This window comes from Blautia segnis (assembly GCF_014287535.1).
Lineage (GTDB): Bacteria > Bacillota > Clostridia > Lachnospirales > Lachnospiraceae > Blautia_A > Blautia_A acetigignens.
This window is the reverse complement of the sequence record NZ_JACOOT010000030.1, coordinates 1-41,276: the sequence shown is the minus strand read 5'-3', so window position 1 is coordinate 41,276 and position 41,276 is coordinate 1. Positions and strand designations below refer to the sequence as shown.

The 41,276-nt window shown below is 41.8% G+C and carries 40 protein-coding genes, 1 tRNA gene and 1 pseudogene; 8 read left to right on the top strand and 34 right to left on the bottom strand.

The window, feature by feature from the left end:
- Positions 1-57 precede the first annotated feature (57 nt).
- The 11 genes from H8S54_RS12860 to H8S54_RS12810 all read right to left on the bottom strand — a co-directional run bounded on the left by H8S54_RS12860 (position 58) and on the right by H8S54_RS12810 (position 10,088).
- A complete protein-coding gene (locus H8S54_RS12860) occupies positions 58-471 on the bottom strand; it encodes a hypothetical protein (RefSeq protein ID WP_243176814.1) in 414 nt (137 codons plus the stop codon).
- 449 nt (positions 472-920) lie between these two features.
- Complete coding sequence (locus tag H8S54_RS12855) at positions 921-2,045, bottom strand: DUF6602 domain-containing protein (RefSeq protein ID WP_117509444.1); 1,125 nt, start codon at positions 2,043-2,045, stop codon at positions 921-923.
- A 97-nt stretch (positions 2,046-2,142) separates the two neighbouring features.
- The gene (locus H8S54_RS12850) at positions 2,143-3,489 is read right to left on the bottom strand and encodes a reverse transcriptase domain-containing protein (RefSeq protein ID WP_186901619.1); all 1,347 of its coding nucleotides are present in this window, start codon (positions 3,487-3,489) and stop codon (positions 2,143-2,145) included.
- A 436-nt stretch (positions 3,490-3,925) separates the two neighbouring features.
- Positions 3,926-5,062 carry a class D beta-lactamase gene (locus H8S54_RS12845; protein WP_186901618.1) on the bottom strand — a complete coding sequence of 379 codons (1,137 nt, stop codon included), beginning with the start codon at positions 5,060-5,062 and terminating at the stop codon, positions 3,926-3,928.
- Between the two features lie 188 nt (positions 5,063-5,250).
- Positions 5,251-6,543, bottom strand: a complete 1,293-nt coding sequence (locus tag H8S54_RS12840; protein ID WP_186901620.1) for a plasmid recombination protein — start codon at positions 6,541-6,543, stop codon at positions 5,251-5,253.
- A 170-nt stretch (positions 6,544-6,713) separates the two neighbouring features.
- Positions 6,714-6,917, bottom strand: a complete 204-nt coding sequence (locus tag H8S54_RS12835; RefSeq protein WP_330600185.1) for a hypothetical protein — start codon at positions 6,915-6,917, stop codon at positions 6,714-6,716.
- 105 nt (positions 6,918-7,022) lie between these two features.
- On the bottom strand, positions 7,023-7,256 hold the full coding sequence (locus tag H8S54_RS12830) for a complexin-2 (RefSeq protein WP_186901616.1): 234 nt from the start codon (positions 7,254-7,256) through the stop codon (positions 7,023-7,025).
- A 100-nt stretch (positions 7,257-7,356) separates the two neighbouring features.
- The gene (locus H8S54_RS12825) at positions 7,357-8,484 is read right to left on the bottom strand and encodes an AAA family ATPase (protein WP_186901615.1); all 1,128 of its coding nucleotides are present in this window, start codon (positions 8,482-8,484) and stop codon (positions 7,357-7,359) included.
- Positions 8,481-8,804 (bottom strand): plasmid mobilization protein, encoded by a 324-nt coding sequence (locus H8S54_RS12820; protein WP_117509450.1) that lies wholly within the window; start codon positions 8,802-8,804, stop codon positions 8,481-8,483. Before H8S54_RS12820 ends, H8S54_RS12825 begins: the two co-directional genes overlap by 4 nt.
- Positions 8,788-9,888, bottom strand: a complete 1,101-nt coding sequence (locus H8S54_RS12815) for a site-specific integrase (RefSeq protein WP_178601650.1) — start codon at positions 9,886-9,888, stop codon at positions 8,788-8,790. The genes H8S54_RS12820 and H8S54_RS12815 overlap by 17 nt, the downstream gene beginning before the upstream one ends.
- 20 nt (positions 9,889-9,908) lie before the next feature.
- On the bottom strand, positions 9,909-10,088 hold the full coding sequence (locus H8S54_RS12810) for a MerR family transcriptional regulator (protein ID WP_117509452.1): 180 nt from the start codon (positions 10,086-10,088) through the stop codon (positions 9,909-9,911).
- Between the two features lie 322 nt (positions 10,089-10,410).
- On the opposite strand from H8S54_RS12810, the gene H8S54_RS12805 reads away from it, so the two are divergent.
- A complete protein-coding gene (locus H8S54_RS12805; protein WP_186901614.1) occupies positions 10,411-10,938 on the top strand; it encodes a helix-turn-helix domain-containing protein in 528 nt (175 codons plus the stop codon).
- Positions 10,939-11,423: 485 nt separating this feature from the next.
- On the opposite strand, the gene H8S54_RS12800 is transcribed toward H8S54_RS12805, so the two are convergent.
- The 8 genes from H8S54_RS12800 to H8S54_RS12765 all read right to left on the bottom strand — a co-directional run bounded on the left by H8S54_RS12800 (position 11,424) and on the right by H8S54_RS12765 (position 18,652).
- On the bottom strand, positions 11,424-11,921 hold the full coding sequence (locus tag H8S54_RS12800) for a nucleotidyltransferase domain-containing protein (RefSeq protein ID WP_009247521.1): 498 nt from the start codon (positions 11,919-11,921) through the stop codon (positions 11,424-11,426).
- An 84-nt stretch (positions 11,922-12,005) separates the two neighbouring features.
- On the bottom strand, positions 12,006-13,550 hold the full coding sequence (locus H8S54_RS12795) for an ATP-binding cassette domain-containing protein (protein ID WP_009247522.1): 1,545 nt from the start codon (positions 13,548-13,550) through the stop codon (positions 12,006-12,008).
- Between the two features lie 453 nt (positions 13,551-14,003).
- Positions 14,004-14,381: a TnpV protein gene (locus H8S54_RS12790; protein ID WP_009247523.1), complete on the bottom strand. Its 378-nt coding sequence runs from the start codon at positions 14,379-14,381 to the stop codon at positions 14,004-14,006.
- Positions 14,382-14,407: 26 nt separating this feature from the next.
- Positions 14,408-15,547, bottom strand: coding sequence for a plasmid recombination protein (locus tag H8S54_RS12785; RefSeq protein WP_019190307.1), 1,140 nt, complete (start codon positions 15,545-15,547; stop codon positions 14,408-14,410).
- Positions 15,548-15,902: 355 nt separating this feature from the next.
- Complete coding sequence (locus tag H8S54_RS12780; protein WP_009247525.1) at positions 15,903-17,057, bottom strand: AAA family ATPase; 1,155 nt, start codon at positions 17,055-17,057, stop codon at positions 15,903-15,905.
- Positions 17,047-17,382, bottom strand: a complete 336-nt coding sequence (locus H8S54_RS12775) for a plasmid mobilization protein (RefSeq protein ID WP_009247526.1) — start codon at positions 17,380-17,382, stop codon at positions 17,047-17,049. The genes H8S54_RS12780 and H8S54_RS12775 overlap by 11 nt, the downstream gene beginning before the upstream one ends.
- The gene (locus H8S54_RS12770) at positions 17,372-18,463 is read right to left on the bottom strand and encodes a site-specific integrase (protein ID WP_009247527.1); all 1,092 of its coding nucleotides are present in this window, start codon (positions 18,461-18,463) and stop codon (positions 17,372-17,374) included. Before H8S54_RS12770 ends, H8S54_RS12775 begins: the two co-directional genes overlap by 11 nt.
- Complete coding sequence (locus H8S54_RS12765; RefSeq protein WP_009247528.1) at positions 18,464-18,652, bottom strand: helix-turn-helix domain-containing protein; 189 nt, start codon at positions 18,650-18,652, stop codon at positions 18,464-18,466.
- Between the two features lie 448 nt (positions 18,653-19,100).
- Between H8S54_RS12765 and H8S54_RS12760 the strand changes: the two genes are divergently transcribed.
- Complete coding sequence (locus H8S54_RS12760) at positions 19,101-19,631, top strand: helix-turn-helix domain-containing protein (protein WP_009247529.1); 531 nt, start codon at positions 19,101-19,103, stop codon at positions 19,629-19,631.
- A gap of 292 nt (positions 19,632-19,923) precedes the next feature.
- Here H8S54_RS12760 and guaA read toward each other — a convergent pair whose 3' ends face one another.
- Positions 19,924-21,501 carry a glutamine-hydrolyzing GMP synthase gene (gene guaA, locus H8S54_RS12755; protein WP_021925064.1) on the bottom strand — a complete coding sequence of 526 codons (1,578 nt, stop codon included), beginning with the start codon at positions 21,499-21,501 and terminating at the stop codon, positions 19,924-19,926.
- A gap of 266 nt (positions 21,502-21,767) precedes the next feature.
- On the opposite strand from guaA, the pseudogene H8S54_RS12750 reads away from it, so the two are divergent.
- A pseudogene (locus tag H8S54_RS12750) lies at positions 21,768-22,172 on the top strand (ABC transporter ATP-binding protein); the annotation flags it as partial.
- On the opposite strand, the gene H8S54_RS12745 reads toward H8S54_RS12750, so the two are convergent.
- From H8S54_RS12745 to H8S54_RS12695, 11 genes are all read right to left on the bottom strand, one after another.
- Positions 22,166-23,707, bottom strand: coding sequence for an alanine/glycine:cation symporter family protein (locus H8S54_RS12745; RefSeq protein ID WP_021925066.1), 1,542 nt, complete (start codon positions 23,705-23,707; stop codon positions 22,166-22,168). The pseudogene H8S54_RS12750 and the gene H8S54_RS12745 overlap by 7 nt on opposite strands.
- Positions 23,708-24,287: 580 nt before the next feature.
- The gene (locus H8S54_RS12740; RefSeq protein WP_186901613.1) at positions 24,288-26,126 is read right to left on the bottom strand and encodes a hypothetical protein; all 1,839 of its coding nucleotides are present in this window, start codon (positions 26,124-26,126) and stop codon (positions 24,288-24,290) included.
- 216 nt (positions 26,127-26,342) lie between these two features.
- Positions 26,343-26,963, bottom strand: coding sequence for a V-type ATP synthase subunit D (locus H8S54_RS12735; RefSeq protein ID WP_021925069.1), 621 nt, complete (start codon positions 26,961-26,963; stop codon positions 26,343-26,345).
- Between the two features lie 17 nt (positions 26,964-26,980).
- Entirely contained in the window at positions 26,981-28,363 is a 1,383-nt protein-coding gene (locus tag H8S54_RS12730; protein ID WP_021925070.1) for a V-type ATP synthase subunit B, read from the bottom strand.
- An 18-nt stretch (positions 28,364-28,381) separates the two neighbouring features.
- A complete protein-coding gene (locus H8S54_RS12725) occupies positions 28,382-30,154 on the bottom strand; it encodes a V-type ATP synthase subunit A (protein WP_021925071.1) in 1,773 nt (590 codons plus the stop codon).
- On the bottom strand, positions 30,147-30,734 hold the full coding sequence (locus tag H8S54_RS12720) for a V-type ATP synthase subunit E (protein ID WP_117851003.1): 588 nt from the start codon (positions 30,732-30,734) through the stop codon (positions 30,147-30,149). Before H8S54_RS12720 ends, H8S54_RS12725 begins: the two co-directional genes overlap by 8 nt.
- A gap of 17 nt (positions 30,735-30,751) precedes the next feature.
- Complete coding sequence (locus H8S54_RS12715; RefSeq protein ID WP_117851005.1) at positions 30,752-31,060, bottom strand: V-type ATP synthase subunit F; 309 nt, start codon at positions 31,058-31,060, stop codon at positions 30,752-30,754.
- Between the two features lie 2 nt (positions 31,061-31,062).
- Positions 31,063-31,494, bottom strand: coding sequence for an ATP synthase subunit C (locus H8S54_RS12710; protein ID WP_117851008.1), 432 nt, complete (start codon positions 31,492-31,494; stop codon positions 31,063-31,065).
- Between the two features lie 42 nt (positions 31,495-31,536).
- Positions 31,537-33,507, bottom strand: coding sequence for a V-type ATP synthase subunit I (locus H8S54_RS12705; protein ID WP_117851010.1), 1,971 nt, complete (start codon positions 33,505-33,507; stop codon positions 31,537-31,539).
- An 18-nt stretch (positions 33,508-33,525) separates the two neighbouring features.
- Positions 33,526-34,569 (bottom strand): V0D/AC39 family V-type ATPase subunit, encoded by a 1,044-nt coding sequence (locus H8S54_RS12700; protein WP_021924908.1) that lies wholly within the window; start codon positions 34,567-34,569, stop codon positions 33,526-33,528.
- Positions 34,569-34,889: a hypothetical protein gene (locus H8S54_RS12695; RefSeq protein ID WP_021924907.1), complete on the bottom strand. Its 321-nt coding sequence runs from the start codon at positions 34,887-34,889 to the stop codon at positions 34,569-34,571. Before H8S54_RS12695 ends, H8S54_RS12700 begins: the two co-directional genes overlap by 1 nt.
- 387 nt (positions 34,890-35,276) lie before the next feature.
- On the opposite strand from H8S54_RS12695, the gene trmB reads away from it, so the two are divergent.
- From trmB to H8S54_RS12680, 3 genes are all read left to right on the top strand, one after another.
- The gene (trmB, locus tag H8S54_RS12690; RefSeq protein WP_186901612.1) at positions 35,277-35,930 is read left to right on the top strand and encodes a tRNA (guanosine(46)-N7)-methyltransferase TrmB; all 654 of its coding nucleotides are present in this window, start codon (positions 35,277-35,279) and stop codon (positions 35,928-35,930) included.
- 89 nt (positions 35,931-36,019) lie between these two features.
- Positions 36,020-36,181 (top strand): hypothetical protein, encoded by a 162-nt coding sequence (locus H8S54_RS12685; RefSeq protein ID WP_173767896.1) that lies wholly within the window; start codon positions 36,020-36,022, stop codon positions 36,179-36,181.
- Positions 36,178-39,636, top strand: a complete 3,459-nt coding sequence (locus H8S54_RS12680; protein WP_186901611.1) for a DEAD/DEAH box helicase — start codon at positions 36,178-36,180, stop codon at positions 39,634-39,636. The genes H8S54_RS12685 and H8S54_RS12680 overlap by 4 nt, the downstream gene beginning before the upstream one ends.
- A gap of 26 nt (positions 39,637-39,662) precedes the next feature.
- On the opposite strand, the gene H8S54_RS19400 is transcribed toward H8S54_RS12680, so the two are convergent.
- Positions 39,663-39,728: a DUF6783 domain-containing protein gene (locus H8S54_RS19400; RefSeq protein WP_408610283.1), complete on the bottom strand. Its 66-nt coding sequence runs from the start codon at positions 39,726-39,728 to the stop codon at positions 39,663-39,665.
- A 185-nt stretch (positions 39,729-39,913) separates the two neighbouring features.
- On the opposite strand from H8S54_RS19400, the gene H8S54_RS12675 reads away from it, so the two are divergent.
- A tRNA-Lys gene (locus H8S54_RS12675) sits at positions 39,914-39,986 on the top strand.
- Here H8S54_RS12675 and H8S54_RS19055 read toward each other — a convergent pair.
- Entirely contained in the window at positions 39,952-40,119 is a 168-nt protein-coding gene (locus H8S54_RS19055) for a DUF6783 domain-containing protein (RefSeq protein WP_334298063.1), read from the bottom strand. The genes H8S54_RS12675 and H8S54_RS19055 overlap by 35 nt on opposite strands.
- On the opposite strand from H8S54_RS19055, the gene H8S54_RS19395 reads away from it, so the two are divergent.
- A complete protein-coding gene (locus tag H8S54_RS19395; RefSeq protein WP_408610282.1) occupies positions 40,069-40,776 on the top strand; it encodes a DUF6783 domain-containing protein in 708 nt (235 codons plus the stop codon). The two genes, H8S54_RS19055 and H8S54_RS19395, sit on opposite strands and share 51 nt — an antisense overlap.
- A gap of 294 nt (positions 40,777-41,070) precedes the next feature.
- Here H8S54_RS19395 and H8S54_RS19390 read toward each other — a convergent pair.
- Positions 41,071-41,276: hypothetical protein (locus H8S54_RS19390; protein ID WP_408610281.1), on the bottom strand; the 206-nt coding region annotated here is incomplete at its 5' end.

Here is a 41,276-nt window from a genome sequence, read left to right as displayed (position 1 = left end):
AGTTACATCACAATAATAAAGGAAAAACGTACCGCTTTGAGCAGAAAACGCATACCGCTAAATCAGAATGGATGTACCGCTAATTTCAGAATAGGCGTACCGTTCGGGCAGAATTTGCACATTACAGTATTCCGTAATCACTTCTTCCTGTTCTGGGGATAACGTTTCCAGTAATTTCTGGTATTTCTTATCAATCTCACTTACTGGCTCTTTATCCTGCTTTAACTTCCATTCTGAATATGCTTTCCCCATATGCTCTGTAATTGTCAGATTCACAAATTCCTGCACTTCCTCTGGTATGGTACTCGTAGATTCCTGTTTATCTTTCTTTTTATCATTTGATTTTTCAAGTGTCGTGTCATCAATATAACGAATGATTTCTCGAATATTTGACTTCATCGACTGCAGATATCCTTTCATCAGCACAGCTACTTTTCTAGCATCCGATTTTTCGGTTTCTTTTTCCAGCATATAAAACTCTTCCAGTTCTTTCAGGATATCGCTGAACCATGGAGTTAATATCATTGAAAAAAGGGTATAAAAAAACAGTCTGCCCTGACGGAAAATATTTCCATCAAAACAAACTGTTCTTCATATTCACACTAATTATATTTTCTGAGCATAGCTACTTTTTGCGAAAATCTCAGATAACTCCGGAAAGAAAACAAAGAAAAAAAAGATTTTTTAACTCCATTTGCACTCCACCGGAACATCCAGACAGCCCGCAAAACCTTTATTTATGGGCTTTTTCGCAATTTAGTCCGCTACTCAAACTCGGCGTGTTTTTTGTTGTTATTAACTATATTAGTTTAAGTTTTATGCAAATACACACCGTTTTTTACTTCAATTAAATCATTTATTCTGGCTTACTGATTTTCTGTTGCCAAAATGTTGCCATACAGACAATTACAATTTTTATACTACTTGTTATTTTTTAGCATTTCCTCTCTATGGCTGTCATATATAGCATACATAAAATTTTCTAAATCATCAAGAATTTTCTTTTCAACCAATGTAATCTTTGTACCACGCTCATAAATTTTATATGCGTCTATTATCACCTTGTTATTCATTAACTTTCCAAAATAATTTAAAGTAGAATTCATTGGTACTAAATCCAAAGAACCATGCATCATTTTTAATGACGGTATATATGTACCGAACACATGCTCAAGAAACTCCTCTTTTTTTAATTTGCCACTAAGCATTCTTGTCCCATACTCCTTTAAAGTCTTTATTTCAGACATTCTTACCATGTTATCCATAACACTAATTGTTCCGTCGTCTGGCACATAATCTGCCGGTATTGAAAAAGAAGTATCTAATATGGCTGTACTCTGTGCATATGCAACCATATCCGGTGGAAATATCGTTATACTATTTAGTATTTGAGTCAAAATCAAATAGAATAAAAGCAGTGCATCATTTGCGTTATTAAATATTCCGTATACTGTATTTTCATCTGGTAATAATGATACATTTGTCAGTCCATTTTTATTCACTGGTAAAATAACCCCTTTATTTAACACGCATATACAACTTATCCTTTTATCAACCTCTACATCCTCCGACAATTCATTGAGATTTTTATATACCGCTTCTAGAGAAGCATCGGAATCATACGCAAATACCATCCCCGCTGTCGGAAAAGAGTAGCCTGAAGTTGTCTTTTTCTCAAGTTTTCTCACACTCTCAATATTTTTAACACACTTCCTCAATTCTTCTTTGGTCAACGTCGATTTAACTTCAACAACCCCATAAACACTTTCAATCGGCACAATTTTAGTACCATCCATATCTACGAGGTATGGTGTCAAAAATTTATCATGTATAATTATATCCACCTGTCTACTTTGTACATCCTTACAATCTACAATCGTACCTTTCGAAAAACAATATTTTTCAGGTATATAACATTTCAAATACTCTTCAAGTATATTTTCCCTTGCCGTTCCTTTTTCTCCATTATGCTGTATTTTACTCGTTATTCCCTCAAAATCAATTTGCATTTTTTTAGACACTGACATTAATATATCTTTAAGCATAACATCCCCCATATCTTACAGTTTGTTTGATCAACCCACATATATAATAAATTTTTTTAATCTTTTATCTATAAATATCCGAAAATCCTCCACAAATCTATAAAAAAATTTCATCCAATATCCTACGAATTTTCAGCATATGTCTTCTTGTTTTTCTGTCTATAGGTTCATTTTCTCCAAAAACTTTTTGAGCACGCTGAACATACGATATGAAATTTCCTTTAATATGTCCATTTGAATCTTTTAAATGCGCCCCTTTAACAGTATACTTCTCATATAAATTTTTACAGCTTATTCTTTTTCCCGAAGGAGTATGGCCTTCATTTTTCACTATAGTTTTAAGTTTCCGATATAATCTGTAATAATATTTCGAAATAGTTTTATCCCTAATTGTTATCTCTTTACCGTCAAATGTAAATCCTAAATAATCAATCTCATTTTTTCCATTTAACACATCCTTTAAAAACAATGCATTACAACTTTTTAATGTTGTATCTCTATATTTATATATTTGTGTTTTATCTGGTTGTAAAATTAAATTTGGAATTTGTTTAATTTCATCTATTATACTATTCAATATCTCCCTAAAATCATCTTCTGATATTCCAGGCAGAATAATAATAAAATCATCACTATATCGCATATACAGACCCTTGTATTTGTTCGCTAAATTATACATTTGCTCATCTACTACTATCATATATACATTTGCTAATACCGCACTAATTGCCGACCCTTGTGGTATCCCATAGTTTTCTTTATGTCTAATAATAAATTCTTTCTTATGCTTTTTAAAATCTTTTTCAGATAAAACTTTACGTTTAGAATTTAAACTTTGTATATCTTCTTCTGTGTCTGTTAAATTATTTAGTTTAAGTAACTCTGTTAATTCCCAAATCGAATATTTTGTTATATTTTTAAATACTGCGTAAAAATCCGATGACAACATATCAACTTTTAAAACATCACACATTCGTTTTTTCAAATAGCCATGATCTAAAGAATCAAAAAAATGAGAAAAATCTCCTATTATTACAAAACTTTCTTTCGTTTCTCTAATACAATCAAAAGCTCTTTTTGCGAAATGAATATTATTTTTGTGCAAATTATCTCTATATGCAACCGCAACCAAATTCATATTACGTTCTTCTAAGTATTTATTATATTTTTGATTCAAAAGATACCCATAATAAGAATATATATATCTATCAATATGTGCAGAATAACATAAGTGCCTAGATTTTTCTTTTATATAACCTCTTCCGTCTTTCCTAGTAAATTTATTAAATTTCTTTTTATAATGTATAAAAGGATAAAATCCATGTTTCACAATGTTAGTCGGATCACTGATATAATCCCAAACTTTGTCCAATGAAACCTTTTCATCAAAATGCGCATATTTTCTTGCATTTGCATTTTTCGTTTTCCATTCGTATAAATCCATACACTCTTCCTATTTAGCGAAAGACCTACCAGCATGAGGGATAGCATCTCTTGACTGATAGGTCTTCTTTCAACATGGTATTCAATTTTGTCTTTCGACAGCTTTGATGTGGTGCCAGCTATCCATTATTCGTTCAATACATATCTATGTTAGAATAGATAAGAAGGAGATGATTCTAATTAACATTCTTATGTGGTTATTCATAAGTTTGCAACCAGAACACCAGTCATATCTGAAAGAGCTCTTTCAGGTATTGACAACAATTCCTTTCCCTTATATCTCATATATAAGGCACTTTAAATATAACTCATAACTACCCCTATGTCAATATATACCAGTCATTTATCTCCCTCAAAACACTCTTGAAGTATAACGCAATATAATCCTTTGAAAAACAAGGTTTCCAATGTTCCTAAAACACAACAAGCACAGCCATTTATTTCAGAATCTCCAAAGCCATTTCTTTAGCTTTATTTCCAGAAATCTGATTTCTATGTTCACTATCATTTAAATATATAGCAATGTATTTCCGTTCTCCATCTGATTCAGAAAAACCAACAAACCATGCCTCTCCATTCCCACTTCCTGTTTTTCCATAAATTTTCTGGGAATCGTTTTCATCCACTAACATTATTTTTTTCAAAATTTCTATATTTCTGCTATCGTAATCACTATGTCCCTCAAATATCCTACTCAAAACTTCTACTTGTTCCAACGGCGAAATTTTCAACGAAGAATCTAACCAAAAACCATTTAGATTTTCCAAAGGATTGATATTGCTACCATTCCACTCCGAAATATCGCAATTCCCGTACTGTAAATTCTTTAATTCTTCCTGCATTTTATCCCTACCAACTAAATCTATCACTTCTCGAAAATACCATATACATGATTTCTCAAATGCTTCTTCTAATGTTAAATCCCCATTCCATTCTGCATTTCCATAATCCGTTCCGTCATACCCCATTGTCGACGATTCATCAACAATAACACCTTTTTGTAATCCTAATAAAGCTGAAATAATCTTAAAAGTAGAATAGGGCGATACTTCTTGCCGACACATATCTTCATTAAAAAATGAATATTCCTCTTGTACTGGCGAATAAATCACCGCACAGCCATTAATCTCCTGAAATGCCCCGCCTAAATCAATCTTCTTTTCACTTATCCCTTGTTGTGTTTCTTCCTGTTCCGCTTTCTCTCCATCAACTTTCTTAAAATTTACACCACCTTTTGTATTTTCTCCTATAACTGTAATCTTATATGTTCCACTCTCTTGAATTTCAACATCAAAATTTTCAGAGGTTACTATATCATCTCTTTCATAAATCGGGGTATCACTATCTTTTTGAATTTTTATCGACAATTTTCCACTGTCAACTATAACTTCCGTCCTAATAGTAGCTCCCGATTCTAAGAGCAATGATTGCTCATCCGTAGTATTAAAAATTTTATACTTCATAACAAACTGGCTATCATTCCCTATTCTGCTACCATCAAATGACGATTTTCCGCATCCACTCAATAAAAATACAATTAAAAAAACACATATTATACCTAAAGACCGTTTCATATTGTCCTCCTATATCTAGTCATAAAGTAATTGTTTTCATTATATCTCCCAGTCATTTCACTTTAAAGCAAAACCAGCAAATCCCCGTCAGTCCATCAAGAGTAAACTTTATAGCTACACTTTTCTCGACTAACTGACGAGGATTCACTTCATGACAGTTAAGAGGGCTTTAAGCATCCCTCTTTCAATTACCGAGCTTCTCTACTGTGTTTTCTCCTTACTGCCCGTTTCTGTTCAGCTTCTATCTGTTCCTGTTGCTTTGCTCGGTCAATAACCGCATTTACCTGTTCAGCCCCCATAACTGCTCTTACACGACCAAAATCCGTTGCAATCGTCCGAAGTTCCCGATTTTCCCCCAAAGATTCTTCTAATCGGTTCTTTAACCTTTCATTTCTGTCTTGCTCTCTGTTATATGCATCTTGCAGTTTTTCAAATCGGTTAGAAACACTCAAATATTCCCGATACACAGACCGCAGAATCGTTATGATTTTTTCAATCAGTGGCTTTGCTTTTTTCTCTCTATAAGACTTTCCGCTTTCCAATGTTCCTGCTTCCGGCAGCACTTCCTCTGAATCATACGAATACTTAACTGCAAATCGTTCTATATCCTTTACCATAGGAGCAATCTCCGCCAGTTTTTTCTCATATCGTGCCGCTTGTTTCTTAGCCACTTCTGCTTTTTTATCTGCTTTCTCACGAACTTCCTGTGCGGAGTGAATCTCCTGTTCAAGATTTTCCAATTCTCCCAACCACTTTTCACTGGTTTCCAGTATGGCAACATTATGTTCTTCCAGACTTTCTTTTTTCGCTTCCAACTCCGCAACTTCCTTTGCCCGTTCCTTTTTCTTAAAGTCCAAAACTGATAAATGCTTTTCATGTGTGCCTTTCTGTTCCCATTCAATCCCATGTTCCAACATAATCTCCGCAAGCTGTTTTTTCTCATGCTGTACCCATTGATTTAATTCTGTTTCGCTTCTGGTGCCTCCTTTAAACCCAAGAGCCGATAACGCCTGTTTCAAAGAAACTCTTGTATCGAGTCCTCTTTTGCTTCCTGTCGTATATGGTACAAAATCAATATGCAGATGCGGTGTCGCTTCATCCATGTGCAAGTACGCAGAAAATATCCATAGCGTAGGGTTGCGTCTTTGAAAATCTCTCATATATTCATCAAGCACCTTTGCAGCAAGCTGTCCGTTTTCTGTTGTCGCTCCCATATTGTCTTTATCTCCGATTTGCAGAATGATTTCATGGAACGGTTTCTCCTGTTTGCCGAAACAAATTTTATCATAATAATCATCAATCTTACGGTCACTTCTGGTCTGCTTCTCGTTGTATCGAACAAGAGCTTCATCAAACAATTCGTGATACACGTCTTTGACATCTTCGTTACAGTATTCTACATTCAGATAACTTCTTTCCGAATCTATATTTTTTGCATGGAATTTTCTGCTGTTATGATTAACAGAACCTTTTCCTGTCATAAAACTAATTGTTCGCTTCAATCTTTATCCCTTCTCCCTTTTTAGGGGTAATCAGTGCCGGATACGGCACATAGCTTTGTTACTTTCGTCGAAAGTAACGCAAAAGCACTTTTGACAGCCGTTCCGTCCATCAAAAGCTGCCATTGCGTCCTGCCGGAGGCTTTTCCGTCCTACGGACGGGTGGCTTCCAGCTGTTTTGCTTCTGCCGCCATAGCTTTTCGGATAACCGACAGCACATTTTCTATCGTATATTCGTCCCACCCTGCAAGCCATATCAGTATCCGCTGTTCATCTTCTGTCAGCTCTACCTCTCCGAAGATTTCATTGAGGTCAGCAATCCTCCGGGCTTCACTTTCGTAAAAACACTTATTCACATTCCGAGTTCCCCACTCCGGCTGAATTATCATCCAATCACACCTTTCTCTTTGTCTGCTACCACAGGGGCGTGACACGCCCCTGTCTATTCTCATCAAGAAAAACTACCAGCGGAAACTGTCCGGCACTCCTCGTCTGTCCAGATATTCCTGTCTGGCTTTTTCCCGTTCTTCCTGTGTGAGAGCAGTCTTATATTTTCCATATAGTTCATGCTGTACCAAAGAATCCAGTTTCTTCTCCAACCCCTGTCGGATTTCCTCCAAGCAGGTATCATCCTCCACCAGATGATAACGGAGCAGCAACATAAACAATTCATAAGGAATCTGTACATTCTTCATCTTCTTACCCTTTCTGCGTCGGTTTGCGTCGATAGCGTCGATATTTTCTACACCAGTCCGCTACCAAAAATACCGTCGCAACCGACGCATATCGTCGCTTTTATTCCTTTGCTTCAAGGCGTTTCAGAATGATTTTTCTTTCATGCCCCCGCTTATTATCATAGAAAATCCCATAGTCATTGAATAACTGGCTGTTGACGGTATTCAATCTTCGTGAAAGCACATTCGCCTGTAACTGCATATCCGGCAGCTGATTTACAAGTTCTGTCGCTGTTCCCTCCCACGCCTGTCTGTCTGTCAGAAACACATTGATTGCTTCTAAAAGAGGGTTCGGTGGCTGTTTCCACAACTCTGTTTCTGCTTTCTTGAATTTCCATACACAACGCTCCCTGTCAAATTCTATAGTCAGTTTCTGATCCGGCTGGTCACGCCCCACAATGTCCATCACTGCTTCATTGTCTGTCCGTTTCTTTTTGTGCATGATAAACGCCCCATCTGCCGCACCCAACAGTCCGTTTGTGCCGGAAATCATATCGAAGCTGTCCTCCGATTCCAGCTTGCGTGTATGATGAACCACCAGCAGGCAGATACCATATTTATCGCTGAATGATTTCAGCTTTGTCACAATCTCATAATCACTAGAATAGCTGTATCTGTCCCCGCCAACTTCACGCACTTTCTGGAGCGTATCAATAATAATCAGCCTTGCGTCCTTACGCTCTTTCAAAAATCCTTCTAATTGTCTGTCTAATCCCTCATTCAAGGTCTTTGCTTGTGTTGCAAAATACAGATTATCTGCACACTCTATACCAAACATACCAGACAGTCGACGTTGAAGTCTTGCATAATCATCTTCCAATGCCAGATACAGCACCGTTCCTTTCCGCACCGGATAATCCCACAACGGAATCCCCATTGCCACATGATAGGCAAGTTGTGCCATGAAGAATGATTTTCCTACCTTTGGCGCACCTACAAAGAGATATGTGCCGCCATAGAGAAAACCGTCTACAATCGGTACCCTCGGCACAAAAACAGTGTCATACAATTCCGGCATGGACATGGTATGCAGTCCGTCATTCCCGGATTTCTCTGGGTTTTTGGTGGCTTGCTGATTGATTTGTTCCTGTGAATTTGCTATAATTTCATTGTGATTTTTTACATTCGGCTGCACCCCATCTGCGCCAACAGATGATACGGGAGCAGTCGTTTTCATTTTTTCCATCATTCATCTTCTCCTTTCAATCCCTCTAACGTAATTGCAATTACCTGTAACGTATAGAGCAGTTCATCATTATCCGGGCTTACTGTTTCCAGCCGCTTTAATTCCTCATGAATAGCTGCCATCTGATTTTTTAATGCCTTATAAACTCTCGGATTTCCCTGTACAACTACGTCCCTGCACGTCAGTCGTCTTATGATATATTCCTGCTTTGTCAAACCAGACAATGCTACCAAATCATTAAGCAGCTTCGCTTCTTCATCCGATACCCGAAATGCTACGGTATGATTTCTCCAACGCCCTTTATAATCAAGACTTCTTTCCATTGCTGTTCTCCTTTTCCATTCGCTCCATTTCCAGCTTTTCTGCCATTTCTGTCTGAACAGTTGGAAATAAATGTGCATACCTGTAAGTGATTTTTTCTGCTTCGTGTCCTACCCGTTCACCAATCGCCAGCACTGAAAATCCCATATTTATCAGCAGCGATACATGGCTATGCCGAATATCATGCACCCGAATCTTTTTCACTCCCGCTTGTTTTGCACCTCGCTCCATCTCATGGTTGAGATAAGATTTTGTAACCGTAAACAGCCGTTCATCTGGCTTGATGTCATAGAACATTTTGATATACTCCTGCATTTCTTCGCAGAGAAACGGGGGCATTTTTACGGTACGGTTGCTTTTCGCTGTTTTAGGGCTTGTAATAATATCACGCCCTTTGGAACGGTGGTACGTCTTGCTGATCGTGACCGTCTGCTTCTGGAAATCAAAATCAGCAGCAGTAAGAGCCAACAGCTCACCGGAACGGATACCGCACCAGTAAAGCATTTCAAAAGCATAAAAGGAACGTGGCTTATCCATCATGGCTTCTGAAAATTTCAGATATTCCTCTTTTGTCCAGAAGTCCATCTCCTTTGGAATTTCATTTCCCATTGTGCCAGCCCGTCTTGCCGGATTGTAAGGCAGATTATAAAAGTTTACAGCATGGTTAAAAATTGCTGTAAGCTGTGCGTGTATTGTCTTCAGATAATCTGCTGAATAGGGCTTACCTTTCTCATCCTGATACGCCATGAGTTCATTCTGCCATGCAATAATGTCTTTTGCTTCAATCTCTGCAATCTTCCGATTTCCAAAATAAGGTAAAATCTTTGTGCGTATTACATGGCTTTTAGATTCCCATGTACTTTCCTTGACACGCTGCTTTTTATCTGCTTCATAAAGTTCAAAAAAGCTGGCAAATGTCATATCCAGTTTGGAGTTCTGTTTCAGCATAACCTCATGTTCCCAGGCTTGTGCTTCTCTTTTTGTTGCAAACCCACGTTTCTGTGTCTGTTTCCGTTCCCCTTTCCAATTCGTGAAACGATAAATTACCCTCCACGTTCCCGTAGCATTGTCTTTATATACAGCCATTTCCATCATCTCCTTCCAACTTAATCACTGTAACAGACCTTCTTATGAAAGAAAGTAGTATTTACACGCCCCGCTACTGTCATATACCCTTGTTTCTGCAATTCTGTGTTCAATTCCCTTACAACCTGATAGGCTTTGGACTTTGATACCCTTAATTCTGTTGCCACTTCTTCCACCGTCATAAATGATTTTTCTGCCATCTATATCCTCTCCTTTCCCTAAAATTCCTGCCGTTCTCTCCTTCCCGTTCTGACAGGCAACCCTTTTCGGCGCTGTGCCAGTCCCTCTACACAAGGGACGCTCGCTTCTTTTTTAAAGGTCATGGCGTTTGTTCGGTTTGGACGGTCATTCAATTTTTAACTCTTTTTGTTTAAGTTGTGTTTTGTGATACTAAATAAATTCCGTTAAGTCAAGTGGTTTGCAGAAAAATCTTAACTTTTTTCATTTAAGTTCCGCTTGCTATTCCTATTTCATCATGTTATACTAACTTCAACAGAAATGTTTAGTATCGGAGGTTTTATTATGGCAATCGGCAAAAGAATCCGCTTTTTTCGCAACCGGAAAGGCATGACACAGAAACAGTTAGGCGAACTCCTCGGTTTTCTAGGAAAGACCTCTGATGTCCGTATGGCACAATACGAATCAGAATCCAGAACACCGAAACAAGACCTTGTAAAAGAAATGGCACATCTCCTCGATGTAAGTCCTCGTGCAATCACTGTGCCGGAAATAGATAGTTATATCGGACTTATGCACACGCTTTTTGCGTTGGAAGATATGTATGGCTTAAAAATCGGAGAGATTGACGGAGAAGTGTGTCTGCGGTTAGATAAATCTGCCGGAACAACCTACACCACTATGTTTGATATGTTCCATGCATGGCAGGAACAGGCTGCCCGTCTGGAACAAGGCGAGATAACCGCAGAAGAATACGACCAGTGGCGGTACAAATATCCTGAATTAGACACCTCAAAACAATGGAGAAAGGTCATTCCCTCACAAGAACTCAGCGACCTTATCTTACAGGACTTGAAACCCGAATCCGACTAATTTTCAACCTCGATGATGAGCATTCGCTGGATGAAATCCACCAAGCTAACGCTTGCCGTCTTTCGCCCAGCTCATTGCCAACACAAAAAACCTTACCGACTTTCAGCTTTATTTCTGAAAATCAGTAAGGTTTTCTGTTATTGAAGTATTCTATTATTTAGTGAGTGATACTCTAAATGTTGCCAAATCGTTGCCACCGCTTAAACAAATTCGCTTGCAGCCCGCATAAATACTAGGTTCTTAAAGTCCATTTCATCACTCAAACTCTACAAAGACTAACGCTTTTTGTTTAGGAATTATTCTCTGTAATGTTTCTCGTTCTTTTGATTATTTGATATATCCATATTATCCTGCCTATACGAGCTAATGTTATCATTTTGTTATCGGCATTGATAACACCTACTCGATAACTGTGGATAATAACTATATGTAGCATGTCAAATTATAAGCTATTTTGCTTAGAGATTCAACACAAAACTGAAATTTTACTTTTCCTTATATTCATCTGGTATTGCTATTTGAAATGTTTCACACAACAGCATCACATCATGCACATCATTTTTATCGTGTTCATATCCCAAATGAAGCATTACCTGACTCAATGGTTCAATACAAGAAACAGTTATATCTCCAACTTTTCCAATACCGGAAAAAGTTTTTGATGGAAATATATCTCCCTCATAAACAATTCCGTCATCTGTAAATTCAAAACAATGTAAATCAATGATTCTTTGTTTATCATCTTTCCAGACAGTATGACCATCCGTTGTATAATCAGTATTTACTTCCTCAAATCCATGCTGCTTAATCACATAAATATAATCATGATAATGTTTCAGTTCAACAAACAAATCAATATCATTGTGTATTCTTGATTCTCTTTTAAGAAGTGCATCAACACCCCATCCGCCATCTAAATATACTTTAATTTCGTTTTGCAAAGCATATTTTATAATTTCACATGCATCTTCTGTACGTACCATAATCTATCCTCCAAATTCAAATCTTTGTATGCTTTCCAACTCACTAAAAGCCTGAAATTTGTCAGTCTTTCATCCTTTTTGTTATCAATCACCAATTAGCTGTAATCCATTAGGATTTAGCTGATATATTTTATCGCACACCTCTTCAATATACTTTCTATCGTGAGAAATGCTAATGACAGCCCCCGGAAATTCTCGGAGCATTTTTCTTATTACCGGACCGGACAATGGTGAAAAATTTCTTGTCGGTTCATCCAGAATAAGAACATTTGCACCACTTAAGCTCATCCTCAAGAGAAGCACTTTCGCCTTTTGTCCGCCTGATAACTCCCGAATCGGATGCTCCATTTCATCTGGTGTGTATTTAAGTGAACCAAGGTATGTTCTAATTCTTGTACGCTCTTCTTTATCTCCTGTTTTATCAAGGTAATCAACCGGTGTAACATCCAAATCCAGCAGGTCTTCATAAGTTTGAGGCATATATTCTGCTTTAATGTCATTCCGATTTAGGAGTTCTTCCGCTATCTTTTTTAGAAGAGTCGTTTTTCCTGCCCCGTTGGCTCCTATCATACAGATTTTTTCTGAACCTTTTATTTTTAAATGAATTCCTTCTGCTAAAATTCTTTTGCCATCCGGAGTCACAAGCTTTGAAAGTTCATATTCTATGACCGTTTTTCCTGCGGGAATGTGTGAGTTTTCATCCCCTAATTTGACAAAGATTGCTTCTTCCTGTTCCGGCATCTGAGTCATATTTTCATCTTCTTTTTCAAATCTTCGTTCCATTGCCTTAACCGTATGCATTTTGTCCTTTAAGTTTTTGGCAACAGACGGTGCTTGTCTGGTACAACTTCTTAATGCACCTTGTACACTCTGCATAACTCTTTGATATTTTTCATCGCGAATCTTTTTCTCCCTACGGTCACTCAGTGCCCGCTGTTTTTGGATTTCAAATTTATGAAGCCGTTCTTCCACATAGCGTCTATAGGGAAGCTTTGCCACGGTATATCTCGCCTTTGTTTTTCGTATAATCTGCTCGATATGTATCACCATGTTGGCAGTACGCTCTATCAGCGTTTCATCGTGTGAAATAAAAAGCACAATGTGCTTCCAGTCATTTATGATTTTTTCCAGTAATGTAAGCGTCGCAATGTCGATGTCATTGGAAGGTTCGTCCAACAACAGCACAGAAACATCGCGAATGAAAAGCCTCATAAGTTGTGTCTTGACTTTTTCGCCTCCTGAAAGACTACCCATTGTCTGGTTACTGTAGAAAAAATCATTTTTCATTCCAAATTTTCCCGCAATAACAGACAATTCTTTAGGCGTTTTCTCCCAGAATATTTCCTCTTCAGAAAAATATTCGTATATTGTTTTTTCCTTATCTTCATCGAGCATCTCCTGCGGAAGATAACCAAGACGTTCGTGTCCCATTATCCTTTCCCCATCTGCTTCTATATAGTTTTCTACAAGCGACGGATTGTATATCCACTTCATTAATGTCGATTTCCCATTTCCCTCTTCTCCAATAATAACTGCCTTATCTCCATCATTTAGCACAAGGTTGAAATCATTAAGAATTATTCTCAGGTCTTTTTTATGTGTTAAATTTAATTTTTTTATCTGCAACATTAAAGTTTCTCCTTTTCGAAGTCTGAGCCAATTATTATTTTGAACACACAAAAACGAGTCTTTTTTGCATACGCAAAAATAGACTCGCTAAATAGACCCTTATTTCTTTTCCAAAAGGAAAACAAAGGAAATGCCTCTTGCGATAATCCAACTTAAGCGTACACAAAACAAACCTATTCTCTACAGGCTCAATAACTATATGTGTCTTACTTAAATCAAATTATCTATTAATCATTTCCTCACCTTACACAAAATGTGCCTTTCTTTCTTCTAATGGCAATACTATCATACTGTATTTTTTGTGTCAATACATTTCACCTTATGGAAGTGCAAATTAAAATTTTCACTTCCTAATTATACATCCAACCATTACGAAATTCAATCTTTCACAACCTCTTTACAACCACAACCACAGCACTCCAGCAAACGCAGGAGCACCATACCGTAAAACGCTTATGTGTAAATCAACTCCGTTCCTACAACTTCCCTCACACAAGCCTGAATATTATTCATTCTTCCAATCCATTCGTAGGGATTATCTTTCTTTAATTGTTCCGTCACATCTTGTCTGTCGGCATATTCCTTTACCAGTCGAAGAAACATATCCTCTGCTTGCTTATCGACTTCTGCAAGATAACTATGCAGCTTTCCGCTTGTCAGCAGGTTCATATATAACACTTTATAGTGTTCCTTTAAATGCCTTGCATGTCGTTTCCCCCATAAACCAATCGGCTCTATTTCTTCTTCGGCTGGTACTGTGATGTTCGGCAATAAATAATCACCCACCTGTCTATAAGTTCCGCCCATTTCTTCAAAAATTGTCTTTGTCATTTTCCTTTTCCTCCTGTGATTTTTGTCTATCGTGATCGTGTATTATCACGCTTGCGACCTTTAACTGTTCTTGCCTGCTCCAACAAATCATCTATCTGTTTGCGACCAAAAACCTTACGGAGCAGGCTGTAATCTTTATTTTCTGCTTTTAGGATTTTGTTTTCTTCGGTCAATCTTTCATTGACTTTCTCCAAACGCTGATTGGTGCGGTATAACTGTGCATTCGCTGTATTCAGCCTATGATAGTTGTCCCACCCCTCAAAGCAGCGGGCAAGCACCGTTTTGACAAGTTGCTTCAATTTCCTTACAACCGGCTCTGCCATTTTGGTTTTATATGCCTTTGCAGTCATAAATTTCTCTGGTTCTGGCAACTGATATTTCGGTGCAGTATCAAGCTCTATTTCAAGATTTGACAGCTCGTCTTTTGCCTTATCATAGTTCAATACTCGTTCCGACAACACATCAAATTCAATCTGTTTCTGCTCGATTTTCGCACCTAATGCCGCCACTTCTTTTTCTCTTTCCTGCTTTTTATAATCCAAAACAGAAAGATGTTTTTCGTGTGTGCCTAAATGTTCCCACTCAATCCCATAACGTTCCATCACCGCCGCAAGCTGTTCTTTTTCGGACTGTATCCATTGCGACCACTCCGTATCGCCACGACTGCCGCCCTTAAAACCTTGCGTTGCAAGAGCCTGCTTTAGTGACACTCTTGTATCAAGTCCACGCTTGCTGCCTGTGGTAAAAGGTACAAAATCTATGTGCAGATGTGGTGTAGCTTCATCCATATGCAGATGAGCCGAGAACACCCGAAGCTGTGGATTTCGCTCCTGAAAACCCTGATAGTATTCATCTAAAATCTGCTTTGCCAGTTCTCCGTTTTCCGTATCGGCGTTCATATTTCCCTTACCGCCCACCTGTAAAATGATTTCGTGGAACGGTTTTTCCTGCTTGGAACTTCGGATTTTTTCATAATAATCTTTTATCTTTCGGTCTGACCTTATCTGCTTGGCATTGTATCTTTCCAATGCTTCATCAAACAATTCGTGATAAACTGTCTTTATATTTTCATTGCAGTAGTCGATATTGAGATGAGTACGAGTTCCGTCTACATTTTCTGCTCGGAACTTTCGGCTATTGTGATTGACCGAGCCTTTACCGACCATTGCACTTATCGTTCTCTGCATTTTTTCATCTCCCATCTGTAAATTTCAACATTCTCAGGTTTTGTTACTTTTGTCAAAAGTAACGCAAAAGCACTTTTGACGGGTACACCCATCAAAAATGCGACCTGTAAACAGGTTTTGCGTTCTCCGAAGGCTCTCCGAGGGGTGAGCGTGTGCCGGTGGCACACACGCCTGCGAACCGACCGAGCCAGCAGGCGAGACCAAAGAGCCGCCTTTGAAAAGGCACTCTCTGCACACTCCCCTAAACTTTATCCGGTGTCAAAGTGTGACGATGGTGACAATGTTTTTCACAGCGTGCTGCTCTCAAAAACATTGACACCTTTGACACCGTTTGTCACGCCGTCTGCTCGGTTTCTTTCCAAAGTGAAACCTTTCTTCCGTCGTGTGTGCGGCTGTTCTGATAACGGATACCGTAATCACGAAACAGCCTGCTTGCGTTGATACTGAGCCTTAAAGAAAGTACATTCGGCTTTATATCCACCGCAAGCCTTTCGCAAAGTTCCGAAGCAGTTCCTTCCCATCTGTCACTTTCCGAAAAGAGCGTATCCGCTATCTTCTCAAGCAGAGGTTCGGGCGGTTCTTTCCACATCTCCGTTTCCGATTTTGCAAAGTTCCACACCAATCGCTCGCTGTCCCTTACAAGATGGATTTTCATATCCTGCTGGTCTCTGCCAGCAACATCAAGTGTGGCATTGTTGGAAGTACGCTTGTCCTTACTGAGAACAAATGCACCGTCTGCCGCACCCATCAGACCATTCGTGCCTGAAATCATATCGAATATATCTTCCGATTTTTGTTTGCGTGTATGATGAACAATAAGCATTGAAACCTTGTAACTGTCTGCCAACGCTTTCAGCCTTGCCACAACATCATAATCACTTGCGTAGCTGTAATCTGCTCCGCCTGCTTCACGCACACGCTTTAAGGTGTCTATGATAATCAAGCCTGTGTCTGGGTGTTCCCTCATAAACCCTCTTATCTGTTCTTCCAGTCCGCCATTGACCGTTTTACATTCCGTTGCGAAATACAGATTGCCTGTCTCCTTTGCACCGAACATCTGAAACAATCGCTTCTGCAAACGTGGGTAATCATCTTCAAGGGCAAAATAAAGCACCGTTGCCTTACGCACCTTATACTCCCAAAGCGGTGTGCCTGTGCTGATATGATAGGCAAGCTGTGCCATCATAAAGCTCTTTCCCACTTTCGGGGAACCTACGAAAAGGTAAGTTCCCCTTTGGAGCAGACCGTCGATAAGTGGTGTCTGAACCTCAAACACCGTATCATACAGCGTTGTCATTGATACTGTTTTCAGATAGGAAGGGTCTAACTGTCTGAGTATTTCCCTTTGCATTTCTTCAAAAGATTGCTCGTACCCCTTGAAATCCGTATCCTGATTGACTATACTATTGTCAGTACATTTGGAAAGTGACTGTTCCGCATCTGTTGCCGCAGATACATTTGGAATAGTCATTTCTTTTTTATTCTCCATTCGCATCCTCTCCTTTCAAACCGCCGAGAATAATGGAAATCAGTTCTATTACACTCAGCAGTTCATCATCCACACCTTTTCCTGCTTCAATCCTTTTCAGTTCCGCAAGGACTGTGGCAAATTCCGTTTTCAACGCCTTATACACTCTCGGATTGCCCTGTACCACCACATCCTGATTTAAGCAACGGCGGTAACAATACTCCTGTTTTGGCAATCCTGATAGAGCTACAGCTCTGTTAATGAGTTCGTTTTCTTCGGGCGATACTCGAAACCCTACTGTGATATTCCTCCAACGATTTTTGTTATCTCTGTTCTTAGCTGACATTTTCAAAATCTCCTTTCCCTAAATCATCTAATTTTTCTGCCATCTCAATCTGCTTTGACGGAAAGAGGTGTGCGTACTGATAAGTAATATCAATACTTTCGTGACCAACTCGGTCAGCAATCGCCACCGCAGAAAAGCCCATATCAATCAAGAGTGAAATGTGGCTGTGACGGAGATCGTGAATGCGGATACGCTTCACGCCTGCCGCCTTTGCCCCTCTGTCCATCTCGTGATGAAGATAGCTTTTCGTCACCGTAAAGATACGGTCTTTCTTCTTCAATCCGTAAAGCATACCGAGATATTCTTTCATTTCCTCACACAGAAACTTCGGCATTTTAATCGTGCGGTTGCTCTTTTTCGTTTTCGGAGAAGTAATCACATCCTGCCCTTTCAAACGCTGATAGGATTTATTGATTGTGACTGTTTCCTTATCAAAGTTGAAATCTGCCGGAGTCAAAGCTAACAGCTCGCCCTCTCGGATACCGCACCAGTAAAGCATTTCAAACGCATAAAAGGAAACAGGCTTGTCCATCATCTCAAAAGAGAATTTCTTGTATTCTTCCTTTGTCCAGAACAGCATTTCCTTGTGTTCCTCACGTCCCATATTTCCCACCTTTGCCGCAGGATTGGAACGCAGTTCATAGTAGCGGACAGCGTGATTGAAAATGGCGGACAACTGATTGTGCAGCGTTTTCAGATACGTCTGTGAATAAGGCTTTTTCTTCTCATCACGATAGGCAAGCATTTCATTCTGCCAAGTAATAATCTCCTTTGTGGAAATCTCGCTGATTTTCAGTTTCCCGAAATACGGAAGTATCTTTGTGCGTATGATATGCTCTTTGGTAAGCCACGTGTTTTCCTTCAAACGGTTCTTCACATCATTGATATAAAGCTCCGTAAAGGCTTCAAAACTCATATCAAGGTCTGAAGAAGTCTGCAATTTGAACATTCTTTCCCATTCCTGTGCTTCTCGTTTGGTAGCAAAGCCACGCTTGCATTTCTGCTTGCGTTCCCCTTTCCAGTTCACATACCTTGCCATCACATACCAAGTACCGTTATCTTCATTCTTAAATACCGGCATTTACATTTCCCCCTTTCCTGCTCCGTAGAGCCTTTCGTAAAAATACTGGCGATTTACACGCCCTGCAATCGTAATAAAGCCCTTTGCTTTCAATTCCTCATTTAATTGTCTGATGAGTTTATATGCATAAGGTTTTGATACGTTTAGTTCCTGAGCCACATCTTCGGCTCGGATAAATCTGTTTTCCATATCCTTTTTCTTCCTTTCTTAAAATAATTTTTTGCTTGCCGCTTTCTCCGTGTTAAAGTTCCAACAGGCACTCCTGCTTGTCGGCAGGCGCTGTGCTGTCCCAATGCACCGCAGTACATCAGGCGCTCGCTCGTATAGGGGTTCCCGAAAAGTCGGAGACTTTTGGGGAAGAGGAGGAGCAGTGCAGCGAATGAGCTTTTGTGCTTGCACACAAGCGAACGATACGGAACTTGCTCCGACGAGGTCTTGGCGGTTTGGCTTTTCGGACGGTCATTCAGTTGTCGCATTAAGCATATTTGTTTAATTCGTAATTTATTTTACTAAACATATTTGCTATTGTCAAGTGGTTGCAAAGAAAATATTAAACATTTTTGTTTCGGTTTTTCTTGACTTCCACTAAACATTTCTGCTATACTTATTTCACTAAATATAAAAGGAGCGTATCATTATGGCTATCAGCGAAAGAATACATTTTTTCAGACTAATGCGTGGTATGACACAAAAGTATCTCGGTACAGCAATCGGTTTTCCAGAAAAGAGTGCTGATGTGCGTTTGGCACAGTACGAAACTGGTACACGCAAACCGAAAGCAGACCTTACAAATGCATTGGCACAGGTGCTTGATGTTTCTCCACAGGCTCTTGATGTTCCTGACATAGACAGCTATATCGGTCTTATGCACACTCTGTTTACCCTTGAAGATATTTACGGTCTTACTGTCAGTGAAGCAGACGGAGAGGTATGCTTAAAGGTCAACAAGGACAAAGGCAGAGAAGCATATGAACTCCTCAAAATGCTGTATGCTTGGAAAGAACAGGCAGACAAGCTATCTTCCGAAGAAATCAACAGAGAAGAATACGATAACTGGCGTTACCATTATCCAGAGTTCGACACCACACAGCGTTGGGCAAAAGTTCCATCACAGGAATTAAGTGACGCTCTCGTGGAAGCATTCAAAGACCACTTGAAAGATAAATAAGCACCTACAGGACCTGCCACTGGCAGCTCCCTACAGATGCTTTGGCAACGACAAAAAAGCCCTTAACTATGGTTATTAACCACAGCTAAGGGCTTAGTTTATAATATGGAATTTGTTCAGAGCCAAGCTCCGAACTTTAGTCTGCAAGCCACCTGTTAATTGTTCCGTTACCCATAAACCACTGGATAACAAGAATAATGGCACTTGCTATGACTGTTATCAATTTGTTATCAAAAGACTAATCGAAATCGCTGAAACCCGCATAAACACTGGCTTTTTTAAGCAACTCGATTTATTCAAATTCAATCGTACCCGGTGGCTTACTCGTCAGATCATAGAATACGCGGTTTACACCTTTTACTTCATTTATAATACGGTTCATTACCCTGTTCAGCACCTCATACGGAACCTCTGATGCTTCTGCAGTCATGAAGTCGATGGTCTTTACGGCACGAAGTGCTACTGCATAATCGTAGGTTCTGAAATCACCCATAACGCCTACGCTTCGCATATTGGTAAGGGCTGCGAAGTACTGGTTGGGCATCCAGGATGGTTCTTTGCCAGTCTCGGCCTTGTAGGCTTCGGCGGCTTTGTCGATTTCTTCGCGGTAGATAAAATCTGCGTCCTGTACGATTCGTACTTTCTCGGCGGTAACTTCGCCGATGATACGGATTCCAAGTCCCGGGCCTGGGAATGGCTGACGGAATACCAGCTTCTCCGGGATTCCAAGCTCTAATCCTGCCTTGCGGACCTCATCCTTGAAAAGATCGCGAAGGGGCTCGATGATTTCTTTGAAATCTACGAAATCCGGAAGTCCTCCTACGTTGTGGTGAGACTTGATCACTGCGGATTCTCCGCCAAGACCGCTCTCTACAACGTCCGGATAAATGGTTCCCTGTGCAAGGAAATCAACGGCTCCGATTTTCTTCGCTTCTTCCTCGAAAATACGGATAAATTCCTCACCGATGATCTTACGCTTTGCTTCCGGCTCAGTAACTCCGGCAAGCTTATCGTAGTATCTCTGCTGTGCATTAACGCGGATAAAATTCAGGTCGAACTGTCCATTTGGTCCAAATACGCCCTCTACCTCATCACCCTCGTCTTTACGAAGAAGACCGTGATCTACGAATACGCAGGTCAGCTGCTTTCCGATTGCTCTGGAAAGAAGTCCTGCTGCCACAGAGGAATCCACGCCGCCTGACAGTGCAAGAAGAACCTTGCCGTCTCCTACTTTCTCGCGGATCTCTTTGATGGTATGCTCCACAAAAGCATCCATTTTCCAGTCTCCGGCACATTCACATACGCCCAGTACGAAGTTGGAAAGCATGGTCTTTCCCTCTACTGTGTGAAGAACCTCCGGATGGAACTGAATGGCATACAGCTTCTGCGCCTCATTTTCAGCTACGGCTACTGGACAATCCGCTGTATGTGCAGCAATCTCAAATCCCGGTGCCTGTTTGGAAATATAGTCTGTATGGCTCATCCATACAATTGTTTTCTCTGATACGCCTTTGAAAATTCTGGATTCTTTTTTATCAACCAGAAGCTCTGTCTTGCCATACTCGCTGACATCTGCTTTCTCAACCTTGCCGCCAAGCACATGCATCATAAGCTGTGCGCCGTAGCAAAGTCCAAGTACCGGAATGCCAAGCTCAAACAGTTCTCTCTGGTAAGTAGGTGAATCAGCCTTGTAGCAGCTGTTCGGTCCGCCGGTGAGAATGATTCCCTTTGGATTCATTGCTTTGATCTTCGCAAGATCGGTCTTGTAGGAATAGATCTCGCAATATACATTGCACTCCCTGACACGTCTTGCAACCAGCTGATTGTACTGACCGCCAAAATCAATGACAATAACTAATTCTTTCTTCAAGGTCTTCCTCCTGTTTTCCTTATAAAGTCTCTTTGGAATCGTTACTGCTCACTATGCAAACAGTAACCTTGAATCTTCTTTCCATTATAAATGAGTACGGCAACTTTTACAACGGCTAATTTATTTTGCCATACAAATTTTTCGCCCTTTCTTTCCTGATCATAATTCTCCACTAATTTCATTGCTAAAAGGATCCATTATGTTGTTATGTAGTTGAAACCATTGTTAGTTTATTCTAATATTTCAATGGGATTGCCAGCAGTGAGCTGATGAACCAGATTTCCTACGTTTTTCAGGACAGCAGGCTTCTGAAAATGTCCATTCTGGACAATGTCCGGATTGGAAAACCAGACGCCACAGACCAGGAAGTCCTGCAGGCTTTGAAGGATGCGCCTATTATTCTTATGTATGAAGCCACTGCTTCCCTGGATGTTGACAACGAATCTTTGATCCAGGAAGCCCTTTCCAAACTAATCCAAAATAAGACCGTTATGATCATTGCACATCGAATGAGAACGGTTGATGGCGTAGATAAAATCGTAGTTTTAAAGGACGGCGTGGTTGCGGAAAGCGGTACGCCAGAGGAACTGAAAGCTCAGAATGGTATCTATAAACATATGATCAATCTGCAGCTTCAGGCAGAAAACTGGAAGTATAAAGGGGCTCAATGAGCCCCTTTCTTTTCATCCCAATATACACAGTCGTTTCTTCCAACTACGCTGGAATCAAACGGAGTGCCGTCATTTTTCTTATAATGCTTCGTCGCCTTGAATACACATTTCGCACCAACGAAAACAATAGGAACGTTGAAATATACGATCAAAATATTTCCCAGATCAGAGAACGCCCACAGGTTTCCAAGCTCCAGTCCGGCAAGGTTGCAGAGGATTCCAAATGCCGCAACAAACAGAGCAATACAGCGGACAATATTAATGCAAACTGCATCTTTGCGGATTCGGTTGGCTGCAATTTCGGAGAAGCTGATCATACCCAGAAGACAGGTAAATGCAAACAATCCGAAGCACAATGTTACCAAAAATGTCATGATCGCATTCATGGATGTTCCCGGTGTCAGCACTGCAATGGACTCTGTAAATTTCGGAAGTTTATCAAGTGCCGCCCATGCCTCAGCGCCTTCTCCAGTCCAGCAATGAGCCATAACAACCACAAATCCGGTAAGGGTACAGATCACTATAGTATCCAGGAAAACGCCCAGAGAAGCCAGAATTCCCTGCTCACATGGGTGCTTCGCATCCGCTGCTGCAGCAGACATGGTGATGGTTCCCTGTCCTGCCTCGTTCGACATCAGGCCACGCTTTACGCCCTGTGCCAGAACCGTTCCCATTGCACCGCCAAAGAATGCCTGTGGTTTAAACGCACCGCCGAATACTGAAGTAAAGAAATATGGGATCTGTCCAATGTTCAAAATGATCAAAACAAATACCACGAGGATATACAAAACTGCCATTACCGGAACCATCATATCCGTCCATTTGGAGACTTTTTTGATTCCGCCAAATGCGATTACCGCTGTGAGAATGATGATTGCCGCACCAGCTATATAGTAGAATAAAGAGTCCACGGCAATGGTTTTTCCTGTGAGAATTTCCGCCATTCTGCCCACGGAAGAAACTACATTAAAGCCCTGTGCCGGCAGGCAGCAAAGCGCATAAAGGATATAAAGGATGGACAAAAATACGCCGATGCCAACGCTGTTTCCAAGGAGCTTTCTGCCGTAGAACGGAAGGCCGCCTACAAATTCATCGTCCTTTTTCTCTTTAAAAATCTGCGCCAGAACTGCTTCCATATAAGCCACCGCCATTCCGAAAAATGCGGAGATCCACATCCAGAAAAGAGCTCCCGGGCCGCCTACTGCAATGGCGCCTGTAACACCGATAATGTTTCCCGGGCCTACTCGCATAGCTGCACTTAGCAGAAACGCTGCCAGCGGCGTAATTCCCGTTTGAACGGAACGCTTTTCTGTGAGAAGACGGATTCCCTTTTTGAAATGTGTCACCTGGATAAATCCAAGCTTAATGGTGAAAAAGATGCCGGATCCCAGAAGTACAATAATTGCCAGGGATATATTTCCCAGAATGGGAATATTCCGATACCATTCAAAGTTGGTGGGAAAGTCCCACAGCAGATCCGACAGCGGACCTATGAAACCAAATACTCCATTGATTGCCTCAAAAACAGCCTGCATACTCATACCTCCCCTTGTTATAACTGCAATTTCTCCCATGAAGATTTCCGGCTAATATTATGTTGTCAGGTCATACATTTTAATTTTCTGACATCAGTTATAAATCTTCTGGCGATTTGCATTATTACTTTCTATTATACAGAAATTATCGCCATAGTCTATTGTATTTTATGGGAAATATATTGCAAAAAGTGATATTTTGTATCTCGGGCTGTTATTTTGAGAGCTTCCAGTTTATAAGTTCTTTAGATTTTAATCATACTTTTTTCAATTCCTTCTCACAGATTCATCACAAATTCCGGGTATATTAATAAACAAATAAAGCGAAAGCTTTTTTACATAGATTAACAATTAACTTTTTCTTTTTCATACTTGCCGGACCAATTGGTCCGGCCCTCCTTCTTTTTAGGGGGATTTTTTTATGTCCAAAATCTGCAAAATAAAAGCCATATTCCCCAGTAAGTGTTCGCATCTCACTTCAAGGAATATGGCTTTTCAATTATTTCATTTATAAAATTTTATTCTGTTTATACCTGTCTGCCTTTACTTTGCAGCAACTCTCACTACTATTTTCCTGATTTTAAAGCTGGTCTGGTTTCTCTACTGTATAAGCGCTCTGATCCTGGATTGATGTTGCGCCGGACAGATCTACAGAATCACTGTAGGAGCCTGTTGTGATTGTGTACTCGCTGTCGCCCTGTACATAAACAGTTCCGTCTGTACCCTGAATGGTTACAGTTTTTCCTTCGCTGTCAACAATTGTGCCCTCATTTTCCAGGGAAGAAACTGTGCTGTCACCAGTTACAGTCCAGGTGGAATCGGAGCTTACATAGACGTTGCAGTATCCGTCTCCGCCTTCGCCAGCGTATGTCTCATCATCTACAACAGCGCCTGTCAGGCTGCTGCCCTCTGTCAGATAGAAATCAAGGTCGCTGATAGAATCCCAGATCACATTGCCCTGCATATCCTGGCTGATGCCTGTGAAATGGCAGTCCGCACCGTTTGCTCCAGACTGGCCCCAGCCTCTCTGGTTGGTGTTGCCTGTGCACTGCAGAAAAAATTCATTATCGTCGTTATAGTTAATGTCAACATTACTTAAAGTAATGGTACTTTCTGTATTGGTTGTGTAGAACACGTCGCCGTTTTCAGAAGTCAGGCTGCCGCCGTCCATCTGGAAGGTACTGTTTCCAACCTCAGAGTCACCGGACATGCTCTGATAAAGAATAACGGTCCAGGTATTGTCGTTCTGATCCAGGTCACTCATGTTTCCAGTCAGATCACAGTCATAAAGGTGAATGGAGTTCAGACCTTCGATGCAGACTGCCTCGGAACCGTTTGCTGTCAGGCTCGCGTTGCTTACCGCAATGTCAGCTGTGCTGTAAATAGCCGGGGAACCAACACCGTTGGAAACATAATTTCCTCCATCAATTACCATTGTTCCGCCGCCTCTGTCACTTCTGATTGCCGCAGAAGACTCTCCGTTGGTCTCAACATCCAGGTTCCATCCATAAAGTGTACCGCCGCCAGCTACATGAACACCGCCTGAGGTATCTTGTGTTGTTTTTACAGTTGTACCGGAAGCATATACCGTTCCATCTCCATATGCAAAAAGTCCTGCACCGCCAGCTGCATCGGTTGTCACGCTGCCATCCTTTACATAAGCAGTACCGTCTGTTTCCAGAACCGCTGCGCCAACGCCATAGAAGCTGGAATTGTCTCCGCCTGTGCTGCTGTCAGAAGTTCTTGTAATGGTATCATTATCAAGGGTTACGCTTGCTCCGGAAGAAATCAAAGCTGCGTTCTCATCTGTACCAGTAGACTCCAAAGTCTCACCAGATACGGTCGTGTCCTCTGTATATTCATTTACAGCTGTATAACTGTCAACACCCTGAGACTGTCCGCTCATTTCCATGGACATTACAGTAATGCTCGCTGCATTTCCGTCTTCATCTAATGTAATGGAAACAATATCCCCTTCCTGAATATCAGAAAGTGAAATTTCCTCAGCCTCTGCACCCTGTCCGTCTCCATCTGGCTTCTCCGGTACTCCACCGTTCTGACCGTCTCCGCCAGTCTGGCCCTGCTGCATACCGCCAGACTGTTTCGTAATCACAGTATTCTCTGTAATAGTAATCGTCTGGCCCTGACCATTACCACCCGGCTGCCCCATTTCCTTCATAGTACCAACCGCAATAGTAATCTCCGTATCCGAAACCGATTTCACCTCACCAAGAACCACATTCTCCTCAGCTTCATCACTCTGTGCATTCTCATCACTGCCATCAGCCTTCTCACTACTTTCGTCAGAAGCCTCATCCGCTGCACGCTCCGTCTTAACATCCTCCGCATAAACCATAGCCGGAACAGAAGTTGTTGCTACCATAACACCCATTAAAACTGCTAAATATCTACGTTTCATACCCATTCATTTCCTTTCTGTATTCATATTCATCCGATCCACTCTCAAAGCCCTCATCCACTTCTCCTTTGAATCGTCTTTGTTTTTGTGTTCCTTATGGCTTATACTATACAAACAATTTGTGTCCCAAAAATGGGGAAATGGTGTTCATTCTATGGGTACTCTCGTAAAAAACTGTGAACTCATATTTCAAGCCGAAAAAAACAGGGTGCGCCATCACGCACCCTGCTTCATCCTCTTAATAACCTTAAGTCGTGTAAATTCCTCTCGCTCCTTCTCCTCCAAAGCATTGGAAATATCCTTTGTCAGAGCTTCAAACTTCGGAATCGTAATATTCTTCAGCGCATTCGCCCTCTTCTGCGTCTTCTTAATATTGCTGGCCAGACGAATCGCCGAATTCTCAATCATAGACAGCTTAATCGAAAGCTCCTTCACCCTCTCAAAAGCCGCCTTCGCCTCATCCAGAGACATCTTCGTACTATAATAAGCATACGTAGGAACATTTCCTGACTTGTCATACTCCACAAGCGGAATTTCTGTACCCATGACGCTACGCGTCTTAATACGAATCGAATCCTCAATCGGCACCGTATGCGAAATCTGATCCACAAACGCGATACCCATCTCCATATTCGCCCTCTGCAAAGCCGCATAAGCCGTACGGAACGTCTCATCAATCTGCCCCTGAATATCCTTCGCCTGATCAACCAGATTCATCATCTCACGAATCAGAATATTACGCTTTTTATCCATCAGTTCATAACCCTGACGGGAAAGAGCAAGAGAATTCTTAGCCAGAATTAAATTACCCTTGGTAGGAAACGTATTCGGATCCATTCAAGTCACCTCACTCTTTATTTGGTCGTCTCGTGATAATACTGATCCAGAATCTTAGTATCAATACGGTCAAGCTCTTCCTTAGGAAGCATACCCAGAAGCTCCCAGCCCTTATTCAGGGTATCAATAATACTTCTGTTCTCTGTATCCGTCTGTCCCACAAACTCAGCCTCAAACGCCTTACCAAACTGCAGATACTTCTTATCCAAAGGAGAAAGCTCATCCTCACCGATAACAGAAGCAAGCGCTCTCGCGTCACCAACCTTGGCATAACAGGAAAACAGCTGGTTCGCAACATCTTGATGATCTGCTCTTGTAAAGCCTTCACCAATACCATCCTTCATCAGACGGGAAAGTGACGGCAGAACATTGATCGGCGGGTAAACGCCCTGGCCATGAAGCTGTCTGTCCAGAACGATCTGACCCTCAGTAATATAACCGGTAAGGTCAGGAATCGGGTGCGTAATATCATCATTAGGCATAGTCAGAATCGGGATCTGTGTAACAGAACCTGTACCGCCAGAAACGATACCTGCACGCTCATATAAAGTAGCAAGCTCACTGTAAAGATATCCAGGATAACCCTTACGGGAAGGAATCTCACCTTTAGAAGAAGAAACCTCACGCATTGCCTCACAGAAAGAGGTAATGTCTGTAAGGATAACCAGAATATGCATTCCCTTTTCAAAAGCAAGATACTCTGCTGCAGTCAATGCGATTTTCGGAGTCAGAAGACGCTCAACAGTTGGATCATTTGCCAGATTCAGGAACATAACAACATGGTCGGAAGCACCACTCTCCTCAAAGGTTCTGCGGAAAAACTCAGCAACATCATACTTAACACCCATTGCAGCAAATACAATAGCGAAATTTTCATCAGAATCGGCACCAAGAGAAGCCTGACGTACGATCTGTGCAGCCAGCTTGTCATGAGGAAGACCGTTTCCGGAGAAAATCGGAAGCTTCTGTCCACGAATCAGTGTGGTCAGACCATCAATGGCAGAAATACCTGTATTGATGTAGTTTCGCGGATACTCACGGGTAACCGGGTTCAGCGGTAAACCGTTGATATTCAGACTAACCTCAGGAGTGATCTCACCAAGACCATCAATAGGCTGTCCAATACCGTTAAAGGTACGTCCCAGGATCTCCGGGGAAAGTCCGATTTCCATCGGATGACCGCTAAGGCGTGTATGAGTATTTCCAAGGGACATATTGTCTGTACCCTCGAAAACCTGGATAACTGCTTTATCCTCGTATATTTCAATGATACGGCCAAGTTTTTCGGTACCGTCATCCATACGGAAGGAGACGATTTCCTCGTAGGAAGCGTTCTTAACGCCTTCCAGAACTACAAGAGGGCCGTTTATTTCACTAAGGCCTAAATATTCGATTGCCATAAAAAACTTACCTCCCTATCAGCCGTTTCTCTCTAATACGTTATCATAGAATCTGTCGATGTCAGCCTTATACTGGTCAAACATCTCAGGTTTGTTATTCGGAACATCATATTTGATGGCAATTACACGCTCAAAAATGTTGTCCTCCTTCAGTACGGAAACCGGCATTCCCTGGTTTACAAGGGAACGGCATTTCTCATAAAGATAAAGGATAATCTCCATCATATTAAACTGCTTGCTCATTGGCACGCAGGTATCCTCTGCATGGAATGCATTCTGCTGAAGGAATCCAAGACGAATAACCCTTGCGATTTCCAGTGTCAGCTTCTGATCATCCGGAAGAACATCGCTACCGATCAGCTTAACAATCTCCATAAGAGAACTCTCCTGGTTCAGAATTGCCATCAACTGATTACGGTCGCTGACAAATTTACCGGAAACATTATCTCTATACCACGGACTTAAGTCCTCCAGGTACTCACTGTAGCTTGTCAGCCAGTGGATTGCCGGGAAGTGACGGGCATAGGCAAGAGACTTGTCCAGTCCCCAGAAGCAGCGGACGAAACGCTTTGTATTCTGTGTAACCGGTTCAGAGAAGTCACCACCCTGTGGGGAAACCGCTCCGATAATGGAAACGGAACCTTCTGTACCGTTTAAGTTCTGCATCATACCAGCTCTCTCATAGAAAGCAGAAAGCTTGGAAGCCAGATAAGCCGGGAAACCTTCCTCAGCAGGCATTTCCTCCAGACGTCCTGATAACTCACGAAGAGCCTCAGCCCAACGGGAAGTGGAGTCTGCCATGATCGCAACATCATAACCCATGTCTCGGTAATACTCAGCAAGTGTTACACCTGTATAAATAGAAGCCTCACGGGCTGCAACAGGCATGTTGGAAGTATTGGCGATCAGGGTTGTACGGTCCATCATCAGGTTTCCGGATTTCGGGTCGATCAGTTTACTGAAGTCTTCCAGAACCTGTGTCATCTCGTTTCCACGCTCACCGCATCCAATATAGATAATAATATCTGCGTCAGACCACTTTGCGATTTGGTGCTGTGTCATTGTTTTTCCAGTACCGAAACCGCCAGGAATTGCTGCTGTACCGCCTTTTGCAATGGGGAAAAGGGTATCCAGGATACGCTGTCCGGTTACCAGCGGAACGCTTGCAGGGAAACGTTTGTAGGTTGGTCTTGGAACACGAATCGGCCATTTCTGAGCAAGGGCGATCTCTTTCTCGCTGCCGTCAGAAAGACGAACAGTTACGATAGGCTCCAGAATGGTATAAGCTCCATCCGGAACAGCCTTAATAACCTCAGCCTCTCCTCCAATTGTAGGAGGAACCATGGATTTGTGAAGAATGGAAGCTGTCTCCTGTGTCTCAGCAATAATAGTTCCTGCGCTTACCACATCTCCAACCTTAACGGTTACGTGTACATCCCATTTCTTGGAAGTGTCAAGGGAATCAACGCTGACACCACGGGAAATATATTTACCGGAGGACTTGGCAATCTCCTCCAGAGGACGCTGGATACCATCGAAAATATTGTGGATGATTCCAGGTCCAAGAAGAACGGAAATGGCATCGCCTGTTCCTATTACTGTATCTCCTGGCTTCAGTCCTGTTGTCTCCTCGAAAACCTGTACAGTGGTCATGCCCTTTTTCAGGCCGATAACCTCTCCTACCAGTTTCTCAGGTCCAACATAAACCATCTCGGAAATCTTGAATCCGGGATCACCTTTCAGATAAATAACAGGACCGTTAACGCCGTAGATAATACCTGTTTTATTCATGGCTCAGCCCTCCGTCAAATTTAAATTCTTTCTTCAGTGTTTCATAAGCGCCCATAAAAGAGTTGTCAATCAGGATGTTCTTCGCCGGGATGGTAGCTTTGATGCCGCCCATAAACGGCTCATTAGAAATCTCAACAGCAAATCCTGTTTTTGCCACAATGGAACGCTGCAGTGCTGTATCTTCCGGGGAAAGATAGATGAAGATCTCATCATTTCCCGCAAACTCTCTTGCCTTCTGGATCTTCTGGCAAAGATAATCCTGATATTCCGGGCTTGCCATAAAGTCTTCCAGATGATTCTTAACTTCTACAAAAAGCTCATTTCTAAGCTCATTCTGTTTGGTTGTCCAGTCACGTCTTAAAGTCAGCTGCTCAGCAGAAAGTGCCTTGTTTACCTCGCGGGTTGCATTTTCTGTCTCGGCCTTGATCTGTGCCTCGGCATCCATTTTTCTTGATTCTTTATGCTTTTCCAGCATTTCTTCCAGGCTCTTCTTATGGGCTTCCAGTGTATTCTCAGCCTCTGTCTGGGCTTCCGCAACGGAAGTGTCATAGAAATGCTGCAGTTTTTCTTCAATTGTCATGCTTGGTCTTCTCCTGCCTATAACTTTAAGCCAATGGCTTCGTTAACATATCCGGTAATAAAATCAGGTTTACGGCCTGTACCATGCCTGTCAGGGATTTCGATGATCAAAGGCGTTTTATGGTTCAGCTTTACATCGTCCACGATCTGGGGAAACTCCCGGCCGAATTTCTCGGTCAGAAGGAGAATCCCGATTTCTTTGTTGGCGATCGCTTTTTCCAGAGCGTCCTTCAGTTCGTCACGCTCATGGACTACAACGCCTTCCACACCTGCCAGTCTCATCCCTGTGCAGGTATCGATGTTGTCACTGATCAAAAACATTTTCATAATTATAATTTACCGATGATCATGAAGGAAATGATCAGACCATAAAGAGCAACACCTTCGGCAAGACCTACGAAGATAAGAGATTTACCAAGAATGCTCTGATCCTCGCTGATTGCACCAAGAGCTGCACTTGCCGCACTGGCTACGGCAATACCACCACCGATACAGGAAAGACCTGTAACAAGAGCTGCTGCGATATATCCAAGACCTGTTGCAAGACCTGCATCAGCGCTTGTTGCAGCCTGTACAGAAGAGCTTCCTGCAAACATAACCATTGCTGCTACTAACATGGTACCAAAGAAGAAAAATGCGTTTGTTGCAATTGTTGTTTTGTAACGTCCACGGCTCTTCTCGCCGATGAAATAATAACCAAATGGAACGATAATGCTTAATACAAGCGCTACTGCTAAGATAATCTGTGTCATAACTGTCATGATAATTGACCTCCTCGTAATTCAATCTTTCATAAATTAAATTTATTTTGCCTCCGCATCAGAACGGAACGGCTCGAATTTTCTTCCGCTTCCTTTGTAGAAACGGCTGAACATCTCGTAATATTCAAGTCTGAGTACCTGGATACCAACGATCAGACCCTCAAGACCGCATACGAAAATATTTCCAAGAACGATTACTACCCAGTTCGGGCTTCCGTTCTCAGCACCGGCCAGCATCAGCACAACCTGCATCATAGCCGCATGGCTGACTGCATAAGCTCCGATACGCACGAAAGAAAGTGTGTTGGAGAAGTAGCTCAGAAGAACCTCGAACATTTCGAAAAATCCCTGAACGATAAACATTCCCACACCGCCTTCAAAAGCTGCCGGTTTCTTTTCCACAAGGTTTGTAAGAGGCTCTTTTAAGAACATTACAAGCAGCGGAAGGATAAACATAATGCAAAGAACGATACCGCCCGGAAGCTTATGGCCTGTCATAAACAGAGCAATTACAATAACTGCGGAGCCATAGAATACAAGGCCTGCAACAGAGTTGGTATCGAACCATACCTTCTCTGTATCTTTCGCTTTCAGGGAATTCATAATATTAAAGATCATACACAGAAGAATGATTCCCATACCAAAGCCGATGGCGATAATAAATACGGTGTTCAGTTTTCCAATAAAAGGCACATCCATCATGGCATCCATTGGGCGCAGCCAGACAGGTTCTATAATATCCTCAAATCCAAAGAAGCTGCCGAACATGAAGCCAAAGAATGTGGAAAAGATTCCGGCACAGCTGATGATTCCGGCAAGGTCAATATGCTTGAACTTGTAAAGAAGGAATCCGCCAATAAGTAAAACCAGTCCCTGTCCTGCATCTCCGAACATTGCGCCGAAAATAAAGGAATAAGTAAGGGCGATAAACCAGGTGGGGTCCATCTCTCCGTAAGCCGGAAGGCCATACATTTTGGTGTACATTTCGAATGGCTTGAAAAGCTTGGGGTTCTTCAGCTTGGTAGGCGGTGTCTTGTGGGCATCCTCCTGCTCATTCTCATCGATCAGGCAGAAGATACGGGCATCTCCGGAAATATCATTCTGGAAAGCTTTTGCATCTTTCTCTGTCATCCAGCCGCAAAGAATATAGAACGGCTCCTTCGGCTTATAATCAGCTGACGCATCCGCGCTGTTGTCTCCATGTGTGCAGGCTGCCAGCTTACGGATATCAAAGTTCCGTGAAAACTGGGAAAGTGTCAGCTTGCTTGAAGCAATGTCAGATGCATATTTCTTAAAGAAAGCTTTTCTTGCCGCTTTGTTTGCATCCAGGTCAGCGATCGTCTTCTTATACTCTGCTTCAAGTGCTGTGAAAGCAGCCTTGGCAGTTCCATCATACTGATCCGGTACATAAATTTTTTCAAAGTGCATAGCAGAATATACGGCATGGATCCGCTGTGCTTCGTGAACGGGAACAAAATAAATTCCCCAGATATAACGTTCGTCTTCATCACATTTAATGAAAATCGTGTCCAGATTGTCATAAATGTAGGTTTTGAATTTCTCGAAATAATCTTTCTCGATCCGTCCAAAGCGATAATGGATATAACGCATTTTCAGGATAGACTGCACATCAAAGTCTACATTTCGGAACGGATAGATGATTCGAAGTGATTCTGACAGGGAATCACGTTTCTCTTCCAGTTCCTGGCGGGTCTTATTCAGAACGTCCGCTTCGTCTTTGATCTGCTGTACAAGAGAGAGCGCTTTTTCGATTGGAAGCTTCTTCGCAGAAGCCTGCTCCGGGTTCTCAACCTCTTCATAGAAGCTTCCGATGGTGCTTAAAGCTTCTTTATACGGATTGATCTCAAGGTACGGGGAAAGATTCTTCACATCTGTCAGCTCTGTAAGAGCATTTTCCAGATGAATCTCATACCGGCTGAGGTAATTGTTTACAACTCGGTCGATATCCTCCCTTGGCCCGGTAATGCTGACAAATTTCATTTTCTCAATCACATTGCTACCTCCGGGTTACTAATTGTTGTGAACATAACGCATTGCCTCGTCCGGATCAACCTGGTAACGAACACACTCCAGTGCGATGGTCAGACGGTTTACCTCATGTTCTTTGTGATAAAGATAAGAATACAAAACAGCTACGGAATAAGGATCTTTGCGAGCCTCTTTTTCCAGGACAGTACGGAGCATGTTGTTATAAAGCTCCTCCATGGAAATCAGGTTCATCTGCTGATATTTCCGGCCGTACCAGGTACGGTTGAAAATCTGCTCACCTTCTTCTCTGCTGGTAGCTTCTACCATGGCTGTGATTTCTTCTTTCTTTAGTTTATAATTCACGGGAATCAGCTGTGCGTAGATGGCTGCAGGCTCCATTTTGTAATAACGCTTGGATCTTAAGATAAACTGCAGATTCAGCATATCAAATTTCTCGCCGTAAGCCTTGGTGATCTCGTCTAAGTCATTTCCCTTGAATAACTTTTTGCGGACACTCCAGATCTGATTGAAATAATAAAGATCAAGAGCCATTCCGTAGTCAAATAAAAGTCCATTGCCGTTCTCATATACGCTCAAAAGAGGAGCGTAAAATTCATTTCCCTTCAGGGCTGTCATGAATTCATCCATATTTCCGGCACTTACCAGTCTGTCAAGATCCAGCTTGGAATGGTGCAGGAAAAAGTCACGGTAAGGACTCATATCCACAGGATTGGTGCTTCTGTGATCAAAGAGATTCGTAAGGATCTCTTTCAGAACACGGATTTCGTAGCGCTTGGAATAAAGTGCCAGGAATTTGCGCTGTTCCTTGTTTGCAAAATTATAAATGCGGGAGAAATTTCCGAAAATGGATTTCTTCAGAAGCTTCTCAATCTCACCTCGATGAAGATTGTTCTCATCAAGATCAGACCAGGCCTTCGCATATTCCGGCGTTTTTTTCAAATAAGCAGCTACCTGTGGAACATCCGAAAAACGGACAATTTCCTGAAGCTGTTCATCTGTTACCAGATGACTGCTCATAGCGCGTATTTTCGTGGAAACTCCGCTGTAGGAAAGAACGCTTCCCATTACATCACTTCCTCCTGAATGATCTTTTCAAAAATTTCTTTGGAAAGGCGTTCGTGATTCTTCGCGTAGTAAGCGTCGAGCTCACTTAAGGCTGCCTGTGTATCTTCACGCAGGGAAGCAAGGCGCTTATCCTTCTCACCTTCAAGATTACGGCGTATTTCCTGAATCTGCTCTTCGGTGTGTTTCTCCAGCTGGGTGTCAAATTCCTTGGACTGCCTTTCCATCTCAGCTGAAAGAGCTTTCTTCTTCTGCGCGGCATCATTCATAATGCTCTGTGCAGTGGTCTCTATCTCGGATAATTTACCGATTATCTGTTCCATTTTTCCCCTCCTTTTCAATTTTTAAGTATTTTACATCTATTTCACAGAAAAAGCCAGTCAAAGTTTGCCTAAATTTTTCATAAAAATGCGCCAAAATTCCAGATAATGTGACTAAAAATTAACAATCTTTTCAAAATCTGTCATACCAATTTTTAATAATGGGTACACGTATTTACTATAATAAGAAAGTTTACCTGCCAGTTATTAATTTTCCAGTCCCTGCCTTCCTTATCCTATTATTGCGAAAACACGGAAAATCATGTATAGTAGGTTTCATGAAAACAGATATCGTCTGCATGAAATCATAAACAGAGCCCATATGAATCTGTCTTAATTTTTGCTGTATCAGCAGTTTTAAATATTAAAACATTATGTCAGGAGGCATTTATGCGACTTAGAAATATCCCCGGCGCCAAAGACGCCATTGAAGAAAGTATTTATGTAATCCAGAATCCCCAGGAAAATAAAGGGTGCTGGGACAAGGTTTTCCTACAGAACCAGCCCATCCACCTGGAAGTAGGCATGGGAAAAGGCCGCTTTCTTATGGATATGGCCCGGCTTCACCCGGAGATCAATTATATCGGAATCGAAATGTATGACAGCGTGCTCCTTCGCGCTATCCAGAAGCGGGAGGCTCTTGCAGAAGAGGGAGAAAATCTTTCCAATTTAATGTTCATGCGCATGGACGCCAGACTTCTTCCGGAAGTTTTTGAAAAAGGGGAAGTGGCAAAAATTTATCTTAACTTCTCCGATCCATGGCCAAAGGCCCGCCATGCCTCCAGAAGACTGACTTCCCGTGAATTTCTCGCCCGCTATGACCAGATTCTCACCCTGGAAGGCACTATTGAATTCAAAACCGACAACCGCGGTCTCTTTGATTTTTCCCTGGAAGAAGTTCCGGAAGCCGGATGGAAATTAGAAGCCCACACCTTTGACCTTCATCACAACGAAGAAATGATGAAAGGAAATGTCATGACCGAATATGAAGAGAAATTCTCTTCTATGGGAAATCCCATCTGTAAAATGATCATCAGCCGATAAATTTCACACACTCCTGTCAGGTATGCACCTTTTTTCTGTGTCTTCATATTGTAATAAAGAAGGTTCTACCCCGACAGGAGATTTTTATTATGAAACGAACCACCCCACTGCAAAAATATGCTGCCCAGTTCCGCTACGAACACAAAAACATGAATGACCGCTTCTCCGGCGTCAAAAAACACGCCAACGAACTCTCTAAACTTTTAGACGGCATGTTTCCGAAAGATAAGAAAGAGAAAGAGAAAAAATGATAGAATGGAAAAAAAACCTCTCACCCACTACCACCAGCAAGGGAACGCAAAATGATAATATGTATCAGTTACTTGGCGGTGCCCGTAACAACAATGATTCTGAAGATGATTCCGCATTAGAAGAAAATCTCCTTAAGCTAAAAAATTATACTTATTTTGACGGTGACAAGATTCTTGCATCTTTGAAGCTTTCTGCTAAAGATAAGAAAAATGGCGAAGCAATCTACCGCCAGAATAAAGTAAACATCTCAGATATCTCAAGCGGCTATTCTCATCTGGGAGAACGATGCGGACAGGCAGATGCTGTCTTTAATGTCGGAAGAGATACCTTTCATACAACAATTATCTTCAATAATAAGGAAATAACTTACTCTAAATGTTACTGCCCGGAATGCAGCAGGAAATACTGGGGCTGGTACTCTGACAATGCCAAGTGCCAGTATACCGCTGCCCTTGCCTTTTACATCAAAGATTTTGTAAAACAAAATAATTTTGCAGATGCAACTGATATGAATGGCAATTATCTTCTGTCCACCTATCGAAAAGGACAGATAAAAAATACCCAAAAAGAACAGCCTGCTCCTTCTGCTCCCAGTGTTTCCCTGATTCCCCGCCTGACACAAAAAGACAGCCAGTTATCTGTTTCATTTAAAGTCGGTACAGACAAACTATTTGTTGTGAAAAAGCTGGACGATTTCTGCAGTCAGGTCCATAACAGTGAAACTGTCAAATACGGAACAAGCACTGTAATCAGCCACAAGCTGCAGGATTTTACGGAAAAAAGTCAGAAATGGATCCGTTTTATCGACCAGATTGTCCGGGAAGAAGCACGTTTTGTTAATAAAATCGAAGCTTCCGGCACATATCTCCCTAAGAAATTTAATGTTGGCAGTTCCCTGGAGCTGTTTGGCTGGCGCCTGGACAGCTTTTATGAAAATCTGTCGGAGGACAAAATTGAGTTTGAAAATAAATCTGATTCTGCCGCAAAAAAGAAAGCCCAGCTTCATTGTGCTATTGGAAATCCCCGGATCACCATGCAGATTCTGGATGCTTCCAAAAATAACAACCAGTTTGACGGTGTCACTGTAAAAGGAAGCCTGCCAGAGTTATTTCACGGAATGGACTTTGCGTATTTCATTCAGGATGACCGCTTTTGCAAAGCAGAACCTGATTTTATGGAAAAAGCAAAGCCCTTGTCAGACCTTTCCCGCAATGGACAGTTTCATTTCCAGATGGGCCGCAATACATTATCTAATTTTTACCACAATGTACTGCCCCAGTTACAGGATATTGCTGATATTACGGAAGAAAATCCTGAAAAATTCAGGCAGTATCTGACTCCGGAAGCGCATTTTGTATTTTATCTGGATATGGAAGACGACAATATCACCTGCAAAATAAGCTCTTTTTACGGTCAAAAAGAGTATTCCTTATGCAAGGCCTTTTTCGACAACAGCATTCGCACGGAGCAACAATTCCGTGATTTTCCTCTGGAAAACAGTGTTCTTGGACAGGCAATGGAATGGCTGCCTTATTATGATGCCGACTTTGACGTCCTGCACTGTGCCGGAGAAGAGGATCTGGTTTATCATATGATGGAATCTGGAACGGACGCTCTTATGGAGCTTGGTGAGGTACGCTGCACCAATCGTTTCCGAAGCAAGCACACCCTGAAAACAGTAAAAGTTTCTGTGGGCGTATCCTTGTCCGGAGGACTTCTGGATCTGAATATTTCCACAGATGATATTTCCAGTCAGGAGCTTTTGGATGTCCTGAAAAGCTATCAACAGAAGAAAAAATATTACAAGCTGAAATCCGGCGAGTTTGTAAACCTGCAGGAGCAAAATCTGGAAATGCTGGCGGAGCTGATGAAAACCCTCCACCTTACCCCCAAAGAATTTGTCAAGGGGAAGATGCACCTTCCTGCATACCGTACCTTATATCTGGATCAGATGCTGGAAAGCAATGAGAACATTTATGCCAACCGCGACCGCCATTTCCGTGAAATCGTAAAAGGCTTTAAGACTATCAATGACGCTGATTTCGAAGAGCCGGAAAGTCTTTCCAAAATTATGCGTCAATATCAGAAAAACGGCTATAAATGGCTTCGCACCCTGGAAGCCTGGAAATTTGGCGGTATCCTTGCTGATGATATGGGTCTTGGAAAAACACTGCAGGTTATCGCAGTTCTTCTCGCCGCAAAGCTTGAGGGAAAAAAGGGTACTTCTCTGGTAGTTGCCCCGGCAGCTCTCGTCTTTAACTGGGGTGAAGAGCTTGCCAGATTTGCTCCTGCTTTAACGGTTTCCCTGATCGCCGGAAGTCAGGCAGATCGTCAGAAAAAGCTTCAGGAATACCAGAATTTCGACGTTCTGGTGACTTCCTATGACCTTTTGAAAAGAGATATCGATCAGTATGAGGAAAAAGAATTCTTATACGAAATTATTGACGAAGCACAGTATATTAAAAATCACACAACTGCAGCTGCCAAATCTGTAAAAGTGATTCAAAGCCAAACCCGTTATGCCCTTACCGGCACTCCTATTGAAAACCGCCTCAGTGAGCTTTGGAGTATTTTCGATTATTTAATGCCTGGATTTCTCTATGGATATGATACCTTCAAGAAGGAATTTGAAACTCCAATTGTAAAAAATGAAGATGAAGCAGCTATGACGCGCCTGCAGAAAATGGTTTCCCCATTTATTCTGCGCCGTCTGAAAGAAGATGTACTTAAGGATCTTCCGGAAAAGCTGGAGGAAATCCGTTATGTCAAATTCGAAGATGCTCAGCAAAAGCTGTATGACGCACAGGTTGTACATATGAAAGAAAAAATCGCCCAGCAGGACGAGGGTGAATTTAATAAAAATAAACTGTGGATCCTTGCTGAGCTTACAAAACTGAGACAGATCTGCTGTTCACCTTCTCTTTGCTTTGAAAATTATCGGGGAGAAGCTGCCAAGCTGGAAGGCTGCATGCAGCTGATCCAGAGTGCCATGGACGGCGGTCATCGTATGCTTTTGTTTTCCCAGTTTACCTCTATGCTGGCCATTCTTCAGGATAAGCTGGAAAAAGAGGGAATTCCTTATTATATTATTACCGGGGAAACGTCCAAGCAAAAGCGTCAGGAGCTGGTAAAGCAATTTAATTCGGACACTACCCCTGTATTTCTCATCTCCCTGAAAGCAGGCGGCGTGGGATTGAATCTTACAGGAGCAGATGTGGTTATCCACTATGATCCCTGGTGGAACCAAGCAGTGCAAAATCAGGCCACAGACCGCGCCCACCGCATTGGTCAGACCAAAAAAGTAACGGTGTACAAGCTGATTGCCCGAAATACTATTGAAGAAAAAATCCAGAAGCTTCAGGACGCCAAGCAAAATCTCGCTGAACAGATCATCAGCGGTGATATGGGACAGCTTGGCAGCATGAGCAGGGAGGATATTCTGGAGCTGTTATAGGAAATATTTTTTATTATTTTCTTCCATTACTTAGAGCGTGTTTGAAAAAGACTTTCTGCAAGGTGTACATCACAATTTGCCGAGGTGTACATTTTGCAGAAATGATTTTTTAACCCTCGAATACCTACAAATAACCGCATTTATCGTCCAGGCAACAGCAATCGTAAATATTTTCGAAAAAATTTAAAAAAATTATAAAATTCCTATTGACTTTTATCTTCCATATGCTATAATACATCTTGCGTTGAGGAAATAACAAATCAACGAAATAAAAAAAGCGCCTTTAGCTCAGTTGGTAGAGCACCTGACTCTTAATCAGGGTGTCCAGGGTTCGAACCCCTGAAGGCGCACTGAAAGCACTGTTTTTGCGGACAAAGCGATTGCCGCGGGGACGGTGTTTTTTTGTGCCCTGGCTACGACAACCGAATTCGGGTGAAATATACCGCAAAGTGGGGCGTGCAGATTGCAGGAATGATTTTTCAAACATGCCCTAGAAAACAATGGCTATCTGGGTTCTTGCATATTCCTTATGCGTCTTCAAAAATAGAACCAGGAAAACATCAGCACATAGTACTGCCATTCCCTGGTCCTGTAAAATTAGGTATTCAATCTTCTGCTTACTTGCCTTGCATTAAAGCAAGCTTTTCTTTTAGAAGTAAAAGTTCCTTTTCCGCATTGTCAGCACGTATTTTCTCTGACTCTGCACGACGATGTTCTTTTTCTGCGTTCAGCCGCTCTTTTTCTGTATTCTTTCGTTCCGCTTCTCTCCCAGCCTCGAATTCTTCTTTTCGTAAAATCTCTTCTTCCCACTCCCGGTCATACTCAAATATACTCATCGCAACCACCTCAGCTTTATTCGCCAGGAGAAATTCCCGCAGAATTCCTTCCCGAATGCATTCGTCCACTGCTTTTTCTACCGCCTCGTTTAAACTCAGCGTTTTTTTGTATGTTCTTACTTTTGATACGTACTGGGCATATTCTTTCAGGATCTGGCAGCTTTCCATCAATTTTTGGTTGTGGCCTTCATTAATGTTAATTACCAAAACTTTTAGCTCCAGTGCAGGCTCTCCTCGGACTGTTTCGTATGCATCAGACAAACGATGCTCCATACGTTCTCCAATCTTACGGTTTCCGTTGTAGAATACAATAAACTGCGGTGCGGGAATTTTCTGCTGTCTGCTGGAATATAGGGAAATTCCTTTTTCTTTTATGTACTTCTCGTATTCCTTGGCTATGTACATCAGGTCACGCAGTGGGACGTTTGGATTGTATGTGGATTGATGTTCCCACAGGAATAAATCCAGGTCCAGAATAAATGCCAGATCATTCTTCATACTCATGTAGATGGCATTCTCTAAGGTCACGATCTCCAACTGGTCACAGTTGCTGTAATTTTTCCCGTTCAGCGCATTATACAACGACAACAGATTCTTCTTATCCGAAAAAAGCATTCGAAAAATGGTATCCTTGTACTTCTTTTTTGCAGCCGGAAGGATACTCTGCTCCTCCTGTACTCCACTGCCAGCTTGTAGTTCCATCATAATAGGTACTCCTTTCCCAGGAGACCTGAACACGCTTATTTCGAAATCTCCTGCTCTTAAATGTTTTTGGATTAAAAGCATAGATTTCTGAAATGTGTT

What these genes read in the sequence shown, in the direction of transcription:
- H8S54_RS12860 (WP_243176814.1), bottom strand. Translation starts at nt 471, where the DNA reads ATGCTGGAAAAAGAAACCGAAAAATCGGATGCTAGAAAAGTAGCTGTG.
- H8S54_RS12855 (WP_117509444.1), bottom strand. Translation starts at nt 2,045, where the DNA reads ATGCTTAAAGATATATTAATGTCAGTGTCTAAAAAAATGCAAATTGAT.
- H8S54_RS12850 (WP_186901619.1), bottom strand. Translation starts at nt 3,489, where the DNA reads ATGGATTTATACGAATGGAAAACGAAAAATGCAAATGCAAGAAAATAT.
- H8S54_RS12845 (WP_186901618.1), bottom strand. Translation starts at nt 5,062, where the DNA reads ATGAAACGGTCTTTAGGTATAATATGTGTTTTTTTAATTGTATTTTTA.
- H8S54_RS12840 (WP_186901620.1), bottom strand. Translation starts at nt 6,543, where the DNA reads ATGACAGGAAAAGGTTCTGTTAATCATAACAGCAGAAAATTCCATGCA.
- H8S54_RS12830 (WP_186901616.1), bottom strand. Translation starts at nt 7,256, where the DNA reads ATGAAGAATGTACAGATTCCTTATGAATTGTTTATGTTGCTGCTCCGT.
- H8S54_RS12825 (WP_186901615.1), bottom strand. Translation starts at nt 8,484, where the DNA reads ATGATGGAAAAAATGAAAACGACTGCTCCCGTATCATCTGTTGGCGCA.
- H8S54_RS12820 (WP_117509450.1), bottom strand. Translation starts at nt 8,804, where the DNA reads ATGGAAAGAAGTCTTGATTATAAAGGGCGTTGGAGAAATCATACCGTA.
- H8S54_RS12815 (WP_178601650.1), bottom strand. Translation starts at nt 9,888, where the DNA reads ATGGCTGTATATAAAGACAATGCTACGGGAACGTGGAGGGTAATTTAT.
- H8S54_RS12810 (WP_117509452.1), bottom strand. Translation starts at nt 10,088, where the DNA reads ATGGCAGAAAAATCATTTATGACGGTGGAAGAAGTGGCAACAGAATTA.
- H8S54_RS12805 (WP_186901614.1), top strand. Translation starts at nt 10,411, where the DNA reads ATGGCAATCGGCAAAAGAATCCGCTTTTTTCGCAACCGGAAAGGCATG.
- H8S54_RS12800 (WP_009247521.1), bottom strand. Translation starts at nt 11,921, where the DNA reads ATGGTACGTACAGAAGATGCATGTGAAATTATAAAATATGCTTTGCAA.
- H8S54_RS12795 (WP_009247522.1), bottom strand. Translation starts at nt 13,550, where the DNA reads ATGTTGCAGATAAAAAAATTAAATTTAACACATAAAAAAGACCTGAGA.
- H8S54_RS12790 (WP_009247523.1), bottom strand. Translation starts at nt 14,381, where the DNA reads ATGACAAAGACAATTTTTGAAGAAATGGGCGGAACTTATAGACAGGTG.
- H8S54_RS12785 (WP_019190307.1), bottom strand. Translation starts at nt 15,547, where the DNA reads ATGGTCGGTAAAGGCTCGGTCAATCACAATAGCCGAAAGTTCCGAGCA.
- H8S54_RS12780 (WP_009247525.1), bottom strand. Translation starts at nt 17,057, where the DNA reads ATGGAGAATAAAAAAGAAATGACTATTCCAAATGTATCTGCGGCAACA.
- H8S54_RS12775 (WP_009247526.1), bottom strand. Translation starts at nt 17,382, where the DNA reads ATGTCAGCTAAGAACAGAGATAACAAAAATCGTTGGAGGAATATCACA.
- H8S54_RS12770 (WP_009247527.1), bottom strand. Translation starts at nt 18,463, where the DNA reads ATGCCGGTATTTAAGAATGAAGATAACGGTACTTGGTATGTGATGGCA.
- H8S54_RS12765 (WP_009247528.1), bottom strand. Translation starts at nt 18,652, where the DNA reads ATGGAAAACAGATTTATCCGAGCCGAAGATGTGGCTCAGGAACTAAAC.
- H8S54_RS12760 (WP_009247529.1), top strand. Translation starts at nt 19,101, where the DNA reads ATGGCTATCAGCGAAAGAATACATTTTTTCAGACTAATGCGTGGTATG.
- H8S54_RS12745 (WP_021925066.1), bottom strand. Translation starts at nt 23,707, where the DNA reads ATGCAGGCTGTTTTTGAGGCAATCAATGGAGTATTTGGTTTCATAGGT.
- H8S54_RS12740 (WP_186901613.1), bottom strand. Translation starts at nt 26,126, where the DNA reads ATGAAACGTAGATATTTAGCAGTTTTAATGGGTGTTATGGTAGCAACA.
- H8S54_RS12735 (WP_021925069.1), bottom strand. Translation starts at nt 26,963, where the DNA reads ATGGATCCGAATACGTTTCCTACCAAGGGTAATTTAATTCTGGCTAAG.
- H8S54_RS12730 (WP_021925070.1), bottom strand. Translation starts at nt 28,363, where the DNA reads ATGGCAATCGAATATTTAGGCCTTAGTGAAATAAACGGCCCTCTTGTA.
- H8S54_RS12725 (WP_021925071.1), bottom strand. Translation starts at nt 30,154, where the DNA reads ATGAATAAAACAGGTATTATCTACGGCGTTAACGGTCCTGTTATTTAT.
- H8S54_RS12720 (WP_117851003.1), bottom strand. Translation starts at nt 30,734, where the DNA reads ATGACAATTGAAGAAAAACTGCAGCATTTCTATGACACTTCCGTTGCG.
- H8S54_RS12715 (WP_117851005.1), bottom strand. Translation starts at nt 31,060, where the DNA reads ATGAAAATGTTTTTGATCAGTGACAACATCGATACCTGCACAGGGATG.
- H8S54_RS12710 (WP_117851008.1), bottom strand. Translation starts at nt 31,494, where the DNA reads ATGACAGTTATGACACAGATTATCTTAGCAGTAGCGCTTGTATTAAGC.
- H8S54_RS12700 (WP_021924908.1), bottom strand. Translation starts at nt 34,569, where the DNA reads ATGGGAAGCGTTCTTTCCTACAGCGGAGTTTCCACGAAAATACGCGCT.
- H8S54_RS12695 (WP_021924907.1), bottom strand. Translation starts at nt 34,889, where the DNA reads ATGGAACAGATAATCGGTAAATTATCCGAGATAGAGACCACTGCACAG.
- trmB (WP_186901612.1), top strand. Translation starts at nt 35,277, where the DNA reads ATGCGACTTAGAAATATCCCCGGCGCCAAAGACGCCATTGAAGAAAGT.
- H8S54_RS12685 (WP_173767896.1), top strand. Translation starts at nt 36,020, where the DNA reads ATGAAACGAACCACCCCACTGCAAAAATATGCTGCCCAGTTCCGCTAC.
- H8S54_RS12680 (WP_186901611.1), top strand. Translation starts at nt 36,178, where the DNA reads ATGATAGAATGGAAAAAAAACCTCTCACCCACTACCACCAGCAAGGGA.